The sequence below is a fragment of the Cupriavidus sp. 05L411 genome, from assembly GCF_056398045.1.
On record NZ_JBFTOQ010000032.1, the window covers coordinates 1 to 56,365 of the forward strand.

The 56,365-nt window shown below is 66.9% G+C and carries 50 protein-coding genes (1 of these 50 cut by a window edge); 25 read left to right on the forward strand and 25 right to left on the reverse strand.

Features of this window, described 5'->3' with window-relative positions:
• Window positions 1-401 precede the first annotated feature (401 nt).
• Window positions 402-1,925 (reverse strand): UxaA family hydrolase, encoded by a 1,524-nt coding sequence (locus AC1DQR_RS29025; protein WP_477134230.1) that lies wholly within the window; start codon window positions 1,923-1,925, stop codon window positions 402-404.
• Between the two features lie 6 nt (window positions 1,926-1,931).
• Window positions 1,932-2,954 (reverse strand): tripartite tricarboxylate transporter substrate binding protein, encoded by a 1,023-nt coding sequence (locus AC1DQR_RS29030; protein ID WP_183032934.1) that lies wholly within the window; start codon window positions 2,952-2,954, stop codon window positions 1,932-1,934.
• A gap of 146 nt (window positions 2,955-3,100) precedes the next feature.
• Between AC1DQR_RS29030 and AC1DQR_RS29035 the strand changes: the two genes are divergently transcribed.
• From AC1DQR_RS29035 to uca, 3 genes are all read left to right on the forward strand, one after another.
• Entirely contained in the window at window positions 3,101-4,087 is a 987-nt protein-coding gene (locus AC1DQR_RS29035; RefSeq protein ID WP_416052094.1) for a LysR substrate-binding domain-containing protein, read from the forward strand.
• Window positions 4,088-4,406: 319 nt separating this feature from the next.
• A complete protein-coding gene (gene atzF / locus AC1DQR_RS29040) occupies window positions 4,407-6,272 on the forward strand; it encodes an allophanate hydrolase (RefSeq protein WP_477134231.1) in 1,866 nt (621 codons plus the stop codon).
• Between the two features lie 13 nt (window positions 6,273-6,285).
• Window positions 6,286-9,885: an urea carboxylase gene (gene uca, locus AC1DQR_RS29045; RefSeq protein WP_477134232.1), complete on the forward strand. Its 3,600-nt coding sequence runs from the start codon at window positions 6,286-6,288 to the stop codon at window positions 9,883-9,885.
• 17 nt (window positions 9,886-9,902) lie between these two features.
• Here the strand turns inward: uca and AC1DQR_RS29050 are convergent, their stop codons facing one another.
• Window positions 9,903-10,751 (reverse strand): class I SAM-dependent methyltransferase, encoded by an 849-nt coding sequence (locus AC1DQR_RS29050; RefSeq protein WP_416052097.1) that lies wholly within the window; start codon window positions 10,749-10,751, stop codon window positions 9,903-9,905.
• Between the two features lie 295 nt (window positions 10,752-11,046).
• On the opposite strand from AC1DQR_RS29050, the gene AC1DQR_RS29055 reads away from it, so the two are divergent.
• The 6 genes from AC1DQR_RS29055 to AC1DQR_RS29080 all read left to right on the forward strand — a co-directional run bounded on the left by AC1DQR_RS29055 (window position 11,047) and on the right by AC1DQR_RS29080 (window position 16,820).
• Window positions 11,047-11,514 (forward strand): rhodanese-like domain-containing protein, encoded by a 468-nt coding sequence (locus tag AC1DQR_RS29055; protein WP_416052098.1) that lies wholly within the window; start codon window positions 11,047-11,049, stop codon window positions 11,512-11,514.
• 103 nt (window positions 11,515-11,617) lie between these two features.
• Window positions 11,618-12,571: a serine O-acetyltransferase EpsC gene (epsC, locus tag AC1DQR_RS29060; protein ID WP_416052099.1), complete on the forward strand. Its 954-nt coding sequence runs from the start codon at window positions 11,618-11,620 to the stop codon at window positions 12,569-12,571.
• Window positions 12,568-12,828 carry a helix-turn-helix domain-containing protein gene (locus AC1DQR_RS29065; RefSeq protein ID WP_150986150.1) on the forward strand — a complete coding sequence of 87 codons (261 nt, stop codon included), beginning with the start codon at window positions 12,568-12,570 and terminating at the stop codon, window positions 12,826-12,828. Before epsC ends, AC1DQR_RS29065 begins: the two co-directional genes overlap by 4 nt.
• A 192-nt stretch (window positions 12,829-13,020) precedes the next feature.
• Entirely contained in the window at window positions 13,021-13,953 is a 933-nt protein-coding gene (locus AC1DQR_RS29070; protein WP_006157090.1) for a family 2A encapsulin nanocompartment shell protein, read from the forward strand.
• On the forward strand, window positions 13,928-15,814 hold the full coding sequence (locus AC1DQR_RS29075) for a family 2A encapsulin nanocompartment cargo protein cysteine desulfurase (protein WP_477134233.1): 1,887 nt from the start codon (window positions 13,928-13,930) through the stop codon (window positions 15,812-15,814). The genes AC1DQR_RS29070 and AC1DQR_RS29075 overlap by 26 nt, the downstream gene beginning before the upstream one ends.
• Window positions 15,815-16,049: 235 nt before the next feature.
• Window positions 16,050-16,820, forward strand: coding sequence for a ferredoxin--NADP reductase (locus tag AC1DQR_RS29080; RefSeq protein WP_416052101.1), 771 nt, complete (start codon window positions 16,050-16,052; stop codon window positions 16,818-16,820).
• 80 nt (window positions 16,821-16,900) lie between these two features.
• On the opposite strand, the gene AC1DQR_RS29085 is transcribed toward AC1DQR_RS29080, so the two are convergent.
• From AC1DQR_RS29085 to AC1DQR_RS29110, 6 genes are read right to left on the reverse strand one after another with little or no spacing between them, the layout of a single operon-like run.
• A complete protein-coding gene (locus AC1DQR_RS29085) occupies window positions 16,901-17,074 on the reverse strand; it encodes a hypothetical protein (RefSeq protein ID WP_416052102.1) in 174 nt (57 codons plus the stop codon).
• Window positions 17,075-17,132: 58 nt separating this feature from the next.
• Window positions 17,133-18,860 carry a dipeptide ABC transporter ATP-binding protein gene (locus tag AC1DQR_RS29090; RefSeq protein ID WP_477134234.1) on the reverse strand — a complete coding sequence of 576 codons (1,728 nt, stop codon included), beginning with the start codon at window positions 18,858-18,860 and terminating at the stop codon, window positions 17,133-17,135.
• The gene (locus AC1DQR_RS29095; RefSeq protein ID WP_416053232.1) at window positions 18,857-19,807 is read right to left on the reverse strand and encodes an ABC transporter permease; all 951 of its coding nucleotides are present in this window, start codon (window positions 19,805-19,807) and stop codon (window positions 18,857-18,859) included. Before AC1DQR_RS29095 ends, AC1DQR_RS29090 begins: the two co-directional genes overlap by 4 nt.
• A 16-nt stretch (window positions 19,808-19,823) precedes the next feature.
• Entirely contained in the window at window positions 19,824-20,789 is a 966-nt protein-coding gene (locus AC1DQR_RS29100) for an ABC transporter permease (RefSeq protein ID WP_150986154.1), read from the reverse strand.
• 16 nt (window positions 20,790-20,805) lie between these two features.
• On the reverse strand, window positions 20,806-22,395 hold the full coding sequence (locus tag AC1DQR_RS29105; protein ID WP_477134235.1) for an ABC transporter substrate-binding protein: 1,590 nt from the start codon (window positions 22,393-22,395) through the stop codon (window positions 20,806-20,808).
• 35 nt (window positions 22,396-22,430) lie between these two features.
• The gene (locus AC1DQR_RS29110) at window positions 22,431-23,873 is read right to left on the reverse strand and encodes a leucyl aminopeptidase family protein (protein WP_477134236.1); all 1,443 of its coding nucleotides are present in this window, start codon (window positions 23,871-23,873) and stop codon (window positions 22,431-22,433) included.
• 185 nt (window positions 23,874-24,058) lie between these two features.
• Between AC1DQR_RS29110 and AC1DQR_RS29115 the strand changes: the two genes are divergently transcribed.
• The gene (locus AC1DQR_RS29115; protein WP_477134237.1) at window positions 24,059-25,447 is read left to right on the forward strand and encodes a lysozyme inhibitor LprI family protein; all 1,389 of its coding nucleotides are present in this window, start codon (window positions 24,059-24,061) and stop codon (window positions 25,445-25,447) included.
• 37 nt (window positions 25,448-25,484) lie between these two features.
• Here AC1DQR_RS29115 and AC1DQR_RS29120 read toward each other — a convergent pair whose 3' ends face one another.
• Complete coding sequence (locus AC1DQR_RS29120; protein WP_477134238.1) at window positions 25,485-26,339, reverse strand: hypothetical protein; 855 nt, start codon at window positions 26,337-26,339, stop codon at window positions 25,485-25,487.
• 235 nt (window positions 26,340-26,574) lie between these two features.
• Complete coding sequence (locus AC1DQR_RS29125; protein WP_416052108.1) at window positions 26,575-27,408, reverse strand: hypothetical protein; 834 nt, start codon at window positions 27,406-27,408, stop codon at window positions 26,575-26,577.
• A 244-nt stretch (window positions 27,409-27,652) separates the two neighbouring features.
• Here AC1DQR_RS29125 and AC1DQR_RS29130 point away from each other — a divergent pair, with 244 nt between their 5' ends.
• The 3 genes from AC1DQR_RS29130 (at window position 27,653) to AC1DQR_RS29140 (ending at window position 30,379) form a co-directional block, all read left to right on the forward strand.
• On the forward strand, window positions 27,653-28,042 hold the full coding sequence (locus AC1DQR_RS29130; protein ID WP_416052109.1) for a hypothetical protein: 390 nt from the start codon (window positions 27,653-27,655) through the stop codon (window positions 28,040-28,042).
• 238 nt (window positions 28,043-28,280) lie between these two features.
• Window positions 28,281-29,390 carry an LLM class flavin-dependent oxidoreductase gene (locus AC1DQR_RS29135; protein WP_416052110.1) on the forward strand — a complete coding sequence of 370 codons (1,110 nt, stop codon included), beginning with the start codon at window positions 28,281-28,283 and terminating at the stop codon, window positions 29,388-29,390.
• 20 nt (window positions 29,391-29,410) lie between these two features.
• Window positions 29,411-30,379, forward strand: a complete 969-nt coding sequence (locus AC1DQR_RS29140) for an ABC transporter substrate-binding protein (protein WP_416052111.1) — start codon at window positions 29,411-29,413, stop codon at window positions 30,377-30,379.
• Window positions 30,380-30,466: 87 nt separating this feature from the next.
• Here the strand turns inward: AC1DQR_RS29140 and AC1DQR_RS29145 are convergent, their stop codons facing one another.
• The 6 genes from AC1DQR_RS29145 to AC1DQR_RS29170 all read right to left on the reverse strand — a co-directional run bounded on the left by AC1DQR_RS29145 (window position 30,467) and on the right by AC1DQR_RS29170 (window position 36,221).
• Entirely contained in the window at window positions 30,467-31,204 is a 738-nt protein-coding gene (locus AC1DQR_RS29145; RefSeq protein WP_416052112.1) for a GGDEF domain-containing protein, read from the reverse strand.
• A gap of 7 nt (window positions 31,205-31,211) precedes the next feature.
• Entirely contained in the window at window positions 31,212-31,601 is a 390-nt protein-coding gene (locus tag AC1DQR_RS29150) for a DUF1987 domain-containing protein (RefSeq protein WP_043354443.1), read from the reverse strand.
• Window positions 31,602-31,630: 29 nt separating this feature from the next.
• Window positions 31,631-32,200 (reverse strand): SiaB family protein kinase, encoded by a 570-nt coding sequence (locus AC1DQR_RS29155; RefSeq protein ID WP_174427012.1) that lies wholly within the window; start codon window positions 32,198-32,200, stop codon window positions 31,631-31,633.
• Window positions 32,201-32,228: 28 nt separating this feature from the next.
• Window positions 32,229-33,464: a SpoIIE family protein phosphatase gene (locus tag AC1DQR_RS29160; protein WP_416052113.1), complete on the reverse strand. Its 1,236-nt coding sequence runs from the start codon at window positions 33,462-33,464 to the stop codon at window positions 32,229-32,231.
• Window positions 33,465-33,582: 118 nt separating this feature from the next.
• Window positions 33,583-34,671, reverse strand: a complete 1,089-nt coding sequence (locus AC1DQR_RS29165) for a helix-turn-helix domain-containing protein (RefSeq protein WP_477134239.1) — start codon at window positions 34,669-34,671, stop codon at window positions 33,583-33,585.
• A 32-nt stretch (window positions 34,672-34,703) separates the two neighbouring features.
• On the reverse strand, window positions 34,704-36,221 hold the full coding sequence (locus tag AC1DQR_RS29170; protein WP_477134240.1) for a hypothetical protein: 1,518 nt from the start codon (window positions 36,219-36,221) through the stop codon (window positions 34,704-34,706).
• A gap of 215 nt (window positions 36,222-36,436) precedes the next feature.
• On the opposite strand from AC1DQR_RS29170, the gene AC1DQR_RS29175 reads away from it, so the two are divergent.
• From AC1DQR_RS29175 to AC1DQR_RS29200, 6 genes are all read left to right on the forward strand, one after another.
• Complete coding sequence (locus tag AC1DQR_RS29175; protein WP_477134241.1) at window positions 36,437-36,790, forward strand: YciI family protein; 354 nt, start codon at window positions 36,437-36,439, stop codon at window positions 36,788-36,790.
• Between the two features lie 172 nt (window positions 36,791-36,962).
• Complete coding sequence (locus AC1DQR_RS29180) at window positions 36,963-37,376, forward strand: YciI family protein (RefSeq protein ID WP_477134242.1); 414 nt, start codon at window positions 36,963-36,965, stop codon at window positions 37,374-37,376.
• A gap of 66 nt (window positions 37,377-37,442) precedes the next feature.
• Window positions 37,443-37,985: an SRPBCC family protein gene (locus AC1DQR_RS29185; RefSeq protein WP_477134243.1), complete on the forward strand. Its 543-nt coding sequence runs from the start codon at window positions 37,443-37,445 to the stop codon at window positions 37,983-37,985.
• Window positions 37,986-38,043: 58 nt separating this feature from the next.
• Window positions 38,044-38,460 (forward strand): VOC family protein, encoded by a 417-nt coding sequence (locus AC1DQR_RS29190; protein WP_477134244.1) that lies wholly within the window; start codon window positions 38,044-38,046, stop codon window positions 38,458-38,460.
• 5 nt (window positions 38,461-38,465) lie between these two features.
• Window positions 38,466-39,752, forward strand: a complete 1,287-nt coding sequence (locus AC1DQR_RS29195; protein WP_477134245.1) for an RNA polymerase sigma factor — start codon at window positions 38,466-38,468, stop codon at window positions 39,750-39,752.
• 217 nt (window positions 39,753-39,969) lie between these two features.
• A complete protein-coding gene (locus tag AC1DQR_RS29200; protein ID WP_150986171.1) occupies window positions 39,970-40,326 on the forward strand; it encodes a calcium-binding protein in 357 nt (118 codons plus the stop codon).
• Between the two features lie 599 nt (window positions 40,327-40,925).
• Here AC1DQR_RS29200 and AC1DQR_RS29205 read toward each other — a convergent pair.
• From AC1DQR_RS29205 to AC1DQR_RS29235, 7 genes are all read right to left on the reverse strand, one after another.
• Window positions 40,926-42,125, reverse strand: coding sequence for an ABC transporter permease (locus AC1DQR_RS29205; protein ID WP_416052121.1), 1,200 nt, complete (start codon window positions 42,123-42,125; stop codon window positions 40,926-40,928).
• Window positions 42,126-42,128: 3 nt separating this feature from the next.
• A complete protein-coding gene (locus tag AC1DQR_RS29210; protein ID WP_416052122.1) occupies window positions 42,129-43,337 on the reverse strand; it encodes an ABC transporter permease in 1,209 nt (402 codons plus the stop codon).
• The gene (locus AC1DQR_RS29215; protein WP_416052123.1) at window positions 43,324-44,019 is read right to left on the reverse strand and encodes an ABC transporter ATP-binding protein; all 696 of its coding nucleotides are present in this window, start codon (window positions 44,017-44,019) and stop codon (window positions 43,324-43,326) included. Before AC1DQR_RS29215 ends, AC1DQR_RS29210 begins: the two co-directional genes overlap by 14 nt.
• Window positions 44,016-45,224, reverse strand: a complete 1,209-nt coding sequence (locus AC1DQR_RS29220; RefSeq protein WP_416052124.1) for an efflux RND transporter periplasmic adaptor subunit — start codon at window positions 45,222-45,224, stop codon at window positions 44,016-44,018. Before AC1DQR_RS29220 ends, AC1DQR_RS29215 begins: the two co-directional genes overlap by 4 nt.
• A gap of 216 nt (window positions 45,225-45,440) precedes the next feature.
• Window positions 45,441-46,652, reverse strand: coding sequence for an aminotransferase class V-fold PLP-dependent enzyme (locus tag AC1DQR_RS29225; RefSeq protein ID WP_416052125.1), 1,212 nt, complete (start codon window positions 46,650-46,652; stop codon window positions 45,441-45,443).
• A gap of 26 nt (window positions 46,653-46,678) precedes the next feature.
• Complete coding sequence (locus AC1DQR_RS29230; protein WP_416052126.1) at window positions 46,679-47,152, reverse strand: RidA family protein; 474 nt, start codon at window positions 47,150-47,152, stop codon at window positions 46,679-46,681.
• Between the two features lie 139 nt (window positions 47,153-47,291).
• Window positions 47,292-48,209, reverse strand: a complete 918-nt coding sequence (locus AC1DQR_RS29235) for a LysR substrate-binding domain-containing protein (protein ID WP_477134246.1) — start codon at window positions 48,207-48,209, stop codon at window positions 47,292-47,294.
• A gap of 296 nt (window positions 48,210-48,505) precedes the next feature.
• On the opposite strand from AC1DQR_RS29235, the gene AC1DQR_RS29240 reads away from it, so the two are divergent.
• Genes AC1DQR_RS29240 through AC1DQR_RS29255 form a run of 4 tightly spaced genes read left to right on the forward strand, consistent with a single transcriptional unit; the run spans window position 48,506 to window position 52,316 of the window.
• Window positions 48,506-49,381 (forward strand): glutamate/aspartate ABC transporter substrate-binding protein, encoded by an 876-nt coding sequence (locus tag AC1DQR_RS29240; RefSeq protein WP_416053233.1) that lies wholly within the window; start codon window positions 48,506-48,508, stop codon window positions 49,379-49,381.
• Between the two features lie 23 nt (window positions 49,382-49,404).
• Entirely contained in the window at window positions 49,405-50,739 is a 1,335-nt protein-coding gene (locus tag AC1DQR_RS29245) for an MFS transporter (protein ID WP_150986176.1), read from the forward strand.
• Between the two features lies 1 nt (window position 50,740).
• The gene (locus AC1DQR_RS29250) at window positions 50,741-50,944 is read left to right on the forward strand and encodes a hypothetical protein (RefSeq protein WP_477134247.1); all 204 of its coding nucleotides are present in this window, start codon (window positions 50,741-50,743) and stop codon (window positions 50,942-50,944) included.
• Window positions 50,934-52,316: an AtzE family amidohydrolase gene (locus tag AC1DQR_RS29255; RefSeq protein ID WP_477134248.1), complete on the forward strand. Its 1,383-nt coding sequence runs from the start codon at window positions 50,934-50,936 to the stop codon at window positions 52,314-52,316. The genes AC1DQR_RS29250 and AC1DQR_RS29255 overlap by 11 nt, the downstream gene beginning before the upstream one ends.
• A 16-nt stretch (window positions 52,317-52,332) precedes the next feature.
• Here the strand turns inward: AC1DQR_RS29255 and AC1DQR_RS29260 are convergent, their stop codons facing one another.
• Entirely contained in the window at window positions 52,333-53,226 is an 894-nt protein-coding gene (locus AC1DQR_RS29260) for a MurR/RpiR family transcriptional regulator (protein ID WP_416052130.1), read from the reverse strand.
• A gap of 332 nt (window positions 53,227-53,558) precedes the next feature.
• Here AC1DQR_RS29260 and AC1DQR_RS29265 point away from each other — a divergent pair, with 332 nt between their 5' ends.
• Both AC1DQR_RS29265 and AC1DQR_RS29270 read left to right on the forward strand, forming a co-directional pair.
• Entirely contained in the window at window positions 53,559-55,025 is a 1,467-nt protein-coding gene (locus AC1DQR_RS29265; RefSeq protein WP_477134249.1) for an N-acyl-D-amino-acid deacylase family protein, read from the forward strand.
• A 29-nt stretch (window positions 55,026-55,054) separates the two neighbouring features.
• Window positions 55,055-56,365, forward strand: the 5' portion of a protein-coding gene (locus tag AC1DQR_RS29270) for an aspartate aminotransferase family protein (RefSeq protein ID WP_416052132.1). 33 nt of this gene lie beyond the right edge of the window; 1,311 of the gene's 1,344 nt are visible here — the first part of the coding sequence; it begins with the start codon at window positions 55,055-55,057; its stop codon lies beyond the right edge, outside the window.

Here is a 56,365-nt window from a genome sequence, read left to right on the forward strand (position 1 = left end):
ATCTCATCCAAGAACTCGCGCTTACGCGTGCGCTTTGTCGACAGGTTCAATCCCAATTCTCCTTGCTTCATGGCAGCTTCCTCCTGACTATTGCAACGTAGGGGAAGCGCCACTCGCTGACACGTTTTGCAGAGAATCCTTAAGGCGATACTCAGACATGGGTCCCTCGTTTCCGCTCTTTTCGCCGAATCCCGAGGCGCCCCATACGGCCTCGGCACACCTTGACGGCTCGCTTCGCATCGCGCGTGGGTGTTTCCCGCCCATTCGGGCGGGAAACACGGCTACACCAGTTGGTTGATCTTGCCGCTGGTTTGCTCCCCTCTCCCGCCTGCGGGAGGGCGGGGGAGAGGGCGGGCGATCGCAATTTCGCAATGGTTCCAGGCTGCGAGGCTTTCTACTTTCTAACTGACAATCCCCAAGTGCCAAGGCACAAACTCGTTGTCCCCCAGCCCGAGCGCCTCGCTCTTGGTTGGCTGTCCCGAGGCCGCTTCCAGGATGTGTTCAAAAATCCGCTGGCCCATCTCGTCCACGGTCAATTCGCCGTCCAGCACCAGCCCGCAGTTGATGTCCATATCGCCTTCGAGCCGCTTGTACATCGGCGTATTGCTCGCTAGCTTGATGGTCGGCGCTGGCTTGGAGCCGAACATCGATCCGCGCCCGGTGGTGAAGCAGATCAGGTTGGCGCCGCTGGCGATCTGGCCGGTGGCGGCGACGGGGTCGTAGCCGGGGGAGTCCATGAAGACGAAGCCGGATTGCTCGATGGGCTCGGCGTATTCATAGACGGCCTGCAGCGGCGTGGTACCGCCTTTCATGGCGGAGCCGAGTGATTTTTCGAAGATGTTGGCGAGGCCGCCTTGCTGGTTGCCGTGGCCGACCACGCCGTTGAACTGGGCGTTCTGGCCGGCGGTGTAGCGCTCCCACCAGGCCAGGCGGTCCAGCAGTTTCTGGCCGACTTCCGGCGTGACGGCGCGGCGCGTGAGCATGTATTCCACGCCATGGATCTCGGGGGTTTCCGACAGGATGGCGGTGCCGCCGTGGCGCACCAGGATGTCCATGGCCGCTCCCAGCGCCGGGTTGGCGCTGATGCCGGAGAAGCCATCGGAGCCACCGCATTCCAGGCCGATCTTCAAGTGGCTGGCGGGCACGGGCCGGCGCGTGGCGGCATTGGCGCCCGGCAGCATTGCCTCGATGGCGCGGATGCCGGCCTGGATGGTGGCCGCCGTGCCGCCGCTGTCCTGCATGACCATGGTGCGCACGTGGCTGCCGGGCACCAGGCCTTGCGACTCCATCAGGCCCGCTACCTGGTTGCGCTCGCAGCCCAGGCCCACGATCAGCACGCCGGCCAGGTTGGGGTGGCGCGCATAGCCCGCCAGCGTGCGCCGCAGCACGTCGAAGTGCTCGCTGGGCGAGGACATGCCGCAGCCGCTGCTTTGCGCGAAAGCGGCCACGCCGTCCACATTGGGAAAGGCCGCCATGCGCTCGGGCGTGAAGTGGTCAGCGATATGCCGGATCACCGTGGCCGAGCAGTTCACCGACGACAAGATACCGATGAAGTTGCGCGTGCCAACGCGGCCGTCGGGCCGCACGAACCCCATGAAGGTGGCGCGCTCGGCCTCGGGCACGTAGTCCACCGCCCGCACGTCCTGGCAGAAACCCGGGTCGCGATAGAAATCCACCAGCGCCAGGTTGTGCGAATGCACATGGTCACCGGCCTCGATGTCGCGCTCGGCCACGCCGATCACGGTGTCGAACTTGCGGATCTGGGTGCCCTTGGCAATGGCGCAGGCGGCAATCTTGTGCCCCGCGGGCACCTGGGCGCGCACGCGCAGCCCCAGTTCAGGCAGGCTCTGGCCAAGGCTCAGGGCGTCCCGGGCGATCAAGACGTTGTCGTTCGCATGCAGGCGGATCAGGGCGGCGGAGTTCACGTTGGGTCAGCCTTGTTGCAGCAGTTCTTTGAGCTTGAGGCGCTGGATCAGGTGGGTTTCCTGGTCGTACACCGTGCTGATGTAGCGCTTGTATTCCGGGCCGTCCAGGTACATCACCGGCGCATCGATGCGGGCCGCCACCTGCTGGAATTCCTTGCTGGCCACAGCCTGGCGGAAGGCGTCGCGCAGCTTCTTTTCCACCGCCGGGTCCAGGCCGATGGGCGCGCCGATGCCGTTGGGCGCTTCCACCACAACGTTGTAGCCCAGTTCCTTGAGCGTCGGCGTGTCCTTGAAGCGCGGCGTGCGCTGGTCGCCCCAGGTGGCCAGCAGGCGCAGCTTGCCGGCTTCCACGTGGGGTGCCCAGGAGCTGGAATCGGCCAGCAGGTCCACTTGCCCGGCGAGCACGTCCTGCAGGGCCTGCGCGCCGCCCTTGTAGGCGATGGCATTGAAGCGCACACCGGCGGCCTGCGCGAATTCTTCCATGCCCACGTGGGTGGCGCCGCCGATGCCGGCATGCGCATAGGTGAGCTTTCCCGGATGCGCCTTGGCCTCGGCCACGACGTCCTTGAGCGACTTGAAGCGCGAGTTCGCCGGCACCGCGATGCCGAAGGTCTGGCCGGAGGTGCGCGCCAGGTAGGTCAGCTCGCTGCGCGGGTCCAGTTGCAGCATGCCTAGCTGCGAGAAGCGCGTCACCGAGATCGGCACCTGGCCGATGGTGTAGCCGTCCGGCTTGGCGCGGGCCAGTGCCTTGGTGCCGATCATGCCCGATGCGCCGGCGCGGTTTTCCACCACGATGGATTGCTTGAGTACGCCGGACGCCACCTGGCACAGCGCGCGCATGGACTGGTCGGCGGTGCCGCCGACGGGCCACGGGCAGATGAAGGTGATGGGCCGGTCCGGATAGTCGGCGGCACGTGCGAGGCCCGGCAGCAACAGGCCGGCACTACCAGCTGTCGCAGCGGTGGCGGCAGCGGCGCCGCTGATGAGCAGGCGGCGTCGCCCGTGGTTGATGCCGTGGGGTGCGGTCATGTGTCGTCCTCGCTGGGTGTCGTTATTGGAGTCATGGGCTGGTGGCAATGTCCACCGGTCAGGCCGGATTGTGGCAAAGCCATTCATAACAATCTAATCAATCATCGGAATGGCTTCATAACCTTAAAGTTAAGTAGAATCGCGCCATGCCCCAGATCGACCGCGCCCTGCGCTCCAATATCAAGCTACGCCACCTGCAACTGGTGGTGGCGCTGGACGAGTTCCGCCATCTCGGCCACACCGCCGAGTTCCTCTCCGTCAGCCAGCCAGCCGTCTCCAAGATGCTCACCGAGGTGGAGAAGACGCTGGGCCTGACGCTCTTCACGCGCTCCACGCGCGGCACCGAGCCCACGCCGGCGGGCGCGTCGCTGGTGCGTTTTGCCCGCTCGGTGCTGGCGCAATACGAGCGCACGCGCGATGAGATTGCCGCGGAGGCCAGCGGCGCCGCCGGGCGCACCCGGGTGGGATCGATGGGCGCGGCCCTGCCGGTGCTGCTGGCGCAAGCCATAGGCCTGCTCAAGCAGCGCTCGGCCCAGGCCACCGTGCTGGTGGAGGAGGGCGACCTGCCCCACCTGCTGCCCAAGCTGCGCATCAGCGAACTGGACCTGATTGTCGGGCGGCTGGAGCCCGGCTACGCCGCCCCGGACCTCATCACCGAGCCGCTCTATAACGAGCCGATGGTGGCGGTGGTGCGCAGCGGCCACGCGCTGGCAAGCAAGCGCGCACCGGGCTGGGCGGACCTGGCCGGCATGCCTTGCGTGGTGCCGCCGCCATGGGCCTCGCTACGGGTCAAGATCGAGCAGGAGTTCTATCGCTTTGGGCTGCAGCCACCAACCGACCTGATCGAGTCGTCGTCCTACCTTGCCATCACCACCTTCGTCTCCCAGCTAGATGCCGTGGGCTTCCTGGCCAGGTCGGTGGGGCAGCAGTTCGAGCGGGAAGGCCGCTTCCATATCCTGCCCATGGACATAGCGCTGGAGCTGCCGCCAGTGGGCGTGATCACGCTGCGCGAAGGGCGGCCTACGCCCAGCAGTATCCAGCTGGTCGAATGCCTGCGGGCAGCGGCCGGGCAATTGGCCGCGCCACAGGCCGGTGCGAACAGGCCGGCGCGCGCGCCGCGGCGCACGAAATAGCCGGCCCGCCGCGATCAGCGCGGCCTGGACAGCAGGGACTTCGCCAGCGCGTGAAACGCCGGGATAAACCATGCGCTAGCGGAGCCGGCCCATGACGCACCACTTTGCGGCTCGGTCGTTCCCACAGGCACTGTTTAGGTCCACGCAAGCCACCCCATGGTGCGGCTTGCGTGGGTGCCCTGCATGCGTATTCGGCCCGCGAAGGTGCCCTGGTGACCCATCGCCCTGATATGTAAGAAGAAACTATTTTCTTTACATGGCATGTCTCCTGCTTTGTTGGTCTGCAACGCCCTCATGTATACAACCTGGGATACAAGCGATGACCAGCAAGACGCCTCTGCGCCGATCCGCCGCCAGCCTTGGCAGTTGCCGAACGCTGCCTGACTGGCAACAGCTCTACAAGACGCAAGGCGCGTCGCCCGCGGACGCGCTGGCGCCGTTCCTGGACCTGGACGCAGCGGACCCGGCCTGGATCGCGCGGCTGGATGCGGCGCGGCTGCAGTCCCAGCTGGCTGCGCTGGCGGCGCGCGTTGAAGAAGCGGGCGGCAAGCGCGATGCGTTTCCCCTCTACGGCGTGCCGTTCGTGGTGAAAGACAACATCGACGTGGCGGGGTGGCCCACCACGGCGGCGTGTCCCGCGTTTGCGTATGTGGCCGAGCGCGATGCCGGCGCCGTGGCACGGCTGCGCGCGGCCGGGGCCATCGTGGTGGCCAAGGCTAACCTGGATCAGTTCGCCACGGGCCTGGTGGGCGTTCGTTCGCCTTACGGCGCGGTGCCCAACACCTTCGATGCGGCGTACGTCAGCGGTGGCTCCAGTTCGGGCTCGGCGTCTTCGGTGGCGCGCGGCTGGGTGCCGTTCTCACTCGGGACCGATACGGCGGGCTCGGGGCGCATTCCCGCGGCATTCAACAATATCGTGGGCCTCAAGCCGACCCGGGGCTGGCTCTCCAGCGCCGGCGTGGTGCCGGCCTGCCGCACACTGGATTGCGTCTGCGTGTTTGCGCTGACGGTCGACGATGCCGCGCTGGTGGCGGAGATCGCCGGCGGCTTTGACCACGACGATCCTTACTCGCGCACTTATCCGCAGAGCGCGCCTGCCGCGCTGGCGCCATCGCCCGTGCTGGGCATTCCCGATGCGCTGGCATTCTTTGGCGATACGCAGGCGCAGGCCGGTTTCGAGCAAGCGCTGGCGGACTTGCAGGCCATGGGTGCCAAGCTGGTGCCGATTGATTTTTCGCCATTCGCCGAGCTGGCCGCACTGCTCTACCAGGGGCCATGGGTGGCCGAGCGCTTCCTGGCGGTGAGCCAGCTTCACGCCAGCCAGCCGGAAGCCATCGATCCGGTCGTTCGCGTGATCGTGGAGGAAGCGGGCCGCTATAGCGCGCTGGACGCGTTCAGCGCCGAGTACCGGCGCGCGGCGCTGACCCGCGCTATCCACCTGGCGCTGGCAACGGTCGATGCGCTGGTGGTGCCGAGCGCGCCGTCGATCTATACGCTGGCCGCCGTGCAGGACGATCCGATCCGCCTGAACGCGCGGCTTGGCACCTATACCAATTTCACCAACCTGGCCGACCTGTCGGCGCTGGCGCTGCCGGCCGGTGCGCGCGAGGACGGCCTGCCGGCGGGCATCACGCTGATTGCCCCGGCCTGGTCGGACCGCGCGCTGGCCCGCTTTGGCCGGCAGTGGCAGGCGGCGCAAGCATTGCCGCTGGGCGCCACCGGGCGGGATTGTCCCGTTGGTGCACAGCGCGCCACGCCGGTCACGCCGGGATCGGTGCGGCTGGCCGTGGTCGGCGCCCACCTTAGCGGCATGCCGCTTAACCATCAACTGCTCACGCGCCACGCGGCCTTTGTGGAGGCTTGCCGCACGGCGCCGTGCTACCGGCTTTATGCGCTGGCGGACACGATCCCGCCCAAGCCCGGGCTGGTGCATATCGGCACAGGGCAGGGCGCGCCGATCGACGTCGAGCTCTGGGATGTGCCACTGGCCAGCTTTGGCGCCTTCGTCGCGGAGATTCCCGCGCCCCTTGGCATCGGCAAGCTGCTGCTGGAAGACGGCCGGCAAGTTACCGGGTTCATCTGCGAACCCCGAGGCCTGGAAGGCGCCCGCGATATCACGGCATTTGGCGGCTGGCGCGCCTATCTCGCCAGCGCAAATGCCAACGCAAACGCCAGCGCAACCTGACCCGGGAGCGCCGATGTTCCACACCGTACTGATCGCCAATCGTGGCGAGATCGCCGTGCGCGCCATTCGCACCTTGCGTGCGCTAGGTATCAAGAGCGTGGCCGTGTATTCGGATGCCGATCGCAATGCCGCGCATGCCCGGCTGGCCGATGTGGCCGTGCCGCTGGGTGGCGAGCGTGCGGCGGATAGCTACCTGGTGGCCGAGCGCGTGCTGCAAGCCGCGTTGGATACCGGCGCGCAAGCCGTGTTTCCGGGCTACGGCTTTCTGTCGGAGAGCGCGGCGTTTGCCGAGGCCTGCGAGGCGGCGGGCCTGGTGTTCATTGGCCCGACGCCGCACCAGCTCCGCGAGTTTGGCCTGAAGCACCGGGCGCGCGAGCTGGCCGCCGAAGCGGGGGTGCCGATGACGCCCGGCACCGGCCTGCTCTCCAGCGTGGAACACGCCCTGCGGGAGGCCGCGCGCATCGGCTATCCCGTCATGCTCAAGAGCACGGCCGGCGGGGGCGGCATCGGCCTGTCGCGCTGCGTTGATGACGCCGAGCTGAGCGCGGTCTTTGGCAGCGTGCAGCGGCTGGGCGAGCAATTCTTCAAGGATGGCGGGGCCTTTATCGAGCGCTGCCTGGACCGCGCGCGGCATATCGAGGTGCAGATCTTTGGCGACGGCGCGGGCCGCGTGGTGGCGCTGGGCGAGCGGGATTGCTCCACGCAGCGCCGCAACCAGAAGGTGGTGGAGGAAACCCCGGCACCGCACTTGAGCGAGGCCACGCGCCACGCGCTGCATCGGGCCGCGATCCAGCTGGGCGAATCGGTGCGCTACCGCTCTGCCGGCACGGTGGAGTTCATCTACGACGTGGAGCGGGAGGATTTCTACTTCCTGGAGGTCAATACCCGGCTGCAGGTGGAGCATCCCGTGACCGAGCTGGTGACCGGGCTGGACCTGGTCGCCTGCATGCTGAAGGTGGCCGCGGGCGATGCGCTGGACTGGGATGCCATCTCCCGCCCGCCGCAGGGCGCGGCCATGGAGGTGCGGCTCTATGCGGAGGATCCGCTCAAGCAGTTCCAGCCCTCGCCGGGCACGTTGACCGAGGTGGCTTTTCCGGACGGCGTGCGCGTCGACGGCTGGGTCGAGACCGGCACGGAGGTATCCGCCTTTTACGATCCGCTGCTGGCCAAGCTGATCGTCCACGGCCCCACCCGCGAAGCCGCGCGCAAGAGACTTGTGGCGGCGCTGGCCGCCACGCGCCTGTGCGGCATCGCCACCAACCTGGATTACCTGCGCCAGATTGTCGACTCGCCCGAGTTCACCACGGGCCGCGCCTTCACGCGCATGCTCGACCGCTTTCCCTACGCGCCGGCAGTCATCGAGGTGCTGGAGCCAGGCACCTACACCAGCATCCAGGACGTGCCGGGCCGCACGGGCTACTGGCATATCGGCGTGCCGCCGTCCGGCCCGATGGACGACTACGCCTTCCGGCTGGCCAACCGCATCGTTGGCAATCATCCGGGCGCGGCCGGGCTGGAATGCACGCTGGCAGGGCCACGCCTGCGTTTTCATGGCGCTGCCGTGGTGGCGCTGGCCGGCGCGCCTTGCACGGCAACACTCGACGGGATGAACGTCCCGTTCTGGGCGCCAATCAGCGTGGCCCCGGGCCAGGTCCTGGCGCTCGGCAAGGCCACGCAAGGCTGCCGCACCTACCTTGCCGTGCGCAATGGCTTCGATGTGCCGCGCTATCTGGGCAGCCGGTCCACCTTCGCGCTCGGGCAGTTCGGCGGGCATGCCGGGCGCACGCTGCGGCCGGGCGACATGCTCCCGCTCGGCCAGCCGCATCTGGCCGCCAGCGGCGTCGAGGCCCCGGTAACGGCGCCACAGGCCGCACCGGCGGCACTGGTGCCGGACTACGCCCAGCATTGGGAGATCGCGGTCCTGCACGGCCCGCATGGCGCTCCTGACTTCTTTACGCCGGCATCCATGGAGAGATTTTTTGCCACGGACTGGGAGGTGCACTACAACTCCAACCGCCTTGGCGTGCGCCTGGTCGGGCCCCGGCCCGAATGGGCGCGGCGCGACGGCGGCGAGGCGGGCCTGCACCCATCCAACGTGCACGACTGCGAATACGCAATCGGGGCCATCAACTTCACCGGCGACTTCCCGGTGATCCTCACCAATGATGGCCCGAGCCTCGGCGGCTTTGTGTGTCCCGTCACGGTCGCCAAGGCCGAGCTGTGGAAGGTTGGCCAGGTCAAGCCGGGCGACCGGATCCGCTTCCGGCCGATCAGCTTCGATGCCGCGCGTGCCTTGCAGGCGGCGCAGGATCAGGACATTGCCGGGCTGCGGCAAATCACGCGTGCGCCGCCGCTGCCGGCGCCGGCGCGTTCCACCGCCATCCTTGCCGGGCGTGCGGCCAGCGGGCGTCACCCGGCCATCGCCTACCGCCAGGCGGGCGACGGCTACCTGCTGCTGGAGTACGGTGAGAACGTGCTCGACATCGGCCTGCGGCTGCGGGTGTACCTGATGATGGAGGCGCTCAAGGCGCAGCCGATAGATGGCGTGCTGGAGCTATCGCCCGGCGTGCGCTCGCTGCAGGTGCGCTACGACGGCCAGCGCATCCATCAGGCGGCGTTGATCGAGGCGCTGCTCGCCATCGAGGCCGGCCTGCCGGACGTGGCCATGCTGAAGATCCCCACGCGCGTGGTGCACCTGCCGATGGCCTTCGAAGATGGCGCCACGCTGGATGCCGTGCAGCGCTACCGCGAGACGGTCTGCGCCGACGCGCCATGGCTGCCGAACAATGTCGACTTCATCCAGCGCATCAACGGCCTGGCGCATCGCGACGAGGTGCGGGACATTGCGTTCGCGGCGCGCTATCTGGTGCTGGGGCTGGGCGACGTCTACCTTGGCGCGCCTTGCGCCGTGCCGCTTGATCCGCGCCACCGGCTGCTCACCTCCAAGTACAGCCCCGCGCGCACCTTCACCGCGGAAGGCACGGTCGGCATCGGCGGGGTCTATATGTGCATCTATGGCATGGACTCCCCGGGCGGTTACCAGCTGATCGGGCGGACGCTGCCGATCTGGAACAAGTTCCTCAAGAACCCGGTGTTCGCGCCCGGCGCGCCGTGGCTGCTGCGCTTCTTTGACCAGGTGCAGTTCTACCCCGTGTCAGAGGCGGCGCTGGACCGGCTGCGCGAGGATTTTCGCGAAGGACGCGCCACGGTGCGTATCGAGCACGATGTCTTCGACTATGCCGCGTACCGCCAGTCGCTCGAGCACAGCGCGCACAGCATTGCCGCCTTCCAGGCGCGGCAGCAGGCGGCCTTCAGCGCGGAGGTGGCGCACTGGAAAGCCCATGAGGCCAACGCCGCGCCCATCGAAGTGCCGGCCGCCTTGCGTCATGACGAGCACGACGGCCATGCCGTGACAGCGGAGATGAGCGGCAGCGTGTGGAAGGTGCTGGTGCAGCCCGGCGAGCAGGTGCGGGCCGGGCAGCCGCTGCTGGTGGTCGAGGCCATGAAGATGGAGCTGACCGTGCTGGCCCCGGTGGCGGGCACGCTGCTGGCCATGCGCTGCCGTGCGGGCTCGGCGATCAAGGTGGGCGACCGCCTGGCGTCCATCGCCTGACAAGCGTGAAGCGTGCCTCAGCGCGGCTTGATGAACTTCAGCGTCATGCGGTCCGATTCGCCGATGGCCATGAAGCTCGCGCGCTCGCGCTCGCCGCCGCGCAACGTCGGCGGCAATGACCACACGCCATCGGGATGGTCGTGGCTGTCGCGCGGGTTGGCATTGATCTCGCTGCGCGCGGCAAGCGCAAAGCCGGCCGCGCGGGCGTGGTCGATGACGTAGTCTTCGGTGACGTAGCCGGTGGCGATCATCTGCTCCAGCGAGGTGCCGGGCGTGGCCCGGTGCTCCTCCACGCCCAGCACGCCGCCGGGTTTGAGCACGGCGTAGAAGGCGCGCAGGCTGTCGTCCAGGTGGCCGTCCTTGATCCAGTTGTGGATGTTGCGAAAGGTCAGCACCAGGTCGGCGCCGCCCGGCGGGGCGATATCGGTAAAGGCGCGCACCGGCAGCGTGCCGACCGCGACCTTGCCGTAGTTGCCCGGATCCTGCGCCAGTTTCTTCTCGAAGTTCGCCCTTGAGCGCTTGCCTTGCTCGCTGGCATCCGCGGCGCTCACATCATAGTGCGCGGCGTATAGCTTGCCGTGGTCGCGCAGCACCGGTGCCAGGATCTCCGTGTACCAGCCGCCGCCCGGCGCGATTTCGATCACCGCCTGATCCGGCCGCAAGCCGAAGAACCGTAGCGTTTGCAGCGGATGGCGGTACACGTCGCGGGCTTTGTTGGCGGCACTGCGCTGCGGACCGGCGATGGCGGCGGCGAGGGCTTCGTCTGCCGCGGCCAGCGCTGCGCTGGCCGCGCTGGCCAACATGCCGGCGCCGGCAAGCAGCAGGGCGTGCCGCACGAAACGGCGCCGGGCAGGGGAGGGAGTCATGGCATTCCTTGCTGAAGGTGAGTGGTGAACGGTGCGCGGTGGCTATCCATAGCCGCCCCTGAATCTGGACGCAGCCTGGCCGGTTTGTCAAGCCGGCTCATGCCGTTCCCGCGTGGCCCGTGCCGCCCTCGAGGAAGCGTCTTAGGAAATGCGTTTTTATTCGTTCTCAATCCAGCAGCGTCATTTCATAGTTGAGCCGTGATGGCTATAGGCGGTTGCCGTCAACGACAAAGCGTGCATCGGGCAGGCCCGGCTTAGCCCACACGCGGACAACATGCTGCAAGGAGAGCGTTTCATGACAGTCGCATCGGAAGACAAGATCAAGCATCCCGTGCTGGAAGCCGCTCGCGGCGTGGCACGTTCCTCCGGCCTGCCCTATGCCGGCCGCGTCACGCCGCAGCAGGCCTGGGCGCTGTTCAGCGCCGGCGATGCGGTGCTGGTCGATGTACGCACGGCGGAAGAGCGCAAGTTCGTCGGCTATGTGCCCGATACCCTGCACGTGCCCTGGGCCACCGGCACCAGCCTGACCCGCAACCCGCGCTTTGCGCGCGAGCTCGAATCCAAGACCGGCAGGCACGCCGTGGTGCTGCTGCTGTGCCGCAGCGGCAACCGCTCCGCGCTGGCTGCCGAAGCCGCCACCAAAGCGGGGATCGCACATGTGTTCAACGTGCTCGAAGGCTTCGAAGGCGAGATCGACGAGCGGCAACGGCGCGGCAAGAGCGGCGGCTGGCGCTTTCACGATCTGCCGTGGATCCAGGACTGAGCCGCGGCTGGCGCAAGCAATCGATCCATGGCGATCCACAAGCATAGCGATCAACTAGCCGCGCGAACCATCGCGTGGACAACGCAGAACGGGGAGTACCACAGTGGCTGACTTCGAGATCGGCGAGATCGTGCTCGCCCTGCAGCAGGTGCGCCAGCAATGGAGAGAAGGCCAGCAACGCTTGCTGGAGCCGGGCGGGCGCGACCTGCCTTCGCGCGATGCGCTGGCGCAGGTGGTCGCCACCCTCAAGGGGGTGCTGTTTCCCATGCGGCTGGGGCCGCCCGATTTGCGCCAGGAAAGCGAGAACCTCTATATCGCGCATTCATTGGACGCGGCGCTGCACGGGCTGCTGGCCCAGGCAAGGCTGGAGTTCCACTACGCCGCACGCCATGCCGAACGCGATGAAGCCGCGCTGAGGACGCGCGCGCTGACGGCCGTGCGCGAGTTCGCCGCCGAGTTGCCGCGCATCCGCGGCCTGCTCGACAGCGACGTGCTCGCCGCCTTCCATGGCGACCCCGCGGCCGGCAGCGTGGATGAAGTCCTGCTCTGCTATCCCGGCATCCTGGCGATGATCCATCACCGCATCGCCCACGCGCTCTATGGCCTCGGGCTGCCGCTGCTGGCGCGCATCGTGGCGGAGCTGGCGCATGCGGAGACTGGCATCGACATCCATCCCGGCGCGCAGATCGGCGGCGGCTTCTTTATCGATCACGGCACGGGCGTGGTAATTGGCGAGACCACCATCATCGGCGAGCGCGTGCGGCTGTACCAGGCGGTGACGCTCGGCGCCAAGCGCTTTCCGCGCGACGCCACGGGCAAGCTGGAGAAGGGCCTGCTGCGGCACCCCATCGTCGAGGACGATGTGGTGATCTACGCCGGCGCCACCATCCTTGGCCGCGTCACGCTGGGCCGCGGCGCGGTGATCGGCGGCAATGTGTGGGTCACGCAGGATGTAGCCGCCGGCGCCCATGTGACGCAGGCCGTATCGCGCAACGAGACCGCCAGGGCGCCGGGCGCAGGCGAGCTGGCGCGCGTGATCGAGGCGAGCTTGCCATGACTGACCTGGTGCGGACTCTGGGCGCCACCGTGCGCCAGTTGCGCGAGGCGCATGCGTGGTCGCAGGAAGAGCTTGCCGAGCATGCGGGCATGAACCGCTCGTATATCGGCGAGATCGAGCGCGGCAGCGCGATTGCCTCGATCGTCACGGTGGAAAAGCTGGCCGTGGCGCTGGGCGTGCCGATCTCGTGGCTGCTCGGATCGGGCGCCGCACACGTCTCGCTGCGTGATGCGCAGGTGGTAGGCACGCGGTCCTAGCCATCGCCGCCGATACCCACGAACCACGCGCAAATCCATGCGCATTGCCGTCTATAGCATGTTGAACGGGCCGGGCCGTCTCCCGATAATCGCTGCGGTAATAACGATTCTTGTTTTTCTCATATAGCAATCAGCAATCAGCCATCAGCCATCAGCTCACAGCTAACAGCTAACAGCTAAACGGAGTAGCACATGTCGGTAAACGGGAGCGGCCAGACGGCGCTCGGCGATAACGCAGCACGGCAACTAGCCAATGCCACCAAGACCATCCCCCAGCTCGCGACCATCACGCCGCGCTGGCTGACGCATTTCCTGCAGTGGGTGCCGGTGGAAGCCGGCATCTACCGCCTCAACAAGGTGCAGGACCCCGAGTCCGTCAAGGTCGCCTGCACCCAGCGCGACGACGAAGGCAAGCTACCGCGCACCTTTGTCAACTACGAAGAGCAGCCGCGCGAATATTTCCTCAACGCGGTCAGCACGGTGCTGGACGTGCATACCCGCGTCTCGGACCTGTACAGCAGCCCGCACGACCAGATCAAGGAACAGCTGCGTCTCACCATCGAGACCATCAAGGAGCACCAGGAAGGCGAGCTGATCAACAACCCGGACTACGGCCTGCTGGCCAACGTGGCCGAAGCGCAGCGCGTATTCCCGCTGACCGGCGCGCCCACGCCGGACGACATGGACGAGTTGCTCAGCAAGGTGTGGAAGGAGCCCGCGTTCTTCCTGACCCACCCGCTGGCGATCGCCGCTTTTGGCCGCGAATGCACGCGCCGTGGCGTGCCGCCGCCCACCGTCAGCCTGTTCGGCTCGCAGTTCATCACCTGGCGCGGCATTCCGCTGATCCCGTCGGACAAGGTGCCGGTGGCTGATGGCAAGAGCAAGATCCTGCTGCTGCGCGTGGGCGACAAGCGCCAGGGCGTGGTCGGCCTGTTCCAGCCGGGCGTGGCGGGCGAGCAGGGCCCGGGCCTGTCGGTGCGCTTCATGGGCATCAACGACCAGGCTATCGCTTCGTACCTGATCTCGCTGTACTGCTCGCTGGCCGTGCACGCGCCGGATGCGCTGGCGGTTCTCGATGACGTGGAGATCGGCAAGTACCATGACTATCCTGACACCTACAAGTAATCCGGTGAATCCGCCGAATCCGCCGGCCGGCCCGTCGGCCGCGCTGCCGGGCGCGCCTTCGGTGCCGCCCGGCCTGCCGGATCCGGCGGTGCTGGCGCGCCTGGCGGGGGCGTTTTTCTCGGCCCTGCCGGGGACATCGCCGGCTGCCGCGCAGTCGCTGCCCGTGGTGAACAACCCTGCGCCGCCTGGCTCGCCCGTGGCGGGTCCAGGCGGCACGGGCACCGGCGTGCCGGGTGCGGCGATCCCGCAGGGCCACGTGCCCGGCGCCAACCTGCTGCCCGCCGCGCCAACCCATGTGCTCTCGCTGGCTAACCGCGCGCCGGCCTTGCAGCCGGCCTCGGTGGCGCAGAATGGCTTGCCCGACACGGTCGCCACGGTGGCGCCGGCGGTGGAAAGCCGCTTCGGCGGCCAGGCGCTGGGCGTGCCGCATGCGGCGGCGCCGTCGCCGCAGTCCTCGGCCGCGCCTGCCTACTACTTCCTGGAGGGCGCGGGCCGCGATCTGCATGGCGGCGCGTCGAGCCTGCGCGAGATCGCCACGTTCGGCGATCCGCTCTCGCTGCATCTGCCGCAGCAAGGGGCGGGCGCTTACGGCTATGGGCGCGAGCAAGAGCAGACGCTGCCGTGGGCATCGTCTTCGGCGCGCGTGCCGTTCGACGTCAACGCGATTCGCCGCGATTTCCCGATCCTGCAGGAGCGCGTCAACGGCCGCCAGCTGGTGTGGTTCGACAACGCCGCCACCACGCACAAGCCGCAGTCGGTGATCGACCGCATCGCGTACTTCTATGCGCACGAGAACTCCAACATCCACCGCGCCGCCCATGCATTGGCCGGGCGCGCCACGGATGCCTACGAGGCCGCGCGCAGCAAGGTGCAGCGTTTTATCGGCGCATCCTCGCCCGACGAGATCATCTTCGTGCGCGGCACCACCGAGGCCATCAACCTGATCGCCAAGACCTGGGGCGTGCAGAACGTGGGCGAGGGCGACGAGATCATCGTCTCGCACCTGGAGCATCACGCCAATATCGTGCCGTGGCAGCAACTCGCCGCGCAGACCGGGGCCACGCTGCGGGTGATCCCGGTGGACGATTCCGGGCAGGTGCTGCTGGATGAGTACCGCCGGCTGCTCAACGACCGCACCAGGATCGTGTCCGTGACGCAGGTCTCGAATGCGCTGGGCACCGTGGTGCCGGTCAAGGAGATCGTCGACCTGGCTCACCGTGCCGGCGCCCGCGCGCTGGTCGACGGCGCGCAGTCGGTCTCGCACATGCGGGTGGACGTGCAGGCCATCGATGCGGATTTCTTCGTGTTCTCGGGCCACAAGGTGTTCGGGCCCACCGGCATCGGCGTGGTCTACGGCAAGCGCGAGCTGCTGGAGGCCATGCCGCCCTGGCAAGGCGGCGGCAACATGATTGCCGATGTGACCTTCGAGCGCACCGTGTTCCAGCCGCCGCCCAACCGCTTCGAGGCCGGCACCGGCAACATTGCCGATGCGGTGGGGCTGGGCGCCGCGCTGGACTACGTGGAGCGGGTCGGCATCGAGAACATCGCCCGCTACGAGCACGACCTGCTGGAGTACGCCACCCACCTGCTGCAGCCCATCCCGGGCGTGCGGCTGGTAGGCACGGCGCGCGACAAGGCCAGCGTGCTGTCCTTCGTGCTCAAGGGCTATGAGACCGAGGAGGTCGGCCGCGCGCTCAACGAGGAAGGCATCGCCGTGCGCTCCGGGCATCACTGCGCCCAGCCTATCCTGCGCCGCTTTGGCGTGGAGGCCACGGTGCGGCCGTCGCTGGCCTTCTACAACACCACGGACGAGGTGGACCGGCTGATCTCGGTGGTCAGGCGGCTTTCGGGGCGCCGTTGAGCCTGAAAACGCGGGGCGTGGGGCTGATAACCCCCCTGAAACTGCATGAATCGGGACGCGCCCTGCGTTTTCTTCTAAAATCCGCTATCTTCTCACCTTGATCGGCGCGCCTTCCAGCCTTCGGACCGGAGCCCGCCTTGTTGAACGCAACCGGCAAGCTACCGCCAAGCCTTTGGTATCAGGCCACAACAGGCCATCGACGCCGGCGCCATCCAGCGCATTTAGCGCCTTATTCATGAGCAATCTCAACCAGCAAGCCATCCTCTCCGTCCACCACTGGACCGACACGCTCTTCAGCTTCACCTGCACCCGTGACCCCGGTTTCCGCTTCGAAAACGGCCAGTTCGCCATGGTCGGTCTGGAAGTGAACGGTCGTCCGCTTCTGCGTGCCTACAGCATCGCCAGTGCCAACTACGAGGAAACGCTGGAGTTCTTCAGCATCAAGGTGCAGGACGGCCCCCTGACGTCGCGCCTGCAGCACCTGAAGGAAGGCGACCAGATCTTCGTCGGCAAGAAGCCCACCGGCACGCTGCTGGTCGACAACCTGCTGCCCGGCAAGACCCTGTGGCTGCTGGCCACCGGCACCGGCCTGGCCCCGTTCCTGTCGATCATCCGCGACCCGGAAGTGTACGAGCGCTATGACAAGGTCGTGCTGACCCACACCTGCCGCTTCGTCGAGGAACTGGCCTACCGCGAGCTGATCCAGGAACACCTGCCGCAGCACGAACACCTGGGCGAGCTGATCCGCGAAAAGCTGGTCTATTTCCCCACCGTGACCCGCGAAGAGTTCGACAACCAGGGCCGCATCACCGACCTGATCGCCAACGGCGAGCTGTTCGAGCGCCTGGGCGTGGAGCCGTTCTCGCTGGAGAACGACCGCATCATGCTGTGCGGCAGCCCGGACATGCTCAAGGACATCCGCGCGATGCTGACCGAGCAGCACTTCACGGAAGGCAATATGAGCGAGCCTGGCCATTTTGTGCTTGAAAAGGCATTTGTTGGCTAAGTGTTCGGCACACTGAAGGCCATTGCGCCATGACGATCGCCGGGGTTCCCCGGTGATCGCTCAATCCCGCTGGCGGGACATCATTGCTGGCGGGACATCACCCAGAAGTGAATCCCCAGGGTGGTCAGGAAGACACCCCCCAGCTGTATCCACGCCAGTTCCGTCCCCAGCGACAGATAGAGCCCCGCAGCGCCAGCGGCCGTGCCCGCACGCCCGTGCCATTTGCGCGTCCTGCCATGGTTCTCTTGCGTCATGCTTGCGTTCCTTCGCTGACGAGTGCCACTCACCAAGTGCGCCTCCACTAAGCCACCACTAAGCCACCGCCACCACCGGCAACCCCCGTACTCGCCTCACATCCGGCACCGCAGCCATCAGCGTGCGCGTATAGCCATGCCGGGGTGCGGCAAAGACCGCATCCGCTGGCCCGACTTCGACCAATTGCCCGCGCTGCATCACGCCCACCTGGTCGCATAGCTGGCGGATCACCGCCAGGTTGTGGCTGATCAGCAGGTAGGTCAGGCCGAATTCGTCCTGCAGGTCGCGCATCAGGTTGAGTACCTGGGCTTGCACCGAGACGTCCAGCGATGACGTGGGCTCGTCGCAGATCAGGAAGTCGGGGTGGCTGACCAGGGCGCGGGCGATGGCGATGCGCTGGCGCTGGCCGCCGGAGAACTGGTGCGGATAGCGCCGGCCGGCGTCTGGCGACATGCGCACGCGGCGCAGTGCCTGCGCCACGCGTTCCGCGGTGTCTTCCGGGCTACTGCTGAGTCCCAGCGCTTGCAGCGGCTCGGCAATGAGGCGGTCGATGCGCCAGTGCGGGTTGAGGCTGGCGTACGGGTCCTGGAAGATCATCTGGAAACGCTCGGGCAGGGTGGCCGCGGCTTGGCGGTCCGCCCAGCGGTCCACGCCGTCGATCACGATGCGTCCGGCGTCGGGCCGGGTCAGGCCGGCAATCATGCGCGCCACGGTGGACTTGCCCGAGCCGGATTCGCCCACCAGCCCGAAGGTGGTGCCGCGCGGGATGGCGAAGCTGACGTCGCGCACCGCGTGCAGTACCTTGCGCGGCTGGCGCGCGAGGGTGCGCAGCAGCCAGCCGGCGGAGAGATCGAAATCCCGCGACAGGCCCTGCACCTGCACCAGTGGCGCGGCGTCTTGCCTGGCCTCGGGGCGGGATGTCTGCGCTGGCAGCGGCGCCACGGCGCCTTCGTCCGGCACCGGCAGGCGGTGCAGCCGCTGGTGCACGGAGGGAATGGCGGCCATCAGCGTGCGCGTGTAAGCCGCGCGAGGATGGTCGAGGATGTCGCGTACCGCCCCGGTTTCCAGCACGCGGCCTTGGTACATCACCAGAACGCGGTCGGCGGCCTCGGCGATCACGCCCATGTCGTGGGTGATCAGCAGGGCGGCGGTGCCGCGCTCGCGGCAGACGCGGCGCAGCACCTGGATCACCTGAGCCTGCACGACCACATCGAGCGCGGTGGTCGGCTCGTCGGCAATCAGCAGTTCGGGCTCGCCGCACAGCGCCAGCGCAATGGCCACGCGCTGGCGCATGCCGCCGGAGAACTGGTGCGGGTACTGGTCGAAGCGCGTGGCGGGGTCGGGGATTTCCACGTCCGCGAGCCATGCCAGCGCGCGCTGGCGTGCCTGCGCGGGCGATAGCGGCAGGTGGGTGCGGATGGTCTCGGTGAGATGCTGGCCGATGGTGCAGACCGGGTTGAGGCTGGTCAGCGGGTCCTGGAACACCATGCCGATGTGCTTGCCGCGAATGCGGCGCATGTCTTCGCCGCGCAAGGTGTCGATGCGTTCCCCGCGCAGCGTCACGCTGCCGGCGCTGATGCGCCCGGGCGGCTCGATCAGGCCGGTGACGGCATTGCCGGTCATCGATTTGCCCGCGCCGGATTCGCCCACCACACCCAGGATCTCGCCGCAGGCGATGTCGAAGGACACGTCGTCGAGCACGTTCACCGTGCCACGAAAGGTGTCGAACGCCACGGACAGGCCGCGCACGCTCAGGACGGGCTGGTTCACAGGCATCTTGGTCATTGGAGCTTGGGGTTGAGTGCGTCGCGCAGCCAGTCGCCCGCGAGGTTGACCGAGAGCGCCAGCGCCAGCAGCACCAGCGCGGGGAATAGCAGGATCCACCACTCGCCGGAGAACAGGAAACCCTGGCCAACGCGGATCAGCGTGCCCAGCGAGGGCTGGGTGGGCGGCAGGCCCACGCCCAGATAGGACAGCGTGGACTCCGCCACCACCGCCAGCGCAAAGCTGATGGTGCCGATCACCAGCACCGGCGCCAGCAGGTTGGGCAGGATATGGCGCAGCAGGATCGCCGTGCGCGAGCGCCCGATGATGCGGGCCGCCAGCACGTAATCCTTGTGCTTTTCCACCATCACCGCGCCGCGCACGGTGCGTGCGTATTGCACCCATTCCGACAGGCCGATGGCGGTCACGATCACGTAGAGCGCCATCTCGTCGCGGTAGCCAGCGGGCAGGATGCCGCGTGCGATGCCAAAGATCAGCAGCGCCACCAGTAGCACCGGAAACGTGAGCTGGACATCGGCCAGGCGCATCACCACGGTATCGAACCAGCCGCCGGCATAGCCGGCCACCAGGCCAAGCGTGACGCCGATGGCCAGCGACAGCGCCACCGCCGCCGCGCCCACCAGCAGGGACATGCGCAAGCCGTAGAGGATGGCGGAGAAAATGTCGCGCCCCTGGTCGTCGCTGCCGAGTGGATAGAAGGCGCCGGACGCGCCATGCTGCCAAGGTGGCGTGAAGGCGTCGAGCAACTCCAGCCCGGCGGGATCGAAGGGGTTTTGCCGCGCCAGCCAGGGCGCGAACAGGGCGGCGAGCACCAGCAGCGCCAGCAGCAGCACGGCAAATTGCGTGGTACGCGAGCGCGCCAGCGCCCGCAGCACGGGCGATTCGGCATTGCGCCAGCGGGCTTGCGCCGGGGCGGCCGGGGCGGCTGGAGCGGGGGCGTTTTGCATTGAGGTCATGGAGAGGTCAGGCACGGCGCAGGCGCGGGTCTACCAGCAGGTAGACCAGGTCCACCGCCAGGTTGATGCACACGTACAGCACCGCGATCATGAGCAGGTAGGCGGCGATCACCGGCACGTCCACCGCCTGGATCGACGAGATGAACAGCAGCCCCACGCCGGGCCACTGGAACACCGTCTCGGTGACGATGGCGAAGGCGATCAGCGAGCCGATCTGCAGCCCGGTGATGGTGACCACCGGGATCAGCGTATTGCGCAGCGCGTGGCCGTAGTGGATGCGCCGCTCGGGCAGCCCGCGCGCGCGGGCAAAGCGCACGTAGTCGGTGCGCAGCGCCTCCATCATTTCCGCGCGCACCAGGCGCATGATGAGTGTCAGCTTGAACAGGCCTAGCGTGGCCACTGGCAGCACCAGCGACGCCCAGCCGGAGCGCGTGAGCAGGCCCGTGTTCCACCCGCCCAAGGCCACGGTGTCGCCGCGCCCGAACGAGGGCAGCCAGCGCAGCTCCACGGCAAACAGGTAGATCAGCAGGATGCCGATCAGGAAGGTCGGCAGCGAGACGCCGACCAGCGACACCGTCATCAGCACGCGGCTGGCCCAGCCGTCGCGCTGTATCGCCGTGTAGACGCCCAGCGCCACGCCGCCCAGCACGGCGACCACCGCCGCCACCAGCGCCAGCTCCAGCGTGGCAGGCGCGCGCTCCAGGATGACTTGCGTTACCGGCCGCTTGACCCGGTAGGAGATGCCGAACTGGCCGCGCAGCACGTTGCCGAGATAGCGCGCGTACTGCACGGGCACGGGCCGGTCAAAGCCCAGTTCGGCCACCAGTGCCTGGCGGTCTTCGATCGAGGCATCCTCGCCCAGCAGGCTGACCGTGGGGTCGCCGATATGGCGAAACACCAGGAAGGCGATAAAGGACACGGCCAGCAGCACCAGCAGCGACTGGCCGAGACGGCGGAGAAGGTGGACCAGCATCAGCGCGCGCCCATTGTCACGACTTCGCCAGCTTGAACAGCTTGAAGTAGGGCGTGTTCGACGGGTTCACCGGGATGTCGAACTTGCGCACCATGGCATAGGTCTGGATCTGGTCGTGCAGCGGCAGGTAGACCAGTTCGTTCTGCACCGTGGTCCAGATGCTCTTGATGGTGGCGTCGCGCTGCTTCTGCTCGCCCTCGCTTGAGAGCGAAACGATCTTCGCATCCAGCTCCGGGTTGCTGTAGCGCGTGGCATTGGTGGCGCCGCGCGCATTCTTGCCGCGCGTGTGGACCAGGTAGTCGAAGATGTAGGCGGAGTCGTAGGTCGGCACGCCCCAGCCGTACAGGTAGAAGTCCGTATCCAGATTGTTGATGGCGGCGGTCTGGATCGCCAGCGGGCGCGAGACCACCGTGGTCTTGACGCCAATGCGGCCCAGGAAGCCGGCAGCCGCCTGGCAGATCGCTTCGTCGTTGAGGTAGCGGTCGTTGGTGCAATGCAGGGTGATGCCGAAGCCGTTGGGGTAGCCGGCTTGCGCCAGCAGCGCCTTGGCGCGTGCCACGTCGGGCTTGCCGACTACGTCGAAGGCCTTGTCATAGCCATGCACGAACGGCGGCGCGATGATATTGGTCGGCACCGACAGGCCGCGCATCACGGCCGTCTTGATGGCGTTGCGGTCGATGGCGAGCTGGAACGCCTCGCGCACGCGGCGGTCGGCCAGTGGGTTGCGGTCCTTCACGTCCGAGTACTTCAAGGGCGCGTTGCCCACGTTCAGGCCGAAGAAGATCACACGGTTTTCCGCTGCCTGGTTGACGCGCAGCGTGGGGTCGGCGCGCAGCCGCGCCGTGTCCTGGATCGGCAGGTCCTGCACGAAGTCCACCTCGCCGGAGAGCAGCGCGGCCACGCGGGTGGCGGGCGACTTGATCGGCAGGTAGACCAGCTCGTCGATCTCCAGCGGGAACTGGCCGCGGCCCCAGTACTGCGGGAAGAGCTTGAGCACCGTGCGCACGTCCTGCTCGCGCGACACCAGCGTGTACGGGCCGGTGCCGTTCACATTGCGCGTGGCGTAAGTCTCTTCCTTGGCCGAGGCGTTCTGCGGTTGCTCCACGTTGTGCGACTTGGACCATGCCGCGCTCAGGATCTGGATATTGGTCAGGTTGTCGGGCAGCAGCGGGTTGGGGCCGGCGGTCTTGATGCGGATGACGAAGGGCGAAACCTTGGTCACCTCGGTGATCGAGACCAGCAGCGATTTCATGTCCGAGGTGGGCGACTTGGCGCGCAACAGAGAGAACACTGCATCGTCGGCGGTCAGCACGCTGCCATCGTGGAACTTCACGCCCTTGCGTAGCTGGAACTCCCATACCGTGGGGTCTTCCGTGCGCCGCCACGAGGTGGCCAGCGTGGGCAGCAGCTTGCCATCGGCGGTGCGGATGATCAGCGGCTCGTAGACCTGGTGCAGCAGGTTGTGGTTGGGCCCGTTGTTGACGGCGTGCGGGTCCAGCGTGGAGGCGTCGGCCGAGCGCGCCCAGCGCAGGGTTTCGGCATGCAGCGCGGGAGCGGCCAGCAATGCGGCGGCCAGGGTGGCGGCCAGCGCCAGTCGTTGGATCATGTCTGTTGTTCTCACTTACGGTAGTTGTCTTGTCATCAGGAATGCGTGGGCTCGCCGGCAACCGCGGGAAAGCGCTGCGCCAGCAAGCCAAAGAGCGCGCGCAGTCCCTGCGCCTCGCCGCCGCGCGGGCGGCCCGGGCGGTCTTCCTGGTTCCAGGCGAACAGGTCCAGGTGCAGCCAGGGCGTGCCGTCCGGGATAAAGCGCTGCAGGAACAGGGCAGCGGTAATGGCGCCGGCCAGCGGCGCGGCGGCGGCATTCTGCGTATCCGCGAACGACGACTTGAGCATGACGTGATAGGGCTGCCACAGCGGCATGCGCCACAGCGGATCGGCCAGCCGCCGGGCCTGTGCGAGCAGGTCGGCGGCAAGGGCGTCGTCATTGCTGAACAGCGCGGGCAGCTCCGGCCCAAGCGCGACGCGGGCCGCGCCGGTCAGCGTGGCCAGGTCGATGGCGATGGCGGCGCTCTCCTGGCGCTCGCCCAGCGCGTGATGCAGGGCATCGGCCAGCACCAGCCGGCCCTCCGCATCGGTGTTTTCGATTTCCACCGACGTGCCATTGGCGGCGCGGATCACGTCGCCTGGGCGCAGCGCGCCGGCGCCGACGGCGTTTTCCACGGCCGGCACCACCAGGGTCAGCCGCACGGGCAGGCGCGCCTGCATCACCAGCTGCGCAAGCGCAATGGCGTGGGCCGCGCCGCCCATGTCTTTCTTCATCCAGCGCATGCCCTGCGCCGGCTTGATATCCAGCCCGCCTGAATCGAAGCACACGCCCTTGCCGACCAGCACCACGCGCGGCGCAGCCGGGTCGCCCCAATGCAGCGTGGCCACGCGCGGCGCTTCGGCAGCCGCGCGGCCCACGGCGTGGACCAGCGGGAAGCCCGCATCCGGCAGGGCGTCGCCGATCCATTCCCGGAACTCGGCGCCATGCGCCTGCGCTAGTGCGCGGACTGCTTCCGACAAGCGTGCGGGGCCGAGGACGTTGGCCGGTGTGTTGACCAGCCGGCGTACCAGGCCGATGGCTGTGGCCAGGGGCTGGAGGGTTTGCTGCGTGGCCTGTGGCACGACCAGTTGCGCGAGGCCTTCGGCGCCTTTCGCCGCTTCGTCCACCGTGTCGCCCACCGTGTCGTCCTCGGTGTCGTCCCGGCTCGCGGGCAAGGCACCGATGGCCCAGCCGAGCGCGGCCAGCGGCGGTTCGTCCTGCGCGGCGGTGATGGCATAGCGCCCCGGTGGCAACTGCTTCGGCAGGCCCGCCAGTTGCCACAATGGCTGGGCCGGATCGGCGCCAACGATCACGCCCGCCAGAGCGCCTTCGCCATCCGGCAGCAGCAGCGTCTTGCCAGGCAACGGGACGAAGCCGGTTGCGCGTGCCCACTGCGCTTGCACCGGCGGCAGTTGTTCCAGCAAGGCCGCAAGCGTTTGCGGTGCCGCCACGTGGAGCGGGATGGCGCCATCGGGCAGCGTGGAGAAGCTTTGAGGCATGGAGCAGGTAGCGGCAGGCTTGCCATGAACAAGGACTTGCTAGACTACCGGCCGGTGCGCATCGGCACAAAGAAGCATATTGCGCTTCCATATGCGCTTGTTGAGAGGGCAGTGCCTGCTTGCCTTCCCAGGCTGAAACCACTCAGAAGAGAACGCGCGTTGTGAATGTGAATATCAGGAATTACTTGTCGCTGATCGCCGTGTTGGCGCTGTATGTCCCTGCCGCACAGGCGGCGCAGGCCGGCATGCAATGCGAGCGCGCGGCGAGCAGCACGGAGATCGCGATCTGCGCCAAYGMGGATCTGCGCAAGCTCGATGGCAAGCTCTCGGCCGTGTATGGCAAGCTCGCCAGCGCCCAGGCCCGGCAGCGCGCCGCGCTACGGCAAGCCCAGCTTGCGTGGCTGAAGGCCCGGGATCAGTGTGGCGCGGACAAGATCTGTATCAACGCGCGGTATGACGAGCGGCTTGCGGCATTGCAGGCGCAGCTGCGCGAAGCCGCCGCCTACAAGCCGGACAGCGTCGACCGGCAGGCGCTGGAGGACCTGCGCCAGGCCGTGGAAGCCATGCGCAAGACCGAGCCGGTGTTCCCGCTTGAGAAGGCCCTCGATGCGATCCGCATCAAGACGGGCATGACAACGTTCGCCAACGCGAAAGAAGACAAGCAGACGGGCGACGACGCGCATTTCCCGACGACGCGCCCCCCGGGCGTCACCAGCGACGAATGGCGCGCCTTGCTGGCCTCCGGCATCGAAGGCGGCGGGGAGAACGGCAACGCTTCCTACACGCTGATGGATATCGACGGCGACGGGCAGCGCGATCTCATCATCGACACCTATTCCGGTGGGACCGGGCTGTTTTCCTACGTGAGCGCGCTGCGGCGCGAGGGCGGAAAATTCGCGGGCGCCGATGGCTCGACGGGCCGGGCCGACGCGTTGGAGGAAGGAGGCTACCTATACTCGATCAACGGACGCGGCGCCAACCAGGCGGCGGACTGGGTCCGCCTGCGCGGACGCGTCTATGCCGCTTACCGGAGCAGTTACTACGGGGTGGACAACGTTCACCTGCTCAGGCCGCTGACGGTGGTTGGCGAGGTGCCAAGGCTTGCTGTGCAATACCGCTACCAGCTCTCCATCCCCAAGGTCCAGAAGGACGAAGAGAAGGGCACGGTCGCGACGCTGGACAGCACCCTGCATGCCGCCCTGACGCGCGCGCTTGCGCAGGCAAGCAGCGAGGCGGCGCGCGATGCCGGCACCATGGACAAGCCCCTTTGCCCGGTTCCGGACACCGTCAAGGGCGATGACCGTGGCGTCTACTACAGCTACGGCCCGGGCCACTACACCTTTGAAATCGTGGCAGACATGCCCGTCTGGGTAGGGCGCCAGTGCTACATCGGGCAACTGGTCGACTGGTTTGGCGGCTATTCACCCAAGGACGGGCTGTTCGCGCAACTGTGGATGCGCAAGCCGGAGGACCAAGAGCAGGCGCAAGCGCGGACGTATTCCGTCAAGGGCTTGCGCACCGCTGTCGGGATCAAGGCCTCGATCGGCAAGATGGAGGGCGACAACGGCATGTAAGCCACCGCTTGCCGCCGCTCGCCGCCCGGCCGCCGGATCATTCGCTGATCTCGACCTCCATGTTGGTGATGGTCGGGAAGTGCATGTCCTCCTTCAGGTTGACGGTAAACGCCACCCCCTTGCGCTTGCCCGCCACGAAGCCGGTGTTGCCATCCAGGTCGGACACAGCATCCTGCAGCGGCGGCGTCAGTTGCTTGTAGAAGGCCAGCACCTGCTCGATGCTGTCGGTGGTCTGCAGCCGGAGCACACGCTTGGCCTTGGCGTTGCTCAGCGCATCCTGCGCGGTGCGGTGAACGATGGCTCGCGGGTACAGCGGCACTTGCGACGAAAATCCCTTGGGGAGCTTGATCGGCTTGGCCGTGGTGTTGGCGGCATCCAGCGTGATGGTCTCCACCTTGGTGATCTTCTCGCCGGGGTCGGTCTGCAGGTCTTCGGGCACGTCCTGGCTCCACGCAACCAGCGGTTGTGCCTTGGCGCGATCGAAGCCGGGCCGCAGGAAGACGGACAGCCGGCCGTGCTGGTCGTCCTGGCAGCCATCCTTGCCGCATTCGCGGTGCACCAGCGCCGCGGCCAGCACGTCACCGCGCTCGTCTACCAGCACGGCCGCGCGCTCGGCGCCATGGGATAGCTGGCGGCGCGACGACAGCACGCGCTGGCCATCGGGCAGTTCCTGCTGGACCCGGTTGGCGCGCGACTGCAGCCCCGACAGGATCTGCTCGGCCAGCAGGCCGTCTTCCCAGTAGTAAGTACCGGACGCATTGCCGGCAAACCGGGTGATGGCGAGATCTAGCGCGGGGGCTTCCCGGGTTTCCTGCTGGTGGCTGGTGTCCAGGACCAGGACGGCATCCGCGGCCAGGGCAAGGGGCGCGGCGCCGAGGGTGGAAAGCAGCAATGCCAGCGCTGCACAGGAGGCGGGACGAATTCGAAGAGCCATACGGAAAGGAGAAATGGTAGGGGTTGTCAGTCCGGTAAACAAGAAAACGGGCCCGGGAGGGTCCGTTTTGACGGGAGGCTGCGAAGCCTGATGTGACCGTAAGTATATTTGGTAATGCCGGGGCGATCGATGCGGGGCCGCCAGCGACGGCGGCGACCGGCTTGAAATGGCTCCCACATCGCCCTCGCCGCGCTCAGTCGGCGATCTCCACCTCCACGTTGGTGAGGCTTGGGAAGTGTTCATTGCGCTGCGCCTCGACGGAAAACGCCACGCCCTTGCGCTTGCCGCTCACGTAGCCGCTGTTGTCATTCTTGCCGGTCTCCAGCTGCCTCATCGGCGGCGACAACCGTTTGTAGAAGGCCAGCACCTGCTCGATGCTATCGGTGGTCTGCAGCCGCACCACGCGCCTGGCCCGGGCGTCGCTCAATGCATTCTGCCCGGTGCGGTAGAGGATGGCCCTCGGGTACAGCGGCACCTGCGCCGGGAATCCCGTGGGGCGCTGGACCGGGCTGGCGCCTGTGCGGCTGGCATCCAGCGTGATGGTCTCCACCGTGGCGATCGTCTCGCCCCTGCCAAGCTTCAGGTCCTTGGGCACATCCTGGCCCCACGCGACCAGCGGCTGCGCCTGGGCGCTGCCGAAGCCGGGCCGCAGGAAAACCGACAGTACGGCGTGCTGGCTGTCCTGGCAGACGGATTCCTTGCCGCACTGCCGGTGCACCAGCGCCGCGGCCAGCACGTCGCCGCGCGCGTCGACCAGCACGGCCGCGCGCTCGGCGCCGTCGGAAAACTCCCGGCGCGACGCCAGCAGGCGCTGGCCACCGGGCAGCGCCTGCTCGAGCCTGTCCGGGCGCGATGCCAGGCCGGTCAGCAACTGCTCGGCCAGCAGCCCGTCCTCCCAGTAGTAGGAGCCGGAAGCCAGGCCGGCGAATCGGGCCACGGCCGGTTCCAGCACGGAAACTTCCCTGGTCTCCTGCTCGTTGCCGGTGATCGGGACCAGGACGTATTCGCTGGCCAGGGCATGGGGCAAGGCGGCGACGGCGGAAAGAAGCAAGGCCGATAGAACGCAGGGGATGGGACGAAATCGAAGAGCCATGCAGAGTGAGAGGAAAAAAGTAGGGATTGTCAGTCCGATCAACACGAAAGCGAACAAGAAAGCGGGCCCTGAAGGGTCCGCTTCGACGGCAGGCCATGAAGCCTGATGTGACTGCCAGTATACTTGGCAAAGCCGGCTAATTGAAGCCGCGCACCAATGATGGGAAACACAGAGAACGATGAACAAGAAGATGCCAGCAATCCTGATGGCCGCAAGCATGATCGTGCTTGCGGCTCCGGCGCATGCGCAAGCAGACCCGGCTGTGCTCAAGGGCATGTATGACATGTCCCGCAACGTCGCTGGCCTCACCAGCTACTGTGTCGGAAAGGGCTTCCTGAAAGCCGACAGCGTCAAGAACGCCAGGAAGATGGTCGGTCTGATTGCGGGGATTCCGGGGGTAGATACAAGTGGTGGCGAGGCCAGCGAGGCCGCGGGGCTGCGCGGTAACGTGCTGATGCCGGACGGCAAGGAGCAAGGGATTGAAAGCAGCCCGCTCGGCGCCAAGCAGTGGTGCAAAGACTCGGCACAAGGCGTGTCGGACGGTTTGAAGAGCGCGGCTGCCAGCTAATCACGCCGCGCCGAAAAAAAACGCATTCGGCTGCCCGAACCAGCGCTATCGGACGATGGCGCTGGTTCGGCGCCAGCCAGGCAAGGGCAGCCCCTCATCGTGCAAAACCGCATATCTTCCCTTGTTCTTATTCCTTAAGGATCGCCTATCCACGGCGTATGTTCATGTTTTGGCGATACGGCGCGCAACTCCCGCGCAGCCGCTTCAAATCATCGCAAACCAGGAACAGGAGCCTACGATGAGCGTGGAAATCATTGGCATGATCCAGAGCCAGAAGCAGTCGGAGATCCATCCGGCCAGCGGACCGGTCGTGGATCGCGACTATGTGCGGGCATTTGCGCAAGCGCATGAGAACTCCGGTTTCGACCGCGTGCTGGTGCCGCATCACTCCACCGGCCCGTCCGCCACGCTCACCATTGCCTACGCGGCTGCCGTGACCGAGCGCGTGCATTTCATGCTCGCGCACCGGCCGGGCTTTACCGCGCCCACGCTGGCTGCCCGGCAGATCGCCTCGCTCGACCAGTTCAGCGGTGGCCGGCTTGGCGTGCACTTCATCTCCGGCGGCTCCGATGCCGAGCAGCAGCGCGACGGCGATTTCCTCAGCCACGACGAGCGTTATGCGCGCACCGACGAGTACCTCGGCATCCTGCGGCGCATCTGGACGCAGGACAAGCCGTTCGACCACGAAGGCAAGTACTACCGCTTCACCCAGGGCTTCTCCGAAGTGAAGCCGGCGCAGAAGCCACACGTGCCGATCTTCTTCGGTGGGGCTTCGGACGCGGCGATTGAAGTCGCCGGACGTCATGCCGATGTCTACGCACTGTGGGGCGAATCGCTCGAGCAGGTCCGCGACATCACCACGCGGGTGCGCGCCGAGGCGGCCAGGCATGGGCGGCAGGTGCGCTTCTCGGTCTCGTTCCGGCCGATCCTGGCGCAAACCGAGACGGCGGCATGGGCACGCGCCAATGCCATCCTCGAAGCAACGCGCCGCCTGCGCGAAGCAGCCGGCCTGGGGCAGGGCGGCCCGCAGCAAAGCGAAGGCGCGCGCCGCCTGCTGGCCGCCGCCGACAAGGGCCCGCGCGTGGACAAGCGCCTGTGGACGGAGATCGCCAAGCTCACCGGCGCGCGCTCCAACTCCACCGCGCTGGTTGGCACGCCGGAGCAAGTGGCCGACGCGCTGCTGGACTACTACGACCTTGGCGTGACCACGTTCCTGATCCGCGGCTTCGATCCGCTCGACGATGCGGTGGACTACGGCCGCGAGCTGATTCCCCGCGTGCGCGCGCTGGTGGCGCAGCGCGATGCCGCGGCCGGCGCGGGTTCCGGTGCTGGCCGCAAGGCAGCCTGAAGGGGATGGCGAGCGGCAACATGACGGCATCCCGAAGACAATTCCTGCGCTACGGCGCATTGGCGGCGGCCAGCGGCGCCTTGCCGTTTTCCGTGTCGGCCCAGGGCCGGCCCGTGCTCAAGGCCGGCGACCAGAAGGGTGGCCTGCGCGCCCTGCTGGAGAGCGCAGGCGAGCTCAAGGGCCTGGCCTACGACATCCAGTGGACGGAGTTTCCCGCCGCCGCGCCGCTGGCCGAGGCGCTGAACGCCGGCGCGGTGGATTCCGGCCCGATCGGCGATGCGCCCGCCATCTTCGCGCTGGCCGCTGGCACGCCGATCAAGATCATTGGCGCCAACCGCTCGGACCCGTTCGGCACCGCCGTGCTGGTACGCGCCAATTCGCCCTTGAAGACGGCGGCGGACCTGCGCGGCAAGAATATCGGCACCAACCGTGGCTCCATTGGTCACTTCGTCGCCCTGAAGGCGCTGGAATCTGCCGGCTTGAAGCCCGAGGACGCCAGCCTGCGTTTCCTGCCGCCGGCGGACGCCAAGCTGGCGCTGGTCAACGGCTCGATCGATGCGTGGGCCACATGGGAGCCGTATACCGCGCTGGCCGAGACCAGCGGCCATGCCCGCGTGCTGGTGAGCGGGCGCGGGCTGTGGTCCGGTCTGAGCTATCTGGCGGCGACGGACAGCGCGCTGGCCGCCAAGCGCGAGGTGCTGCGCGATTTCCTGCAGCGCGTGGTGCGCGCGCAGGTGTGGTCGTATCAGCATGCGGACGGCTTTTCAGCGGCGCTGGCACGCATCATCGGCATCCCGCCCGAAGCCGCGCGGCTGCAGTTCGAGCGGCGCCGTACGCAGTGGCGCAACATCGATGCGGCAGTGATTGCCGAGCAGCAGCGCACGGCGGATTTCTACCTGAAGGCAGGGTTGCTCAAGCAGCGGCTGGATGTGCGGACCACGTTCGATACCGGTTTTCCGCTGCCGGTGCAGGTCAACCCGGTGAGCTGACCGGGCCGCAGGGGCCGCAGGGGGCGCCGAGCGCGCCGCGGCATGTTGTGGCTTGGCGTCTTGCGTGAACCTGACCGGCACGGCGCCTCAATGCAACGGCACCACCAGTTCGCTCTCCAGCAGGCTGACAACCCGGTTACGCCCGCTGCGCTTGGCCTGATACAACGCCTCATCGGCGCGCGCATAGGCCTGCTCGAAGCTCGTCCCAGGGGGGCTCCAGCTCACGCCGAAGCTAGCCGTCACCTGCAGCCCAGCCTTGAGCGGAAACACATGCTGCTCGATCTGCAGCCGCATGCGCTCCGCCAGTTCGACAGCAGCGTCCAGCCCGCGCGCCGGCAGCAGCGCAGCGAACTCCTCGCCGCCCACCCGGCCGATGACGCCCGCGCCTTGCACCGACCGCTCCAGGCAGTCGACGACGCCGCGGATCACGGTGTCGCCGACAGGGTGGCCCATCGAGTCGTTGACCCGCTTGAAGTGATCGATGTCGAGCACGATCAACGACAGGCTGTCCCCGGCCAGCACCGCGCCGGCCCGCTCGATGATGGCGCCGCGGTTCAGCGCGCCGGTGAGCGTGTCGCGCGTGGCGCGGAACTCCAGCTCGCGGGCCAGGTCCTGCAGGCGATGGTTGAGCCGGTTCATTTCCAGCTCTTCGCGGTCGCTGCGCCGTATCAGGCGCCGGGTTTCGCGCATCAGCCGCTCGTAGTAGCCGATCAGCTCTCCCAGCGTGTCGCGGTATGCCTGGGCACCGGCATCGGGATTGCCGAATACCGCCCTGGCGCCCGCCAGGACGCCGTTTTCCGACTCGAAGAGATCTGGCTCGGACATGCGCTGCTCAGCTCGCCGTGGTGGCGTGGTCGAGGAAATCGATGGCGGGGAAGTCGGCGTGCAGGTCCTGGCCGAATTCCAGGATCGTGTCGTCGTCCACGTCGTGATACCAGTGCACGATGACCCGGTTGCCCTTGTCGGCTGCGTCGTTCATGGCGTCGAACATGCTGAACAGCACCTTGGTGCTGGAGCTGTTGAAGTACGTCAGCGCCACGTGCACGGTGACTTCGGTGTCCTCGCAGGCCGCCAGGTATTTGCGCAGGCGCAGGATCACGTCGCCGTAGAACACCGCGGCGTTTTCCGGATAGGACTCGCCTTTGAGGGAGAGCGTGTGCTGCTTGAAATCAAAGCTCACCTCGGGCGAGGTCGGTGTGGCGGCAATGAACAGGTTTTCCATCAGTTTCCCTTTCGATCCCGTTCAGTCATTCAGATGGTTGCGGTAAGGAAGAACATCGTCGATACCGGGTCCGCGTCGATGGGCTGGAAGCTGTACTCCAGCGGCGCGCTGGCGTCGCGGGCTACCGTCAGGAATCCCAGGCCGGCGCCCTTGCTGCCTTCCGGCGCTTCGGCGCGCATGGTTTCCTTATAGGCCTGCTTGATCTGGTCCAGCGTCATGGTGCGCAATGGCTCCAGCGCGGCGCGCAGTTGCCCCACGCGGGTGATCGCCACCGGGTTGGAGCACATCAGCCGGTAGCGGTCATCCACCATGCAGATGCACACCGAGCCGTGGCGCAGCTGGTTGGTGTCCTGGGTGGGCGGCGTGAGCGCGTCGGACGAATAGTGGACAATGTTCTGCGCCATCTCCACGAACGAGGAGAACAGCTTGCGCCGGGTCGAGCCATCGACGCCGCTCACTGTCAGTTGCAGCCGGACCGCATCGGACATTGCCGCGATGATGTTCTGGGAAAAGTAGCCGACGTAGTAGAAGATCACGTTGCGTTCCCGGGCCATTTCAAAGAATGGCCCATATTCATGGTCAATCGAATTACCGTTCATCTCAGTGCTATAGCAGGCCATTGCAGGACTATTGAACGCGAAAGCAGAAAAAAGTCAGGTCGTCGCGGCGGCGGTGATGGCCTTGCCACGCACGATACTGGTCCAGCACGGCGTCGTTGATCTGCGCCGCCGAGGCATGCCGGCTGCCGCGGATCGCTTCGCGGATGCGGCGCTTGCCAAAGGCGATTTCCTTGGGGCCGCCGATCTGGTCGATCAGGCCATCGGTGGTCACAAACACCACGCTGTCCGGCTGGGTCTGGACAAGGCGGTTCCGCCAGGCAAAGTCCAGGTCGGTGTCCACATAGCCGACGCCCATGCGCTCGCCGTCCACGATCTCGCCTTCCTCCTCGCCAGGATGGAGCACGAACAAGGCGCTCTTGGCGCCGGCGAACACGAGCTGGCGGCTGGCGTTGTCAAACCAGAAGAACGCCGCATCCATGCCGTCATTCGAGCCAGGCGTTTCATCGTCGCCGTCGAGCTGCCCGAGCATCTGCTTGATGCCGCGGTTCACCGCCATCAGGAGCGCGCCAGGGTCGCGCGGGCCGCGCTGCTCGATGGCCTGGATCAGGATGGACGACGAGATCAGGGTCAGGAACGCGCCCGGTACGCCGTGGCCCGTGCAATCGGCCAGCGCGGCAAACCAGCCGTCCTCGAACGCGGCAAAGTGATAGAAATCTCCGCCAACCACATCGCGCGGCTCCCACACCAGGCCCGCGTCGCCGAGCGTCCTGGCCAGCGCCTCGCGCGAGGGGCGCAGCATCGAGCGCTGGATGGTGCTGGCGTAGTCGATGCTGTGCATGATCTGGCGGTTCTTTTCGGCCTGCATGTCCGCCACCACGCGCATCAGCTGCAAGCCATGCCCGATGCCAAGGAAGCGGCCGTCGCGCGCGATGATGAAACCGTCGGCAAGTGCCTTCTCGCCGTACTCCACCGCCTTGAAGGTCAGCGCTTCGATGCTCATCGCGGCATCGACCACCAGCGGCTCCTTGTCCATGAAGGCGATGCAGCTCTTGCGGTTGTACAGCTCGCGGTGATAGGGCTTGCTCATCTGCGACATGAAGATCGCGCGATTGATCAGGCCGATCGGCGTGTCGTTCTCGGTCACCGGCAAGCTGGCAAGGTCCCGGTGCTTGCCGAACACATCGAGGACTTCCTGATTGTTCTGTTCCGTGGTCACCGATGGCGTGGTGACGCAGAGATCCTCGGCACAGGGCTGCCGGAAGCGGGAACGAGCCAAGTGTGAGTCAACCGGAACGTCAGGCATCGCCAGGGCATTCGGACTATTGGGAAGTCGCCGATTGTATGGCGCGCGCATGACGGTTACGTGACATATGGCGCATGCGGCCCGTCCGGGGGCATCTCGCGGACGCCGTCGCCAGCGCTCAGAATCCCCGGAAATCCCTTGGGGACACGCCGTAGGCCCTGCGGAATGCGCGGGTAAAGTCAGAGGCACTGTTGAAGCCGGCTCCATAGGCGATCTCGCCGATGCCGATGTGCGCAAGGCGCAGGAGATCGTCGGCCGCCGCCCGCAACCTGCAGTTGCGGATATACGCGCCAAGGCCGCCTTCGTGCTCGAACATCCGGTACAGGGTTGGGCGCGGCAGCCCGAACGCTTGCAGGATGCTCTCGGGCGAGAGGTCCTCGTGGTGTAAGTTGGCCTGCACGTAGCGCTGCACCCGCTCCAGCATGGCGGCGCGGGCCGCCGCGCGCGCGTTGCCGGCAAGGCGCGCCTGCTTGCCGAATGCGGCAACGATCAAGTGCGCGCAGCCCCGGATGGTTTTTTCCGCATCGGCCTCGGACCGTGCCGGGAGGCTGCGGCAGAGCGACGTCACGTGATCGAAGATCAGGCGCGTCAGCGGCGAGGTATAGGTCACCACGCGGCCATGGATGGACTCGGCATCGGGGATGGCCGCCTCCACCGTGGCGCGCGGCACGAAGAAGGCCAGCACCCGGGCGCGCGTGGGGCGGTGCATGTGCATCGGCTGGTTCATGTCGAGCGCCAGGATGCCCGGCACGAACTGGGCGGATTTGCGCTGCCGGGTGAAGTCCGTCACCGTTTCGGTGATCCCCTCCACGGCCACATGGAAGACGTAGTCGCGCACGCTGTCGGTGGAGATGCGCGCGGTGGTGCGAATCTGGCCCACCGGATCGGTGCGGCTGTCCAGGTAGGTCAGGTCCTTGAGCACATAGGTATCGATCTCGCCCCGGAAGCCGCCGGCAACCTGCGCGCGCGAAACCGGGACATCGAGTATGCGGCCGACATAGTCGCGCCAGGCCGGCAACTGCAGCGCCACCGCCTCGTTCGCGACGGTGAAATGCTGGTGCACAATCGGCGGCGGGGTGGCAGCAGGGCCGGCGGACGCGGCCGGCTGGACATGCCTTTGCAGATGGGAAGCCAGGATCCGGCTGACGGTTTCTGAATAAGCCTGGGTCATGATGGCGTCGGGGTCAGGAAACAGCTCGCGTGCCAAGTCCGAGCCATTGTACCGACGACTCTCAGTGGCTAGTCGGTTGCCGGTGCGCTCGCTTCCTTCAGTGCGGCCGCGTCATACTCGCGCGCCGCATCGGCGGCGCGGCCGTTTTCCAGCACGCGGAAGCTGGCCGGATCGGCGCCGTCGATTGCTACCAGGTTCACATAGCCGATGATATAGGCGTGCTTGCGGTCGCGCGCAAAGTCCGCGTCGAGAAACTCCAGTGTGGGCAGGTGCACGCGCTTGGCCGAGACCGGCCGGCGCCCGAAGAACAACTGGTCGCCAGCCAGCAGGAAGCCAGGGTGCGGTACCTGCAGCGTATCGTGCGGCACGGCTACCTTGAGCGGCTTGTCGTCGCAGAACAATTGCGCGTCGTCCCATGCGTAGCAGCCTGCGATGCGCAAGGCATCCGGGTTCACGCCTTTCTTGGCCTTGCCGCGATAGAAGGCACGGCTGGCATCGCGGGCCCACGAGCCCTGCAGCACGGTAAACCCGGCGGGATCGACCTTGCGCAGGGCTTGCGGCGTTTGGTAATGGTTCGGCGCGTAGAAGACGGTGACGCCGTCACTGAGATAGCCATCCCCCAGCGTTTCCAGGCTGGATATCGGCCGCGAGGAAAGCAAGGTCAGCTCGCACGGGCCGTTGGCGTACCAGTGCAGCCAGTGGATGCCATGCGCATCGCCACAGAACACGCCGGTCAGGCCGTGGCCAACGGGCATTTCCCTCGCGGCAAAGGTGGCCGGATCGAGCCCGGTGAGGCGATGGCCGTCGTATTCCACTTCTTGCACTGGCGTGGCTTGCGCGGCGGGCGCCTGCAGGCGGTGCCACCAGTAGTCCTGCAGCGCGGGCAGGGCAGTGAAGAAGTCCCGCCAGTGCTCGACCTGGCGGTGGTCGAGCGCGGTCATGCGCTGGCCGTCGTCGATGGGGCCGATCTTGTCGGTCATGCGCAGCGGGCCGTCGCCACTGGGCGCTACCACCAGGCTGGCGCGATCGGCTTCGATGCGCTGGCCGAAGTAGTACACATGTCCGGCATCGGCAATGTAGTTGCCCGGCAAGCCCACCACGGTGGCGCCATCCGCGCCGATCACGCGCTTGCCGTTGAAGTAGGCCGACTCGGCGTCCACGGCGTAGTAGTCATGCATGTAGGTCACCGGCTCCAGCGGGCCATTCTCCGGCCAGCGCCAGTCCTGGTAGACCAGCGGCCGGAAGGCCTGCGGGCTGCGGGTGCGGATGGTCTTGCCGGTAATGAAGTAAGCCTGGCGGGCGTCGCGGGCGTAGCGCTCGTTGAGGACTTCAAAAGTGGCGATGTCGGCGTTCTCGATGCGGTAGAAGTAGTACCAGGCCGCACCGCTGCCTTGCTGGGCCTGCACGATGACGTGCTCGCCGTCGGTGAACCAGCGCCCGTCGATGCAGCGGAACGCTTGCGGATGGGCAATGGGCAGCGGGCTGCCGTCCTTGGCCCAGAGCGGCCGGTCGCTGTGCGACCAGATCACGGTGTCGCCCTCGATGAAGTACGAGGGATGGTTGGTTGGCTGGCGCGATGCGGTCATGGGAAGGCGTTGGGTGCCGGGTGGAGCAAGGCCGACATATTAACCTGTCCGCCCGGATCGGCAATGGTTGGCGAATCCTCGCTCATTGCAATTAACGGCCAAGCATTTCTGCCCTCCATCAGTGGCGCGCCGGCCGCTTGCGGCCGGCGGCCGAGGCGTGCAGGATGTGGGCGGTAAGCCATACCCGAAAATGCGCAAAACAAAGTGGAGACCCTATGTCGTACATGCTGTTGATTGTCGAACCCGTTGGCCAGCGCGCCGAGCGTTCCCCGGAAGAAGGGCGCCAGGCTTACGCCAGCATGCAGCGTTTTGCCGAAGGCCTGAATGAGCGCGGGCTGTTGCTGGGTGTCAACTCGCTCACGTCGCAGGCCAATGGCGTGCGCGTGCAGGTGCGCGAAGGCCGCCGCGACCTGCTCGACGGCCCCTTTGCCGAGGCCAAGGAAATGATCGGCGGCTACTTCCTGCTCGGCTGCGCCACGCAGGACGAGGCCATTGCCATTGCCGCCGAGTGCCCGGCCGCGGCATGGTGCACCGTGGAGGTCCGCGAGGTCGGGCCTTGCTTCCTGTAAGGCAGCCGGTGGGGGGCTTTTCTAGGTAATTACCCTTGGTCTTGAGGTTTTTTTGCCTCGGATGTCGATCCRGCGGCGCGCGGTTCGTCGTACCGGTAAGAGCCAGCGAGATGGCCGCGCCCTGCCACCGCCATGGCTTACCACCGACAAACTCAAGCTAAGGAGAACCGCGATGCGATTCATGATCCTGGTGAAGGCCACGCAAGACAGTGAAGCCGGCGCGATGCCGGACGAAAGCCGCTTCGCCGCGATGGCGGCGTATCACGAGCAACTGGGCAAGGCGGGCGTGCTGCTCGACGCCGCCGGGCTCAAGCCCACTTCCGCCGGCTGGCGCATCCGCTATGTCGGCGGCCAGCGCACCGTCATCGACGGGCCGTTTGCGCAAAGCAAGGAAATAGTGGCGGGCTACACGCTGATCCAGGTGCGCAGCCGCGAGGAAGCGATGGAATGGGCGCGGCGCTTCCCGTCGCCGCATGGCGATATGGCCGACGGCGAGATCGAGGTACGGCAGCTGTTCGAGCTGGAGGACTTCGCGCCGAGTCCTGCGCTGGAGCGCTTTCGCGACCTGGATGTCGGCCAGCACTGAGCCAACGATCCCACGGTCCCACGATCCCACTTGATCCCAACCCACCCTTTGCCGGATTCCGACACCATGCTCAAGCCCATCCTGCTCGCCGCTTTCGGCGCCATTGCCCTGCTGCTGATCTACGCCGCCACGCGGCCCGATACCTTCCGGGTTGAGCGCAGCGCCAGCGTCAAGGCGCCGCCGGAGCGCGTGTTCGCGCTCATCAACGACCTCCACAACTTCAACCAGTGGAACCCCTATGAAAAGAAGGACCCGTCCCTGAAGGGCACCTACGGCGCCACGCGCAGCGGGCAGGGCGCCGCCTACGCCTGGGAGAGCGACAAGGTAGGCGTGGGCAGCATGGAAATCGTCCAAACCGTGCCGGCTGCCAAGGTCACGATGCGGCTGGATTTCATCAAGCCGTTCGAGGCGCACAACACCGCCGAATTCACGCTCATGCCGCAGGCCGATGCCACCAAGGTGACATGGTCGATGGAAGGCAGCGTGCCGTACTTTGCCAAACTGGTGCATCTCGTCTTCAATATGGACAAGATGGTCGGCAAGGATTTCGAGCAAGGGCTGGTCAACCTGAAGACGCTGGCCGAGGCCCCGGCGGCCCTGGCCCGCTAAGCGGGGCAACCCGCCGAGCCTCCCCCCAATCACGCGAAACCGAATCCAAGGACGAATCATGCATAAGCAAATCTACCTGAACCTTCCCGTGGCCGACCTGCAGCGCTCGCAGGATTTCTTCAAGGGCCTGGGGTTCACCTTCAACCCGCAGTTCACCAACGACAACGCCGCCTGCATGATCATCGGCGAGAACATCCACGCGATGCTGCTCAAGCATGCATTCTTCAAGTCCTTCACCACCCGCAAGCTGTGCGATACCTCCGAGAGCACCGAAGTGCTGATCTGCATCTCCTGCGAGAGCCGCGCCGAGGTGGACGCCCTGGTCGCCAAAGCCTTGGCCGCTGGCGCTACGGCGCCGCGCGCGCCGCAGGACCACGGCTTCATGTACGGGCACGGGTTCGATGATCTTGACGGGCATATCTGGGAGTTGGTGTACATGGAGCCCTCGGCACCCGGCGCGACCAGCGCGGCCTGAAACACATGGTGACGACGACACCGACGCAGCGGGCGATCGAAGCCGTCTGGCGCATCGAATCCGCCAAGGTGATCGCCCACGTTGCACGCGTGGTGCGCGACGTGGGCCTGGCCGAAGAACTGGCGCAGGATGCGCTCGTTGCCGCGCTGGAGCGCTGGAGCGAGACCGGCGTGCCGGACAATCCCGGCGCCTGGCTGATGACCACGGCAAAGAACCGCGCGCTCGACCATCTGCGCCAGCAGGCACTGCACGCCCGCAAGCACGAGCAGATCGGCCACGATCTCGAAGCGATGGAGGCTCACGTGGTGCCGGATTTTGTCGATGCGCTGGACGCCGCGCGCGCGGACGATATCGGCGACGACCTGCTGCGGCTGGTCTTCACCGCCTGCCACCCGGTGCTCTCCACGGATGCGCGGGTCGCCATGACGCTGCGCCTGCTGGGCGGGCTGACCACCGACGAAATCGCGCGCGCCTTTCTCACGCCGGAGGCCACCATTGCCCAGCGCATCGTGCGTGCCAAGCGCACCCTCGGCGCGGCCCGCGTGCCTTTCGAGGTGCCCGGCCCGCAGGCACGGGCGCCGCGCCTGGCGTCGGTGCTGGAGGTGATCTACCTGATTTTCAACGAAGGTTATTCCGCCACCGCTGGCGACGACTGGATGCGCCCCGCGCTGTGCGAGGAAGCGCTGCGTCTGGGCCGCACCCTGGCCGGCCTGGCTCCGGAGGAAAGCGAGGTCCACGGCCTTGTGGCACTGATGGAGATCCAGGCCTCGCGCACGCATGCACGGGTCGATGCGCAAGGCCGCCCGGTGCTGTTGCTGGAACAGGACCGCAGCCGCTGGGACCGCCTGCTGATCCGGCGCGGGCTGGTGGCGCTGGCGCGCGCGCAAGAGCTGGGCGGCGCGCTCGGTCCTTACGCCTTGCAGGCGGCGCTGGCCGCCTGCCACGCCCGCGCCACCGCCGCCGCCGATACCGACTGGGCGCAGATCGCCGCCATCTACGACGCGCTGTCGGAGGTGGCGCCGTCACCCGTGGTGGAGCTGAACCGCGCGGTGGCGGTCGGCATGGCTTTCGGCCCCGAGGCCGGCCTGGAACTGGTGAATGCGCTCCTCACCGAGTCCTCGCTGGCGAAATACCACTTGCTGCCCAGCGTGCGCGGCGACTTGTTGTACAAGCTCGGCCGCTTTGCCGAGGCCCGTGCCGAGTTCGAGCGCGCCGCCGGCATGACCCGCAACACCCGCGAGCGCGAGTTTTTGCTGGGGCGGGCGCGGGATGCGGGGGATCCCCGGCCGTGACCCGCCAGCGCGCATTGCTGCGCGTCACCGCAGCCTGACTGGCAAAACGCTAATATCGGATACCGAAATAACTAAATTCCCCAATGCCGGAAAGCCGACGATGATCTTAGCCACGGGCCCGGGGGATCGATTGCTCCCGATCTCTGCACAAGCCATCCGGTCGCCCACGCCCGCGGGACCGGCAGGCGATACCATCAAAGTGTTCCAGGAGACTCTAATGATTCCACGGCTACTGTCGACCGCCAGCCTGGCGCTGGTCGCATTCTTTGCATCCGGCACTGTCGGCGCGCAACAACCCGCGCCGCAACCCGCCCCCCAGGCGGCGCCGCAAGCGCCCATGAATCCAAAGGAAGCCAAGGCGAAATTCGCAGAGAAGTTCGCTGCCGCCGATACCAACCACGACGGCAAGCTGAGCCGCGAGGAAGCAGAGGCCGGCATGCCGGAGGTCTACAAGAACTTCGACAAGATCGATACGAAGAAGAAGGGCGAGATTACGCAGAAGCAGATTGGTGCGTACTTTGCGGCCAAGGCCAAGCAGAAAGCCGCGGCGCAGAATCCGGGAAGCCTGAACTGACCTGGCGGTGCCGGCAGGGAGCTTGCGAGCTGAAATGTGCCCAGGTTCCGCCGGCAGCGGACGGTGGGACAGTATCGCAAATGCGGGTCCCTGACGACAGAGATCCCCGGAAAACTGGCCGGATCAAGACCAGTGCCGGGGAGCTTTAATGATGCCTGGATTCCTGGATTCCTGGATTCCTGGATGCCTGGATTCCTGGATTTTTCCTGGATTCTCTATATGCCTTTGATACCTGACAACGACGGAGGATCCCTGTTGTTCTTTCAGTCAGGTCAGGAGATTGAAGGCGAACCCTAGCGCAATCGCGCCACCGAGCGCCTCCACTGCTGCCAGCGCGAGAAGGTTCTTCAAAATGAAGCTTTCGTCCTGCTTGGTCACCATGGTGTTGTCTCCTGGAGTCGGAATCTCACGGCTGGCATGTAGTGGCAAGCTAAGCAGTGCCAATTCACGCTCCAGCCACGTCTTGATTCGCTTCCAGTAGACCGCAACCCGCAGCCGGAGAGAAGCTGGCATAAACCCCTATTCAGGCAGCCGGAGGCGCGCTGGCCTGGAAGCCGAGAAAGCTGCGGTTCGGGTTTCCAGTTTCCAGTTTCCAGTTTCTATTCCGAGCGCAAGGCCTCCTGCGGAGCAAGCCGTGCCGCCCGGCGTGCGGGCAGCACCCCGGCAGCCAGACCGATCACCACCGCCACCAGCTCAGCCAGCACGGCGTAGGACCACGGTGTGTGGACTGGCAGCGCCGGCAACGCCGCCGCGAGCACCAGCGCGATGCCCCATCCCAGCAGCAGTCCGGTTATGCCGCCGATGGCGGCGAGCAGCGCGGCTTCACCAAGAAAGAGGAGCATGACCTGTGCCTCGGTCGCCCCGATGGCGCGCAAGAGCCCGATCTCGGATGTGCGTTCGGCCACAGCGATGGTGAGAATCGTGAGGATTCCCACGCCGCCCACGATCAGCGAGATGGCGCCGATCGCTGCTACCGCGAAGGTGATGGCATCGAGCACGGTGCCGAACACCTCTAGCATCTTTTGCTGGGGCGTGACGGTGAAGTCCTCGGCACCATGGCGCGCGCTCAACAGGCGCTTGATGCCGTCCTCCACGTCGGGGAGCGGGGCGGTGGGATCGTAGGTGACCTCGATCTCGACCAGGCTTTCCCGGTTGAACAGGTCCAGGGCACGGCCGGCCGGTATATAGACCGTATCGTCCAGGTCGAAGCCCAGCATCTGGCCCTTCGCTTCCATCACGCCCACCACGCGATACCGTTCACCGCCTATGCGGATGCGTGCGCCCAGCGGGTTGTCGCCGCCGAACAGTTCGCGCGCCACTCTTGCGCCGAGTACCGCCAGCGTCCGCGCGGCGCGCGGATCGTCATCCGGCAGGAATTGCCCGGTGGCCACGCGCATGCTCAGCGCCTCGGTGAAGCGGGGCCCAACACCATACAGCGTCACCCGCCTGCTCTTGCCGAGGTAGTCGACTTCAGCATTGCCCTGCACCAGTGGGTTGGTCACGCGCACGTGGGGGGCATGGCGCAGCGCGATGGCGTCTTCGATCGTGAGCGGGCGCACGGTGTTGATCGACCCGAGCGAAGCGCCGTGGGTCTGGGTGCGGCCTGGCGTCACGCCGATCAGGTTGGTGCCGAACTGGGTGAACTCTTCGATCACGAAGCGATGCAGCCCTTCGCCGATCGAGGTCAGCAAAATGACCGCGGCGATGCCAACGGCAATGCCCAGCGCGGTGAGCGAGGTGCGTAGCCGGTGAGCAGCCAGCGAGGCGAGGGTGAAATGGATGAAGTCTGCGTAGCGCATGGGTCACCGTCCCGACAGGGCCAGCACCGGATCCAGCTTTGCCGCGCGTTGGGCCGGTGCCACGGTGAAGGCGATGGCGGTCACGACGGCGATGACCGGCGCCCCCAGCAAGGCCCACCAAGGCGGCGTGAAGGGAATCGCCGGATAGAGCTGTACGGCAAGCCTGCACGCGGCTTCGCCCACAGCCAGGCCCGCGGCCACGCCACCGAGCGCCAGCAGTACGGCTTCAGTGAGAAAGAGCAGCCGGATGTGGCCGGCGGTGGCGCCGAGCGCCTTGAGCAACCCGATTTCGCGCTGCCGCTGGGTCACGGCAATCAGCATGACGTTCATGATGAGGATGCCGGCCACGGCAAGACTGATGGCCGCGATGCCGCCCACCGCCAGCGTGAGCGCGCGCAGGATGCGGTCGAACGTGGCGAGTACCGCGTCCTGTGTGATGACGGTCACGTCGCGCTTGCCTTCGTGGCGCTGGCGAATGATCTCCTCGGCGTCGGCCTTGGCGCCCTGGATCTGCTCGCGGGTCTTGGCCTCGATCAGGATGCGGAACAGCGAGTCGGTGTTGAACAGCGCCTGGGCCGCGGACAGGGGAACGATGACCAGCTCGTCCGTGTTGAAGCCCAGCGATTCACCCTGGCCGGCCAGCAGCCCGATCACGCGAAAGCGCCGATCTCCGATGCGCAGCCACTCACCCAGCGCCTGGCGCGTGCCGAACAGCTCCATCGCCACCCTGGTGCCGATCACGCACACGGGCTGGCCATGGTGCGGATCGCCCTCGGGCAGGAAGCTGCCCTGGGCCAGCGCCATATGGCGCACCGCCAGCAATTCGGCGGTGGACCCCAGCACCGGCGCTTCGCGTCGCCGCGCGCCGACATGCAGATCCGCATTCCCGACAATGAGCGGCGCGATGCGCGCGACGGCGGGACTGCGCCTGAGTGCGAGCGCATCGTCCAGCGTCAGGTCGCGCGTGGTTGCGCCCAGCACGATCCCTGGCGCTGCGCCGGCTGTTTCGCTGCGCCCGGGCAGCACGATAACGAGGTTGGTGCCAAGTGCGCCGAACTGGTTCACCACATATAGCCTTGCCCCCTCGCCGAGCGCGCTCACCGCCACCACGGCGGCAACGCCGATTCCCATCGCGAGCAGGATCAGCAGGCTGCGTGAGCGGTAGCCGCGCAGTACCTGCCAGGTGAAGTCGAGAACGTCAGTGAGCCGCATGGCTATCCTGCCGCGCCTCGTCACCGGCAATGCCGCCGTCCACCATGCGCAGCCTGCGCCGGGAGCGGGCGCCGATTTCCGGGTCGTGCGTGACCACGATCAGCGTTGCCCCCTGTGCATGCAGGCCTTCCAGCACGGCCATGACTTCCTGGCCGGTATGCCGGTCCAGGTTGCCGGTGGGCTCATCGGCGAGAATCATCGCCGGGCGCATGGCCATGGCACGGGCGATGGCAACCCGCTGGCACTGCCCGCCCGAGAGCTCGTCGGGCCGGTGCCGGGCGCGGTCTTGCAGGCCGTACTCGCCTAGCAGCGCCTCCACGCGGCGCCGGCGTTCGGCCGGGTCCATCCCTGCGAGCACCATCGGCAGCTCGATGTTCGCGGCGGCGGTGAGGCGCGGCACCAGGTGAAAGAACTGGAATACAAAGCCGATCTTCTCACGCCGCAGGCGCGCCAGTTCGTCGTCCGGGAGAGCGGTGACGTCGCGGCCGCCCAACTGGTAAGCCCCGGTGTCGGCGCGGTCCAGCAGGCCCAGGATATTGAGCAAGGTGGACTTGCCGGAGCCCGATGGGCCCATGATGGAAAGGTACTCTCCCTGAGCAACCGCCAGGTCGATGCCATGAAGCGCGTGCACAGCCTCGCCGCCCAGCACGAACGTCCGCCCGATGCCGTCGAGCCGGATCATTTTGCTTGCATCTCCGCTGTAGCCGGTTCTTCCTCGACAGCGGCGATGCCCGCCTGGAGACCAATCCGTTCCGGTGAGGTGACGACGCGCTCGCCGCGCCTGAGCCCGGCGGTCACCTCGGTGAACTCCGCGTTGGCAATCCCGGTGCCGATCGTGCGCGCTTCCAGCCTGCCGGCGGGGGTCAGCACCAGCACGCGGTTGCCGGATGCCAGCGCCGTGGTAGGGATGCGCAGCGCCTGGTCGCGGGCATCGGTCACGATTTCCACATCGGCGCTATAGCCCACCAGGAGATGGCGGACTAGGTCGGGACTGTCGAACTGGACCTCGACCTCAACGGTGCGGGCCTGCTTCTCCAGCGCCAGGACGTAGGGCGCGACGCGCCGCAACCTGCCCTCGAAATGCCTGCCGCGATAGGCGTCCAGGGTGACCCGCGCCGGCATGCCTACCTGCAGGCGAGCCGCGTCGATCTCGTCGATCGGCGCGGATACATAGAGGCACGAGTCATCGATCAGGTCCACGGCAGGCAGCGTCGGGATGCCGGGCGGCGAGGGCGTCAGGTACTCGCCAATCTCGCCGTTGACTTCGGCCACCACGCCGTCGAAGGGCGCTTTCAGCACCGTGCGCGCAGTATCCGCGCGCGAGGCGGCGATACGCGCCCCGGCCTCCTTCACCTGCGCCTTCGCGGATTCGCACGCGGCACGCCTGGAGTCGGCGTCGGCATCGGTCCGCTCCACCGCCTGGGGCGAGACGAAGCCTTTCGCCACCAGTTCCCGCGAGCGCCTGGCGTCGCTTGCCGCCACCTTGGCTAGTTCGCACACTTCGCGCACGTGCGCGGTGGCTGTCAGCAACTGGTGTTGCGAGAGTTGTTCGCGCGCGACCAGGTCTTCGTTCCACAGGACGAGAAGTACCTGGCCAGCCTTCACGCGATCGCCCTTGTGGATATTCAGCACCTCGATGCGTCCGGCCGCCGGAGGCGCCAGCTTCGCCCGCCGGCAGGCTGAGACCGAGCCCGCCCGTGTGTTGGCGACAGTGGCCTCGACGCGCCCCTGCTCGACCTTGGCCGTCAGTACCGCTACCGGCTTGGCTCGGGTTGCGTACCAGCTTGTGCCAACGAGGCCTGCGAGTATCGCCACGACAATCGCGATGCGCCTGACGAGGCGGTTGCGCGTCAGCGTTCCTGGCGGAGACAGGGGCTTGTCTGGCATAGGGTAAGAGATGCGAAGACGTCGGGTGCGAATGCTGCGATGCATCAGCCTCACCGTCCCGCAGTCTCTGTATCCTAGCCCGTCGCGCCATCAAGCGCCACATGAGGCATCTGCCCCGCCGCCTCCCCAGGAATTGGACGTTCGCCCAAGTTGGCTAGCATGACTGGCCTCGACGATGCACGATGCGCATCACGATGAGAAGCCCGGTCCGGCGCCCTAACGCACCAGCGCCCGCAAGCCCTCCAGCAACCTCCCGATCTCCGCCTCGGTGGTCAAGTAGCTGACCGAGGCGCGGGCGATCTGGCTGAGTCCGCGGGCGTGCATATCCAGGGGCGTATAGGCGACGCCGTTGCTGCCGATCACCACGCCCTGCGCCGCCAGGCTGCGCTGCACCGACATCGGGTCCTGGCCGGCCAGGTTGAACGCCACCAGTCCGGAGCGCTCGTGGCCCTGGTCCAGCACCGTCACTCCGGGTATGCCGGCCAGTTGCGCACGCAGCGCCTGCGCGGTGGCATCGATCCGCGCACGGATGTTCTCAAGGCCGATCTCCAGCGCTTCCTGCAAGGCGTTGGCCAGGCCGCAGCGCAGCGCCATCGATGCTTCCGCCGATTCGAAGCGGGCCGCGCCGGCCCGCAGCACCGGCTCGCCGTCCGCGTCCAGCGGCGCGGAGTACGTGTCGACGAATGCCGGCGTGAGCCGGGGCAGGAAATCTTGCCGCACGTAGAGCAGGCCGGTGCCCCTTGGGCCGCGCAGTGCCTTGCGCCCTGCGCCGCTGAGCACGTCGCAGCCCAACTGGGCTACGTCGATCGGCAATTGCCCCACCGCCTGCGCGGCGTCGATGAAGTAGGGGACGCCGTGGCGCCGCGCTACCTTTCCGATGGCCGCTGCCGGGTTGATCAGCCCGCCGTTGGCCGGCAGCCAGGTCAGCGCAATCAGGCGCACGCGGTCGTCCAGCATGGCCTCCAGCGCCTCGGGATCCACCGCGCCGCTGTCGTCGGACGCAATGGCTTCGATCGACGCGCCCGCGCGCTGCGCAGTCAGGCGCATGGTGGCCAGGTTGCCGCCCCATTCGTGGCGCCCGACCAGGATCCGGTCGCCGGGTTGCCAGGCTCCCAGGGCGGCGAACGCGGCGCCCCAGCCGGGCGAATTGCCCGTGGTCAGCGCGATCTCCGCCGGCTGGGCGTTGAGCAGTTGCGCGGCGAGGGTACGCGCGCGTTCCGTTTGTTCGCGCGCCGCGACGCCGGCTTCCATCGGTCCCAGCGTGGCCTCGCGCTGCAGGTGGCTGTAGATCGCCTCGAGCGTGGCCGCTGACGGCAGGGAGGCGCCGCCGTGGTTGAAGTGCGTGGTGCCTCGCGCACCCGGGGTAAGGGCGCGCAGGGCGTCGACGGCGGCAGCGGAAAGGGGAGCAGCGGTGAGGGGGGCTGGCATGGGGGTTCCTGGGATGCGTGTCCGGTTCAGGGCGAGGTCAGCGAGATGACTGCTTCGACTTCCACGGCAACGCCGGCAGGCAGCGCGGCCACGCCCACGGCGCTGCGCGCATGGCGGCCTGCATCGCCAAAGACCTGCACCATCAGGTCCGACGCACCGTTGGCGATGGCGCTCTGGCGATTGAAGTCCGGCGTACAAGCCACGAACACGCCCAGCCGCACCACACGGGCCACCCGGTCGAGCCGGTCACCCGTGGCGGCGGCGATCTGCGACAGGATGCCGAGCGCCGACAGCCGCGCCGCGCGCACGCCGTCTTCGTCCGAAATATTGTCGCCCAGGCGGCCCAGGTACGCGGCCTGGCCATTTTCGCGGGAGATCTGGCCGGAGATATAGAGCTGGTTGCCGTCCTGCACGAACGATACGTAGTTGGCAGCGGGCGCGGCCGCGGCCTCGAGGGTCAGACCGAGTTCGGCCACGCGGGCGGAGAGGGAGAGGGTCATGTGGGTTGCGCGGGAAAGGGATTGGGAAGGCCCATCCTATCGGCTTGGTGGCCGGGAAACCAATCAATTCTTGCCCCGCCACACATGAACAAAACTAATCCGTGGGTGATCACTTGACACCACGCGGTGCCACGCGGCGTCAGGCGCGGTCCAGCGCATCCTCGGCGGCCACCGCCATCAGCCAGCCACGGAATGCCGACGCGGCCTCGCCCAGCGCGCCGCGCGGCGCGACCAGCCACCAGCCGATGCCGGGATCATCCAGTACCGCGTCGGGCAGGGCCTGCACCAGCGCGCCGCTGGCCAGTTGCTGGGCGATCAGGCGGTGGCGGCCCATGGCGATGCCCTGGCCGGCGAGCGCCGCTTCCACCACGATGTTGTAGTCGTGCAGATGCACGGTCTGCGCCTGGCTCAGGTCCAGGCCAAAGCGGCGTGACCAGGCGTCCCACTCGAACGGCTGCCGGGCATGCGACGATAAAAACGCAAAGCGCAGCAGGTCGTGTGGCTTGGCGGGCCGGTCCGGCCCGGCAATCAGGCCGGGCACGCAGACCACCGACAGGCGCTCCGGCATGAGTTGCTGCGCCTGCACGCCCGGCCAGGCGCCGCGCCCGTAGCGGATCGCCACGTCGACCTCGCCGCCGGCCACATCCGCCAGGCCGATATCGGGCCGCAATTGCAGGTCGATGCCGGGATGCGCCAGCGAGAACGCCTGCAAGCGCGGCGCCAGCCAGCGCGTGCCAAACGACGCCAGCAACCCCACGGTCAGCGTCGTGCGCGCCGTGCTGGGCGCCCGTACCTGCTCGGTGCCGTCGCGCAGCAGTTCGAACGCCGCGTGCACCTTGGCGTAATACGCCTGCCCCGCGGGCGTCAGCGCAACCGCGCGGGCACGCCGCTCGAACAGCGTCACGCCCAGGTCGTTCTCCAGGCGCTGGATATGGTGGCTGATGGCGCTTTGTGACACAAAAAGCTCTTGCCCCGCCAGGCTGAAGCTCAGGCGCCTGGCGGCGGCTTCGAACGCGCGCAGGGTGACGAGAGGCGGCAGGGATCGCATGGAACGCATGAGGCGGAATCAAAAGCTGAGAGGCGAGCGCGACATGCTACGCCTGCTTGCGCAGGCCTGCTGGTCCCGCCATGCCTCAAAACGAGGCCGGTCATGCACCATTTGTATCGCCTTATTTGGCGCGCGATGCGTCTGTTACTTCATTTTTCCCGTAAAAAATACATATGTTTCATGGTTATCCATGATGGAACAGTTGTTGCTCAGTGAATAGTATTCAAACGCGATGGCCCGTCGCATGTCTGCTAAACAAGGAGCGATAAATGAAAGCTGTGAAAGCCACCTGCCTCGGATTGGCAATGCTGGGAGCGATGCTTGGCATGGGGGCGGTCCAGGCCTCGGATGTGGCTGCCAGCCCCACGCTGGCCCGGATCAAGGAGTCGGGAACGATCACGATCGGGCATCGCACCACCTCGATCCCGTTTTCCTACTACGACAGCAACCAGAAGGTGATCGGCTACTCGCAGGACATCTGCGACAAGGTGGTGGCCGAGGTCAAGAAGCAGGCGGGGTTGGCCAAGCTTGACGTGCGCATGGTGCCGGTCACGTCGCAGAACCGCATATCCCTGGTCCAGAACGGCACGGTTGACCTGGAGTGCGGGGTCACCACCAACCTGAAAGCGCGCCAGCAGCAGGTGGCGTTCTCCACCACCTTCTTTGTTGCCGGCACGCGCCTGCTGGTCAAGAAGGGCGGCCCGGTCCACGACTTCACGGACCTTAGCGGCAAGGCCGTGGTCACCAACGCGGGCACCACGTCCGAGCGGATCCTGCGCAAGCTCAACGACGACAAGAAGGCCAACATCACGATCCAGAGCGCCAAGGACTACGGCGAGTCATTCCTGATCCTGCAATCGGGCCGCGTCTGGGCCTTCATGATGGACGACGTGCTGCTGTCGGGCGCGAAAACGCTGGCGCCGAACCCGGCGGAATGGGAAGTGGTTGGCACGCCCCAATCGTTCGAGGCTTACGGCTTCATGATGCGCAAGGACGATCCCGAGTTCAAGAAGCTGGTTGACGGCGTGATCACCGGCCTGATGAAGAGCGGCGAGATCAAGGGCCTGTACGACAAATGGTTCAGCAAGCCGGTGCCGCCAAAGAACATCAATTTCGAGTTCCCGATGAGCGCCGCGGTCAAGAAAGCTTACGACCAGCCCAACGACGAAGCGTTTGAGTAATCCCGTACCAGGAGGAGACCAGCATGACCGTTGTCAAGAACCCCGCCACCCTGGGTGACGCGGGGCAAGCGCCCCGCGTTGAGAGCGGGCTGGACGCCGCCGCCTTCGCCAAGGTGACCAGGCGCATCGTGCCGTTCATCGTCCTTTGCTATTTCTTCAGCTACCTGGACCGGGTGAATGTTGGCTTTGCCAAGCTGCAGATGCAGCAGGCGCTGGGGCTGAGCGACGTGGTGTACGGCGTCGGGGCCGGTATCTTCTTCTGGGGCTACATGCTCTGCCAGGTGCCCAGCAGCCTGCTGATCTACCGGCTGGGCATGCGCAAGAGCATGGCCGCCATCATGATCGTGTGGGGGCTGGTTTCCGCCGCGACCATGCTGGTGAGCACGCCAGCGGAGTTCTACTTCGCACGCTTCATGCTGGGCGTGACAGAAGCCGGCTTCTTCCCTGCCGCGGTCATGTATCTGAACAAATGGTATCCGGCGGCCCGGCAGTCGAAGATCATGTCGATCCTGTTCCTGGCGATGCCGCTGGGGATGGTGCTGGGCGGGCCGATTTCTGGCGCGCTGATGTCCGGCACGCACGACCTGCATGGCTTGCAGGGCTGGCAGTGGATGTTCCTGATCGAAGCGTTGCCGGCGATCGTGCTGGGCCTGCTCGTGCTCAAGATGCTGCCGGAGTCGCCTCAGGCCGCGCCCTGGCTGACCAAGGCGGAAGCGGCGGCGATCACCACCACGCTATCCACGGAAAACGCCCGCAAGAACACGAGCTTCGTGGCCGCGCTCAAGTCCCCGGTGCTGTGGATGCTGATGGGCATTTGCCTGCTGTTCAATATCGGCAACTATGGCCTGGTGTTCTGGCTCCCGACCATCATCCAGTCCACGGGCATGCAGTCGCCCCTCGAGATTGCCTTGCTGACGGCAATCCCGTATGGCGTTGCCTGCGTGGTGATGAACCGCAACGCGGCGCATGCGCAGCGCGTGGGCGAGCGGCGCCTGCATGCCGCCGTCCCGCTCTTTGTCGCGGCCGCCGCCATGTGGGCCAGCACGCTGTTTGCGCACAATACCGTCATGGCCATGGTGTTCCTGACCATCGGCATCTCCGGCCTGATGGCGACGCTGGCGATGTTCTGGGGCCTGCCGGGCCGCGTGCTGGCCGGTACGGCCGCCGCTGGCGGCATCGCCATGATCAACAGTGCCGCCAGCCTTGCTGGCTTGATCGGCCCCGTGCTCATGGGTGGCATCAAGCAGTCCACCGGCAGCATCTCGCTGGGGGTGCTGGCACTGGCCGCCATGATGCTGATTGCCGCGGTGCTGATCCTCGCCATTCCGCGCGAACTCATGTCCGACCGGCAGGTGTGAGATGGCGACGCAACGCATGACGCAGGCGGAACTGCTGGCTGCCGTGGGTATGGTCATCGGCAAAGTCCGGCCGCCGGTTTCGGCGGAGGATATCGAGGCTGTCGTGGCGCTGGTGCAGGGCATGGAGGGCATGGCGCAGGGGCTTGCCAATGCCTTGGCAAGCGGGCAGGCGCGGAGCAGGGTGGGGGGCGGCGATGGCGGTTGATTTGCAGTCCGTCACTGGCATCGCGGCGCAGCTCCGCGGCGGGAGTCATACCGCGCAAGACGTGGTTCGGGCCAGCCTTGCCAGGGCGGCGCAGGTGGCGTCGCTGAACTGTGTCTCCCGGCTGCTGGCGCGGGAGGCCATTGTCGGCGCAGCCGCCTGTGACACGGCCCGCCTCGCCGGCGGGGCCCCGCTTCCCCTGGCTGGCGTGCCTTTTGTCGTCAAGAACCTGCTGGACGTGGCAGGCCACGCGACGCTTGCCGGCGCCCATGCGCGGGCGAACGAGCCGCCCGCCACCCGCAGCGCCGCCGTGGTGCAGGCGTTGATGGCGGCCGGCGCGATCCCGGTGGCGCTGACTCAGATGGACGAGTATGCCTGCGGCGCTACCGGCGAGAACGTGATCGGCGGACCGGTGCGCAATCCGCTGGATCCGTCCAGGATCGCGGGCGGATCGTCGGCGGGCACCGCCGCGGCGATTGCAGCCGGGATCGCACCGATTGGCATCGGGTCCGATACCAACGGATCCATTCGCGCGCCGGCGTCGTTCTGCGGCATCTGGGGCCTGCGGCCGACCACGGGCCGCATTTCGGCGCAAGGGTGCTTTCCGTATGCCGAGAGCCTGGACGCCGTGGGTCCGATGGCGTCGGATGCAACCGGGCTGGCATTGGCGTACCGCGCGATGCTGGGGTCCGCAGCCGAACCCGAACCCGGCGAGCCGGTGCGGCCTGCCGGCGTGTCGATGGCTGGCCTGCGCGTGGGGGTTCTGCAAGCCGGCTTTGGCGATTTTGCGCAGGACGAGGCCCAGGACGCCGTGCTGCGCGTTGCCTCGGCGTTTGATGCTGTACGGAAGATCGATTTACCCGAAGCCGATCTTGCGCGCGACGCCGCGTCGATCATTTCCGCGTTCGAAGTCGGGCGCAACCATGTTCAGCGCGGATTCGCCGAGCGCCATCCTGGCTATAGCGCCTTTGTGCGCCGGCGCATGCTGGCCGGCCTGTCCATCCCCGAGGACTGGTACCGGTTGGCCAAGGCCTACCAGGTTGTGTGGCGCCAAAAGCTGGAGGCACTGTTCGACGAGGTTGACCTGCTGCTGGCGTGCACCACGCCGTACGCCGCACCCCTGATCGGGGCGGAGCAGATCGCTGGCGGCAAGCGGGCCTACGTGCCGCGCGCAGATGCCGGCCACCTGACTCGCCCTGTCTCGCTGGCAGGGCTGCCCGTGGTCGCCGCGCCTTGCGCCGTGGCCGGCCTGCCCCTCGGCGTACAGCTAATCGCGCCGCCGTGGCAGGAAGCAAGGTGCCTGGACGTGGCGTTGTTTCTGGAAGCGCAAGGGCTTTGCCGCAATGCGCGGGCCGGCTGCGGCCAGCTCGCCTAGCCGCATGCCTGGCCAGCTAGCCCCGCCTGGCCGGGACATAGGCGCCGGTCTGGTGCAACTGGCCTTCGGCGAGTTCGAGCGCCTTGATCGCGCCCTTGCCCTTCTTGGCAAGCAACTGCTCGACCAGGGCTTCCGCCACCGCCACGCCGGCCGTGATGGAGGGAAAGAACGACGGGCTGTCGATGGAGAACAGCAGCGTGCAATCGGCATGCAAGGCAATCGGCGCCACAGTGCTGTCGGTCAGGGCCACCACGCGGCAGCCGGCCTCGCGCGCGGCATCGGCCACGCGGATGCTCTCCTGCGAGTAGGGCGCAAAGCTCACGACCACCACGGCATCCTTGGCCGTCAGGGCACGCAGCTCCATTTCGAGCGTGCCCGCATCGCCACGGATCAGGTGCACCGTTGGGCGAAACAGCCGATACACGTAGTGCAGGGTGAACGCGATGGGGTAGCACGAGCGAAAGCCCGCCACATACACATTGGGCGCGGCGCTGAGCAGGTCGGCAGCCTGCGGCATCGACTCGGCATTATTGGCCCCGGTCAGGTCCAGGTTGCGGTGCTGGGCGTCGAGCATTTCCGTAAGCATCCGGCTTGACCCGCTCTCGCGTACCAGCTTCTTGGCACGCTTGGCGTAGGGCTGCGGGCCGCCACGGATCGACTCGACAAAGAGCTCGCGCAGGCCCTGCCAGCCCTCGAAGCCAAGGAACTGCGCCAGGCGCACCAGGGTGGCCGGCTGGACACCTGCATTCGCGGCAATCTTGCGCATGGAAAGGATGGGAATCTCCTGCGGATGATCGAGCAGGTAGCGCGCCCCGCCCTGGAACTGCGTACTGAGCGTGGCGAAGTTCTCCCGGAGATGAACGAGCAGTTCATCCAGGCTCTGCGGCGGCACGGAGACTTCGGTAGGCATGGGGGGTGTCCTGATTGGCGGATGCAACGATTGTTGCACAACTGGTCACCCGACGCACGGGACGTGCCTCCGGCGTAGCGCGCCGCAGAGTGAATCGAGTGAATCTAGTTTCTTTGTAAAGAAACAAATGTTGCATAACCGGGCGCGCTTTCTTATACTTCACCGGTGCCGGCAGCGCTTCTTTGGCCGGTCCCGCCTTCAGGGCGAAGTTCGCGGCCCCAGGCGCACAGGCGTGGTCCAGCTTTGCGGCCCGGGAGGCCTGGAGGCCGGAAGGTGGGCGTAGGTTGTCAAACAAGCGGGAATCGAACCACAGTAAGCAGGGGAGAGAAGTCATGTCGGCATTACCCATGGAGGCCGCCAGCATTGCAGATCTGCTGTTTCGGCGCGCGACGCTGGTCGATGGCACGGGCGCGCCGCGGCGGATCGCGGATGTCGCCGTCGCTGGCGGCCGCGTCGTTGCCGTCGGCGACCTGGCCGGCATGCGGGCCAGGGCAGTGATCGACGCGGCGGGCCGCGTGCTGGCGCCGGGCTTCATCGATTCCCACACGCACGACGACGGCTACCTGCTGGTGCATCCGGAGATGGAACCCAAGGTTTCGCAGGGCATCACCACGGTGGTGACAGGCAACTGCGGCATCAGCGTGGCGCCGCTCGTCATCGGCGATCCGCCGCAGCCACTGGACCTGCTGGGGCCGGCGGAACTGTTCCGGTTCGCCGAGTTCGCCGACTGGCTGGATGCCATGCGCGCCAAGCCGGCCAACGTGAACGTGGTGCCGTTGCTCGGCCACTCGACGCTGCGCGTCAAGGCCATGCCGGACGTGAGCCGCGAGGCCAATGCGCAGGAAGTGGCCGCCATGCGCGTGGAGGTGGAAAAAGCCATGCAGGCAGGCGCCTTCGGCGTATCCACTGGTACCTTCTATCCGCCGGCCGCCGCCGCCACGGAGCAGGAGATCATCCAGATCTGCGAGCCGCTGCGGGCATTCGGGGGCATCTACTCCACCCACCTGCGCGACGAGACCGACGATATCGTGCCCTCGATCGAAGAGGCGCTCAGGATCGGCGGGGCGCTGGATTGCCGCATCGTCTTCTCGCATCACAAAGTGGCAGGCAAACACAATCACGGCCGCTCCGTGGAGACCCTGGGCATCCTGGAGAAAGCCTCCAGGCTGCAGCCGCTATGCCTGGACTGCCATCCCTATCCCGCAACCTCGACCATGCTCCGGCTGGACCGCGTACGGCAATCCACGCGCACCATGATCACCTGGTCCAAAGGCTACCCGGAAGCGGGCGGCCGGGATTTTCAGGAACTCATGCAGACGCTGGGGCTGGATGAACATGGCCTGCTGGAACGGCTGAAGCCCGCCGCCGCCATCTACTTCATCATGGATGAAGCGGACGTCGAGCGCATCGCCAGCTTTCCCCTGACCATCTTTGGCTCGGACGGGCTGCCGTTCGACCCACGCCCCCATCCGCGCCAGTGGGGCACGTTCCCGCGCATCCTTGCGCGGATGGTGCGCGAGTCCGGGCTGATGACGCTTGAGCAAGCCGTTCACAAGATGTCCGGGCTTGCCGCCGAGCAATACGGACTCACGGACCGCGGGCTGGTCCGGGCCGGCCAGTTCGCCGACCTGGTCCTGTTCGATGCGCAACGGGTGCAGGACAACGCCACCTTCGAGGATCCGATCCGCCTCAGCGAAGGCATCCACGGCGTCTGGGTCAATGGCCAGCGCGTGTGGGAAGACACACACGTTATCCCGGCATTTCCCGGCCAGGTTCTCACGCACCGCCCGCGTTCCTAACACGATATTTCGTTCTCACACCAGACATCATGACCCACGTATTCCACCGCAATCCCCGCCAGACGCTTGCCGTGGCAGTCGCCGGCAAGGGCATCGAGCTCATCGACAGCAATGGCAAGCACTATATCGACGCTTCGGGCGGGGCCGCGGTGTCCTGCCTGGGCCACGGGCATCCCAGGGTGATCGAGGCGATCAAGCAGCAGGTCGATTCGCTCGCCTACGCGCATACGTCGTTCTTCACCACCGAAGTGTCGGAAGAACTGGCCCGCGCCTTGGCGCAAGCGGCGCCCGGCGATCTGAACCACGTCTACTTTGTCTCGGGCGGCTCGGAGGCGGTCGAGGCTGCGTTGAAGCTGGCGCGGCAGTATTTCGTGGAGATCGGGCAAACGCAGCGCCGCCACTTCATCGCGCGCCGCCAGAGCTACCACGGCAACACGCTGGGGGCGCTGGCCATCGGCGGCAATGCATGGCGCCGCGAGCCGTTCCTGCCCCTGCTGGTGCCGGCGCACCATGTGGCGCCGTGCTACGCCTACCGCGACCAGGAAGCGGGCGAGACCGACCCGCAGTACGCGCAGCGCCTGGCCGACGAGCTCGAAGCCAAGATCCTCGAACTTGGCCCGCAGAGCGTCGCCGCGTTCGTGGCGGAGACGGTGGTGGGCGCGACCGCCGGCGCGGTGCCGCCGGTGGCGGACTATCTCAGGCGCATTCGCGCCGTCTGCGACAAGTACGGCGTGCTGCTGATCCTCGACGAAATCATGTCCGGCATGGGCCGCACCGGCTACCTGTTCGCGTGCGAGGAGGATGGCGTGGTGCCCGATATCGTGACGATCGCCAAGGGCCTGGCCGCGGGCTATCAGCCGATCGGCGCAATGATTTCGAGCAGCCGCATCTATGACGCGGTGGTGGGCGGCAGCGGCTTCTTCCAGCATGGGCATACGTATATCGGGCATGCCACGGCTTGCGCGGCGGCACTGGCCGTGCAGCGCACCATCGCCGAGGACCGTCTGCTGGAGAACGTGCTGGCTCGCGGCGATCAACTCCGCGCCCGGCTGCGCGAAACGCTGTGCGACCACCCCAACGTTGGCGACATCCGCGGCCGCGGCCTCTTTGTCGGCGTGGAGTTCGTGGCTGACCGCGAGACCAAGGCAACGTTGGACCCGGCCCTGAAGATGCATGCCCGGCTCAAGTCCACCGCCATGCACAACGGGCTGCTGATCTATCCGATGGGCGGCACCGTGGATGGCGTGCGGGGCGACCACGTGCTCTTTGCGCCGCCGTTCATCTGTACGGCGCAGGATATCGACCGCATCGTCGAGCGCTTTGCCGCGTCGGTGCAGGCC

Excerpts from the sequence above, each read along its gene's own strand:
- AC1DQR_RS29175 (WP_477134241.1), top strand. The coding sequence starts at position 36,437 with ATGTCGTACATGCTGTTGATTGTCGAACCCGTTGGCCAGCGCGCCGAG.
- AC1DQR_RS29255 (WP_477134248.1), top strand. The coding sequence starts at position 50,934 with ATGGCGGTTGATTTGCAGTCCGTCACTGGCATCGCGGCGCAGCTCCGC.
- AC1DQR_RS29095 (WP_416053232.1), bottom strand. The coding sequence starts at position 19,807 with ATGCAAAACGCCCCCGCTCCAGCCGCCCCGGCCGCCCCGGCGCAAGCC.
- AC1DQR_RS29160 (WP_416052113.1), bottom strand. The coding sequence starts at position 33,464 with ATGCCTGACGTTCCGGTTGACTCACACTTGGCTCGTTCCCGCTTCCGG.
- AC1DQR_RS29075 (WP_477134233.1), top strand. The coding sequence starts at position 13,928 with ATGACTATCCTGACACCTACAAGTAATCCGGTGAATCCGCCGAATCCG.
- AC1DQR_RS29245 (WP_150986176.1), top strand. The coding sequence starts at position 49,405 with ATGACCGTTGTCAAGAACCCCGCCACCCTGGGTGACGCGGGGCAAGCG.
- AC1DQR_RS29105 (WP_477134235.1), bottom strand. The coding sequence starts at position 22,395 with ATGATCCAACGACTGGCGCTGGCCGCCACCCTGGCCGCCGCATTGCTG.
- AC1DQR_RS29170 (WP_477134240.1), bottom strand. The coding sequence starts at position 36,221 with ATGACCGCATCGCGCCAGCCAACCAACCATCCCTCGTACTTCATCGAG.
- AC1DQR_RS29080 (WP_416052101.1), top strand. The coding sequence starts at position 16,050 with ATGAGCAATCTCAACCAGCAAGCCATCCTCTCCGTCCACCACTGGACC.
- AC1DQR_RS29260 (WP_416052130.1), bottom strand. The coding sequence starts at position 53,226 with ATGCCTACCGAAGTCTCCGTGCCGCCGCAGAGCCTGGATGAACTGCTC.
- AC1DQR_RS29240 (WP_416053233.1), top strand. The coding sequence starts at position 48,506 with ATGCTGGGAGCGATGCTTGGCATGGGGGCGGTCCAGGCCTCGGATGTG.
- AC1DQR_RS29265 (WP_477134249.1), top strand. The coding sequence starts at position 53,559 with ATGTCGGCATTACCCATGGAGGCCGCCAGCATTGCAGATCTGCTGTTT.
- uca (WP_477134232.1), top strand. The coding sequence starts at position 6,286 with ATGTTCCACACCGTACTGATCGCCAATCGTGGCGAGATCGCCGTGCGC.
- AC1DQR_RS29085 (WP_416052102.1), bottom strand. The coding sequence starts at position 17,074 with ATGACGCAAGAGAACCATGGCAGGACGCGCAAATGGCACGGGCGTGCG.
- AC1DQR_RS29230 (WP_416052126.1), bottom strand. The coding sequence starts at position 47,152 with ATGACCCTCTCCCTCTCCGCCCGCGTGGCCGAACTCGGTCTGACCCTC.
- AC1DQR_RS29130 (WP_416052109.1), top strand. The coding sequence starts at position 27,653 with ATGAACAAGAAGATGCCAGCAATCCTGATGGCCGCAAGCATGATCGTG.
- AC1DQR_RS29205 (WP_416052121.1), bottom strand. The coding sequence starts at position 42,125 with ATGCGCTACGCAGACTTCATCCATTTCACCCTCGCCTCGCTGGCTGCT.
- AC1DQR_RS29185 (WP_477134243.1), top strand. The coding sequence starts at position 37,443 with ATGCTCAAGCCCATCCTGCTCGCCGCTTTCGGCGCCATTGCCCTGCTG.
- AC1DQR_RS29100 (WP_150986154.1), bottom strand. The coding sequence starts at position 20,789 with ATGCTGGTCCACCTTCTCCGCCGTCTCGGCCAGTCGCTGCTGGTGCTG.
- AC1DQR_RS29050 (WP_416052097.1), bottom strand. The coding sequence starts at position 10,751 with ATGACTCCCTCCCCTGCCCGGCGCCGTTTCGTGCGGCACGCCCTGCTG.
- AC1DQR_RS29190 (WP_477134244.1), top strand. The coding sequence starts at position 38,044 with ATGCATAAGCAAATCTACCTGAACCTTCCCGTGGCCGACCTGCAGCGC.
- AC1DQR_RS29250 (WP_477134247.1), top strand. The coding sequence starts at position 50,741 with ATGGCGACGCAACGCATGACGCAGGCGGAACTGCTGGCTGCCGTGGGT.
- AC1DQR_RS29155 (WP_174427012.1), bottom strand. The coding sequence starts at position 32,200 with ATGAACGGTAATTCGATTGACCATGAATATGGGCCATTCTTTGAAATG.
- AC1DQR_RS29035 (WP_416052094.1), top strand. The coding sequence starts at position 3,101 with ATGCCCCAGATCGACCGCGCCCTGCGCTCCAATATCAAGCTACGCCAC.
- AC1DQR_RS29225 (WP_416052125.1), bottom strand. The coding sequence starts at position 46,652 with ATGCCAGCCCCCCTCACCGCTGCTCCCCTTTCCGCTGCCGCCGTCGAC.
- AC1DQR_RS29135 (WP_416052110.1), top strand. The coding sequence starts at position 28,281 with ATGAGCGTGGAAATCATTGGCATGATCCAGAGCCAGAAGCAGTCGGAG.
- AC1DQR_RS29110 (WP_477134236.1), bottom strand. The coding sequence starts at position 23,873 with ATGCCTCAAAGCTTCTCCACGCTGCCCGATGGCGCCATCCCGCTCCAC.
- AC1DQR_RS29200 (WP_150986171.1), top strand. The coding sequence starts at position 39,970 with ATGATTCCACGGCTACTGTCGACCGCCAGCCTGGCGCTGGTCGCATTC.
- atzF (WP_477134231.1), top strand. The coding sequence starts at position 4,407 with ATGACCAGCAAGACGCCTCTGCGCCGATCCGCCGCCAGCCTTGGCAGT.
- AC1DQR_RS29030 (WP_183032934.1), bottom strand. The coding sequence starts at position 2,954 with ATGACCGCACCCCACGGCATCAACCACGGGCGACGCCGCCTGCTCATC.
- AC1DQR_RS29140 (WP_416052111.1), top strand. The coding sequence starts at position 29,411 with ATGACGGCATCCCGAAGACAATTCCTGCGCTACGGCGCATTGGCGGCG.
- AC1DQR_RS29150 (WP_043354443.1), bottom strand. The coding sequence starts at position 31,601 with ATGGAAAACCTGTTCATTGCCGCCACACCGACCTCGCCCGAGGTGAGC.
- AC1DQR_RS29235 (WP_477134246.1), bottom strand. The coding sequence starts at position 48,209 with ATGCGTTCCATGCGATCCCTGCCGCCTCTCGTCACCCTGCGCGCGTTC.
- AC1DQR_RS29210 (WP_416052122.1), bottom strand. The coding sequence starts at position 43,337 with ATGCGGCTCACTGACGTTCTCGACTTCACCTGGCAGGTACTGCGCGGC.
- AC1DQR_RS29090 (WP_477134234.1), bottom strand. The coding sequence starts at position 18,860 with ATGACCAAGATGCCTGTGAACCAGCCCGTCCTGAGCGTGCGCGGCCTG.
- AC1DQR_RS29220 (WP_416052124.1), bottom strand. The coding sequence starts at position 45,224 with ATGCCAGACAAGCCCCTGTCTCCGCCAGGAACGCTGACGCGCAACCGC.
- AC1DQR_RS29145 (WP_416052112.1), bottom strand. The coding sequence starts at position 31,204 with ATGTCCGAGCCAGATCTCTTCGAGTCGGAAAACGGCGTCCTGGCGGGC.
- AC1DQR_RS29055 (WP_416052098.1), top strand. The coding sequence starts at position 11,047 with ATGACAGTCGCATCGGAAGACAAGATCAAGCATCCCGTGCTGGAAGCC.
- AC1DQR_RS29215 (WP_416052123.1), bottom strand. The coding sequence starts at position 44,019 with ATGATCCGGCTCGACGGCATCGGGCGGACGTTCGTGCTGGGCGGCGAG.
- AC1DQR_RS29065 (WP_150986150.1), top strand. The coding sequence starts at position 12,568 with ATGACTGACCTGGTGCGGACTCTGGGCGCCACCGTGCGCCAGTTGCGC.
- AC1DQR_RS29070 (WP_006157090.1), top strand. The coding sequence starts at position 13,021 with ATGTCGGTAAACGGGAGCGGCCAGACGGCGCTCGGCGATAACGCAGCA.
- AC1DQR_RS29195 (WP_477134245.1), top strand. The coding sequence starts at position 38,466 with ATGGTGACGACGACACCGACGCAGCGGGCGATCGAAGCCGTCTGGCGC.
- AC1DQR_RS29180 (WP_477134242.1), top strand. The coding sequence starts at position 36,963 with ATGCGATTCATGATCCTGGTGAAGGCCACGCAAGACAGTGAAGCCGGC.